Source organism: Pseudarthrobacter sp. YAF2 (assembly GCF_052113345.1).
Lineage (GTDB): Bacteria > Actinomycetota > Actinomycetes > Actinomycetales > Micrococcaceae > Arthrobacter.
On the sequence record NZ_JBFRDA010000016.1, the window covers coordinates 1 to 56,027 of the forward strand.

At 63.6% G+C, this 56,027-nt stretch carries 53 protein-coding genes, 7 tRNA genes and 1 riboswitch; of the genes, 37 read left to right on the forward strand and 23 right to left on the reverse strand.

Features of this window, described 5'->3' with window-relative positions; genetic code table 11:
- Together AB4Y79_RS16470 and AB4Y79_RS16475 are read left to right on the forward strand one after the other, a co-directional pair.
- Window positions 1-435 (forward strand): sugar phosphate isomerase/epimerase family protein (locus tag AB4Y79_RS16470; RefSeq protein ID WP_441864007.1); only part of this gene is annotated, 435 nt, incomplete at its 5' end.
- A gap of 119 nt (window positions 436-554) precedes the next feature.
- Window positions 555-1,637 carry a LacI family DNA-binding transcriptional regulator gene (locus tag AB4Y79_RS16475; RefSeq protein ID WP_441864218.1) on the forward strand — a complete coding sequence of 361 codons (1,083 nt, stop codon included), beginning with the start codon at window positions 555-557 and terminating at the stop codon, window positions 1,635-1,637.
- Between the two features lie 201 nt (window positions 1,638-1,838).
- Here the strand turns inward: AB4Y79_RS16475 and ybaK are convergent, their stop codons facing one another.
- Genes ybaK through AB4Y79_RS16490 form a run of 3 tightly spaced genes read right to left on the reverse strand, consistent with a single transcriptional unit; the run spans window position 1,839 to window position 3,777 of the window.
- On the reverse strand, window positions 1,839-2,351 hold the full coding sequence (ybaK, locus tag AB4Y79_RS16480; RefSeq protein WP_441864010.1) for a Cys-tRNA(Pro) deacylase: 513 nt from the start codon (window positions 2,349-2,351) through the stop codon (window positions 1,839-1,841).
- Between the two features lie 11 nt (window positions 2,352-2,362).
- The gene (locus tag AB4Y79_RS16485) at window positions 2,363-2,824 is read right to left on the reverse strand and encodes a SufE family protein (RefSeq protein ID WP_441864013.1); all 462 of its coding nucleotides are present in this window, start codon (window positions 2,822-2,824) and stop codon (window positions 2,363-2,365) included.
- A gap of 29 nt (window positions 2,825-2,853) precedes the next feature.
- The gene (locus AB4Y79_RS16490) at window positions 2,854-3,777 is read right to left on the reverse strand and encodes a sulfurtransferase (RefSeq protein ID WP_441864016.1); all 924 of its coding nucleotides are present in this window, start codon (window positions 3,775-3,777) and stop codon (window positions 2,854-2,856) included.
- Between the two features lie 216 nt (window positions 3,778-3,993).
- Here AB4Y79_RS16490 and zapE point away from each other — a divergent pair, with 216 nt between their 5' ends.
- On the forward strand, window positions 3,994-5,031 hold the full coding sequence (gene zapE, locus AB4Y79_RS16495; RefSeq protein WP_441864019.1) for a cell division protein ZapE: 1,038 nt from the start codon (window positions 3,994-3,996) through the stop codon (window positions 5,029-5,031).
- Here zapE and AB4Y79_RS16500 read toward each other — a convergent pair.
- The 7 genes from AB4Y79_RS16500 to AB4Y79_RS16530 form a co-directional block, all read right to left on the reverse strand.
- A complete protein-coding gene (locus AB4Y79_RS16500; protein ID WP_441864022.1) occupies window positions 5,028-6,260 on the reverse strand; it encodes a benzoate/H(+) symporter BenE family transporter in 1,233 nt (410 codons plus the stop codon). The genes zapE and AB4Y79_RS16500 overlap by 4 nt on opposite strands.
- Before the next feature lie 178 nt (window positions 6,261-6,438).
- A complete protein-coding gene (locus AB4Y79_RS16505; protein WP_441864025.1) occupies window positions 6,439-6,702 on the reverse strand; it encodes an antitoxin in 264 nt (87 codons plus the stop codon).
- A gap of 138 nt (window positions 6,703-6,840) precedes the next feature.
- Window positions 6,841-6,912: transfer RNA gene (locus AB4Y79_RS16510), tRNA-Val, on the reverse strand.
- A gap of 31 nt (window positions 6,913-6,943) precedes the next feature.
- Window positions 6,944-7,016: transfer RNA gene (locus AB4Y79_RS16515), tRNA-Gly, on the reverse strand.
- Window positions 7,017-7,070: 54 nt separating this feature from the next.
- Window positions 7,071-7,142: transfer RNA gene (locus AB4Y79_RS16520), tRNA-Val, on the reverse strand.
- 37 nt (window positions 7,143-7,179) lie between these two features.
- A tRNA-Cys gene (locus tag AB4Y79_RS16525) sits at window positions 7,180-7,250 on the reverse strand.
- Between the two features lie 47 nt (window positions 7,251-7,297).
- Window positions 7,298-7,370: transfer RNA gene (locus AB4Y79_RS16530), tRNA-Gly, on the reverse strand.
- Window positions 7,371-7,734: 364 nt separating this feature from the next.
- On the opposite strand from AB4Y79_RS16530, the gene AB4Y79_RS16535 reads away from it, so the two are divergent.
- The 14 genes from AB4Y79_RS16535 to hisF all read left to right on the forward strand — a co-directional run bounded on the left by AB4Y79_RS16535 (window position 7,735) and on the right by hisF (window position 19,050).
- Window positions 7,735-7,806, forward strand: a tRNA-Val gene (locus AB4Y79_RS16535).
- A 104-nt stretch (window positions 7,807-7,910) separates the two neighbouring features.
- Complete coding sequence (locus AB4Y79_RS16540; protein ID WP_441864028.1) at window positions 7,911-8,771, forward strand: cytochrome; 861 nt, start codon at window positions 7,911-7,913, stop codon at window positions 8,769-8,771.
- Window positions 8,772-8,850: 79 nt separating this feature from the next.
- Entirely contained in the window at window positions 8,851-9,453 is a 603-nt protein-coding gene (def, locus tag AB4Y79_RS16545; protein WP_441864031.1) for a peptide deformylase, read from the forward strand.
- Window positions 9,450-10,370 carry a methionyl-tRNA formyltransferase gene (gene fmt / locus AB4Y79_RS16550; protein ID WP_441864034.1) on the forward strand — a complete coding sequence of 307 codons (921 nt, stop codon included), beginning with the start codon at window positions 9,450-9,452 and terminating at the stop codon, window positions 10,368-10,370. Before def ends, fmt begins: the two co-directional genes overlap by 4 nt.
- Window positions 10,367-11,998, forward strand: coding sequence for an RsmB/NOP family class I SAM-dependent RNA methyltransferase (locus AB4Y79_RS16555; protein ID WP_441864037.1), 1,632 nt, complete (start codon window positions 10,367-10,369; stop codon window positions 11,996-11,998). Before fmt ends, AB4Y79_RS16555 begins: the two co-directional genes overlap by 4 nt.
- Window positions 11,999-12,069: 71 nt before the next feature.
- Window positions 12,070-12,747 carry a ribulose-phosphate 3-epimerase gene (gene rpe, locus AB4Y79_RS16560; protein WP_441864040.1) on the forward strand — a complete coding sequence of 226 codons (678 nt, stop codon included), beginning with the start codon at window positions 12,070-12,072 and terminating at the stop codon, window positions 12,745-12,747.
- Between the two features lie 39 nt (window positions 12,748-12,786).
- Window positions 12,787-12,934: riboswitch (FMN riboswitch) on the forward strand.
- Window positions 12,935-13,104: 170 nt separating this feature from the next.
- On the forward strand, window positions 13,105-14,244 hold the full coding sequence (ribD, locus tag AB4Y79_RS16565) for a bifunctional diaminohydroxyphosphoribosylaminopyrimidine deaminase/5-amino-6-(5-phosphoribosylamino)uracil reductase RibD (RefSeq protein WP_441864043.1): 1,140 nt from the start codon (window positions 13,105-13,107) through the stop codon (window positions 14,242-14,244).
- Window positions 14,244-14,903: a riboflavin synthase gene (locus AB4Y79_RS16570; protein WP_441864046.1), complete on the forward strand. Its 660-nt coding sequence runs from the start codon at window positions 14,244-14,246 to the stop codon at window positions 14,901-14,903. The genes ribD and AB4Y79_RS16570 overlap by 1 nt, the downstream gene beginning before the upstream one ends.
- Complete coding sequence (gene ribB, locus AB4Y79_RS16575) at window positions 14,900-15,652, forward strand: 3,4-dihydroxy-2-butanone-4-phosphate synthase (protein WP_441864049.1); 753 nt, start codon at window positions 14,900-14,902, stop codon at window positions 15,650-15,652. The genes AB4Y79_RS16570 and ribB overlap by 4 nt, the downstream gene beginning before the upstream one ends.
- Window positions 15,649-16,383, forward strand: a complete 735-nt coding sequence (ribA, locus tag AB4Y79_RS16580) for a GTP cyclohydrolase II (protein ID WP_441864052.1) — start codon at window positions 15,649-15,651, stop codon at window positions 16,381-16,383. Before ribB ends, ribA begins: the two co-directional genes overlap by 4 nt.
- Before the next feature lie 18 nt (window positions 16,384-16,401).
- Window positions 16,402-16,887 (forward strand): 6,7-dimethyl-8-ribityllumazine synthase, encoded by a 486-nt coding sequence (gene ribH / locus AB4Y79_RS16585; RefSeq protein WP_308931252.1) that lies wholly within the window; start codon window positions 16,402-16,404, stop codon window positions 16,885-16,887.
- Window positions 16,888-17,000: 113 nt separating this feature from the next.
- The gene (locus tag AB4Y79_RS16590) at window positions 17,001-17,264 is read left to right on the forward strand and encodes a phosphoribosyl-ATP diphosphatase (protein ID WP_009358176.1); all 264 of its coding nucleotides are present in this window, start codon (window positions 17,001-17,003) and stop codon (window positions 17,262-17,264) included.
- An 84-nt stretch (window positions 17,265-17,348) separates the two neighbouring features.
- Window positions 17,349-18,209 carry an ATP phosphoribosyltransferase gene (gene hisG / locus AB4Y79_RS16595; RefSeq protein ID WP_441864057.1) on the forward strand — a complete coding sequence of 287 codons (861 nt, stop codon included), beginning with the start codon at window positions 17,349-17,351 and terminating at the stop codon, window positions 18,207-18,209.
- Window positions 18,210-18,273: 64 nt separating this feature from the next.
- Window positions 18,274-19,050 carry an imidazole glycerol phosphate synthase subunit HisF gene (gene hisF, locus AB4Y79_RS16600; RefSeq protein ID WP_441864061.1) on the forward strand — a complete coding sequence of 259 codons (777 nt, stop codon included), beginning with the start codon at window positions 18,274-18,276 and terminating at the stop codon, window positions 19,048-19,050.
- 77 nt (window positions 19,051-19,127) lie between these two features.
- Here the strand turns inward: hisF and AB4Y79_RS16605 are convergent, their stop codons facing one another.
- Window positions 19,128-19,772, reverse strand: a complete 645-nt coding sequence (locus AB4Y79_RS16605; protein ID WP_366307124.1) for a TIGR03085 family metal-binding protein — start codon at window positions 19,770-19,772, stop codon at window positions 19,128-19,130.
- 111 nt (window positions 19,773-19,883) lie between these two features.
- Here AB4Y79_RS16605 and hisI point away from each other — a divergent pair, with 111 nt between their 5' ends.
- The 11 genes from hisI (at window position 19,884) to pyk (ending at window position 35,181) form a co-directional block, all read left to right on the forward strand.
- Entirely contained in the window at window positions 19,884-20,336 is a 453-nt protein-coding gene (hisI, locus tag AB4Y79_RS16610; RefSeq protein ID WP_441864066.1) for a phosphoribosyl-AMP cyclohydrolase, read from the forward strand.
- A 107-nt stretch (window positions 20,337-20,443) separates the two neighbouring features.
- The gene (locus AB4Y79_RS16615; protein ID WP_441864069.1) at window positions 20,444-22,006 is read left to right on the forward strand and encodes an anthranilate synthase component I; all 1,563 of its coding nucleotides are present in this window, start codon (window positions 20,444-20,446) and stop codon (window positions 22,004-22,006) included.
- Complete coding sequence (locus AB4Y79_RS16620; RefSeq protein ID WP_441864072.1) at window positions 22,006-22,650, forward strand: Trp biosynthesis-associated membrane protein; 645 nt, start codon at window positions 22,006-22,008, stop codon at window positions 22,648-22,650. Before AB4Y79_RS16615 ends, AB4Y79_RS16620 begins: the two co-directional genes overlap by 1 nt.
- 104 nt (window positions 22,651-22,754) lie before the next feature.
- Window positions 22,755-23,042 carry an HGxxPAAW family protein gene (locus AB4Y79_RS16625; protein WP_308931247.1) on the forward strand — a complete coding sequence of 96 codons (288 nt, stop codon included), beginning with the start codon at window positions 22,755-22,757 and terminating at the stop codon, window positions 23,040-23,042.
- Window positions 23,042-23,863 carry an indole-3-glycerol phosphate synthase TrpC gene (gene trpC / locus AB4Y79_RS16630; protein WP_441864075.1) on the forward strand — a complete coding sequence of 274 codons (822 nt, stop codon included), beginning with the start codon at window positions 23,042-23,044 and terminating at the stop codon, window positions 23,861-23,863. The genes AB4Y79_RS16625 and trpC overlap by 1 nt, the downstream gene beginning before the upstream one ends.
- Before the next feature lie 125 nt (window positions 23,864-23,988).
- Window positions 23,989-25,308: a tryptophan synthase subunit beta gene (gene trpB, locus AB4Y79_RS16635; protein WP_441864078.1), complete on the forward strand. Its 1,320-nt coding sequence runs from the start codon at window positions 23,989-23,991 to the stop codon at window positions 25,306-25,308.
- An 11-nt stretch (window positions 25,309-25,319) separates the two neighbouring features.
- Entirely contained in the window at window positions 25,320-26,132 is an 813-nt protein-coding gene (trpA, locus tag AB4Y79_RS16640; RefSeq protein ID WP_441864220.1) for a tryptophan synthase subunit alpha, read from the forward strand.
- A gap of 3 nt (window positions 26,133-26,135) precedes the next feature.
- Entirely contained in the window at window positions 26,136-27,302 is a 1,167-nt protein-coding gene (gene lgt, locus AB4Y79_RS16645; protein ID WP_441864081.1) for a prolipoprotein diacylglyceryl transferase, read from the forward strand.
- Window positions 27,303-27,562: 260 nt separating this feature from the next.
- On the forward strand, window positions 27,563-32,176 hold the full coding sequence (gene gltB / locus AB4Y79_RS16650) for a glutamate synthase large subunit (protein WP_441864084.1): 4,614 nt from the start codon (window positions 27,563-27,565) through the stop codon (window positions 32,174-32,176).
- Window positions 32,169-33,626, forward strand: coding sequence for a glutamate synthase subunit beta (locus AB4Y79_RS16655; RefSeq protein WP_441864087.1), 1,458 nt, complete (start codon window positions 32,169-32,171; stop codon window positions 33,624-33,626). The genes gltB and AB4Y79_RS16655 overlap by 8 nt, the downstream gene beginning before the upstream one ends.
- Before the next feature lie 64 nt (window positions 33,627-33,690).
- Entirely contained in the window at window positions 33,691-35,181 is a 1,491-nt protein-coding gene (gene pyk, locus AB4Y79_RS16660; RefSeq protein WP_441864090.1) for a pyruvate kinase, read from the forward strand.
- Between the two features lie 120 nt (window positions 35,182-35,301).
- Here pyk and AB4Y79_RS16665 read toward each other — a convergent pair whose 3' ends face one another.
- Window positions 35,302-35,907: an ANTAR domain-containing response regulator gene (locus tag AB4Y79_RS16665; protein ID WP_009358190.1), complete on the reverse strand. Its 606-nt coding sequence runs from the start codon at window positions 35,905-35,907 to the stop codon at window positions 35,302-35,304.
- Between the two features lie 203 nt (window positions 35,908-36,110).
- Between AB4Y79_RS16665 and AB4Y79_RS16670 the strand changes: the two genes are divergently transcribed.
- Both AB4Y79_RS16670 and AB4Y79_RS16675 read left to right on the forward strand, forming a co-directional pair.
- Window positions 36,111-36,192 (forward strand) — tRNA-Leu (locus AB4Y79_RS16670).
- Window positions 36,193-36,278: 86 nt separating this feature from the next.
- On the forward strand, window positions 36,279-37,409 hold the full coding sequence (locus tag AB4Y79_RS16675; RefSeq protein WP_441864094.1) for a tyrosine-type recombinase/integrase: 1,131 nt from the start codon (window positions 36,279-36,281) through the stop codon (window positions 37,407-37,409).
- Window positions 37,410-38,353: 944 nt separating this feature from the next.
- Here the strand turns inward: AB4Y79_RS16675 and AB4Y79_RS16680 are convergent.
- The 5 genes from AB4Y79_RS16680 to AB4Y79_RS16700 all read right to left on the reverse strand — a co-directional run bounded on the left by AB4Y79_RS16680 (window position 38,354) and on the right by AB4Y79_RS16700 (window position 43,505).
- On the reverse strand, window positions 38,354-40,402 hold the full coding sequence (locus tag AB4Y79_RS16680) for a KAP family P-loop NTPase fold protein (protein WP_441864097.1): 2,049 nt from the start codon (window positions 40,400-40,402) through the stop codon (window positions 38,354-38,356).
- A gap of 283 nt (window positions 40,403-40,685) precedes the next feature.
- Window positions 40,686-41,348, reverse strand: coding sequence for a hypothetical protein (locus AB4Y79_RS16685; RefSeq protein ID WP_441864100.1), 663 nt, complete (start codon window positions 41,346-41,348; stop codon window positions 40,686-40,688).
- Between the two features lie 663 nt (window positions 41,349-42,011).
- Window positions 42,012-42,848 (reverse strand): hypothetical protein, encoded by an 837-nt coding sequence (locus AB4Y79_RS16690; protein ID WP_441864103.1) that lies wholly within the window; start codon window positions 42,846-42,848, stop codon window positions 42,012-42,014.
- 68 nt (window positions 42,849-42,916) lie between these two features.
- Window positions 42,917-43,336 carry a recombinase family protein gene (locus AB4Y79_RS16695; protein WP_441864106.1) on the reverse strand — a complete coding sequence of 140 codons (420 nt, stop codon included), beginning with the start codon at window positions 43,334-43,336 and terminating at the stop codon, window positions 42,917-42,919.
- A gap of 10 nt (window positions 43,337-43,346) precedes the next feature.
- Window positions 43,347-43,505: a recombinase family protein gene (locus AB4Y79_RS16700; protein WP_441864108.1), complete on the reverse strand. Its 159-nt coding sequence runs from the start codon at window positions 43,503-43,505 to the stop codon at window positions 43,347-43,349.
- A gap of 192 nt (window positions 43,506-43,697) precedes the next feature.
- Between AB4Y79_RS16700 and AB4Y79_RS16705 the strand changes: the two genes are divergently transcribed.
- The gene (locus AB4Y79_RS16705; RefSeq protein WP_441864111.1) at window positions 43,698-44,219 is read left to right on the forward strand and encodes a hypothetical protein; all 522 of its coding nucleotides are present in this window, start codon (window positions 43,698-43,700) and stop codon (window positions 44,217-44,219) included.
- Window positions 44,220-44,278: 59 nt separating this feature from the next.
- On the opposite strand, the gene AB4Y79_RS16710 is transcribed toward AB4Y79_RS16705, so the two are convergent.
- Window positions 44,279-44,827: a hypothetical protein gene (locus AB4Y79_RS16710; protein WP_441864114.1), complete on the reverse strand. Its 549-nt coding sequence runs from the start codon at window positions 44,825-44,827 to the stop codon at window positions 44,279-44,281.
- 212 nt (window positions 44,828-45,039) lie between these two features.
- On the opposite strand from AB4Y79_RS16710, the gene AB4Y79_RS16715 reads away from it, so the two are divergent.
- A complete protein-coding gene (locus AB4Y79_RS16715) occupies window positions 45,040-46,029 on the forward strand; it encodes a hypothetical protein (protein ID WP_441864116.1) in 990 nt (329 codons plus the stop codon).
- A 143-nt stretch (window positions 46,030-46,172) separates the two neighbouring features.
- Here the strand turns inward: AB4Y79_RS16715 and AB4Y79_RS16720 are convergent, their stop codons facing one another.
- Window positions 46,173-46,907, reverse strand: coding sequence for a hypothetical protein (locus tag AB4Y79_RS16720; protein WP_441864118.1), 735 nt, complete (start codon window positions 46,905-46,907; stop codon window positions 46,173-46,175).
- Between the two features lie 428 nt (window positions 46,908-47,335).
- Between AB4Y79_RS16720 and istA the strand changes: the two genes are divergently transcribed.
- Both istA and istB read left to right on the forward strand, forming a co-directional pair.
- Window positions 47,336-48,886 (forward strand): IS21 family transposase, encoded by a 1,551-nt coding sequence (gene istA / locus AB4Y79_RS16725; protein ID WP_441864121.1) that lies wholly within the window; start codon window positions 47,336-47,338, stop codon window positions 48,884-48,886.
- Window positions 48,876-49,664 carry an IS21-like element helper ATPase IstB gene (gene istB / locus AB4Y79_RS16730; protein WP_441864123.1) on the forward strand — a complete coding sequence of 263 codons (789 nt, stop codon included), beginning with the start codon at window positions 48,876-48,878 and terminating at the stop codon, window positions 49,662-49,664. The genes istA and istB overlap by 11 nt, the downstream gene beginning before the upstream one ends.
- A gap of 712 nt (window positions 49,665-50,376) precedes the next feature.
- Here istB and AB4Y79_RS16735 read toward each other — a convergent pair.
- The 4 genes from AB4Y79_RS16735 to AB4Y79_RS16750 form a co-directional block, all read right to left on the reverse strand.
- Window positions 50,377-51,375: a hypothetical protein gene (locus AB4Y79_RS16735; RefSeq protein WP_441864125.1), complete on the reverse strand. Its 999-nt coding sequence runs from the start codon at window positions 51,373-51,375 to the stop codon at window positions 50,377-50,379.
- Window positions 51,376-51,460: 85 nt separating this feature from the next.
- Window positions 51,461-52,384 (reverse strand): hypothetical protein, encoded by a 924-nt coding sequence (locus tag AB4Y79_RS16740; RefSeq protein ID WP_441864128.1) that lies wholly within the window; start codon window positions 52,382-52,384, stop codon window positions 51,461-51,463.
- A 147-nt stretch (window positions 52,385-52,531) separates the two neighbouring features.
- Window positions 52,532-53,323: a hypothetical protein gene (locus AB4Y79_RS16745; protein WP_441864130.1), complete on the reverse strand. Its 792-nt coding sequence runs from the start codon at window positions 53,321-53,323 to the stop codon at window positions 52,532-52,534.
- Window positions 53,320-53,475 carry a hypothetical protein gene (locus AB4Y79_RS16750; protein ID WP_441864133.1) on the reverse strand — a complete coding sequence of 52 codons (156 nt, stop codon included), beginning with the start codon at window positions 53,473-53,475 and terminating at the stop codon, window positions 53,320-53,322. Before AB4Y79_RS16750 ends, AB4Y79_RS16745 begins: the two co-directional genes overlap by 4 nt.
- A gap of 579 nt (window positions 53,476-54,054) precedes the next feature.
- On the opposite strand from AB4Y79_RS16750, the gene AB4Y79_RS16755 reads away from it, so the two are divergent.
- From AB4Y79_RS16755 to AB4Y79_RS16765, 3 genes are read left to right on the forward strand one after another with little or no spacing between them, the layout of a single operon-like run.
- On the forward strand, window positions 54,055-54,546 hold the full coding sequence (locus tag AB4Y79_RS16755) for a hypothetical protein (RefSeq protein WP_441864136.1): 492 nt from the start codon (window positions 54,055-54,057) through the stop codon (window positions 54,544-54,546).
- Window positions 54,543-55,559, forward strand: a complete 1,017-nt coding sequence (locus tag AB4Y79_RS16760; protein WP_441864138.1) for a hypothetical protein — start codon at window positions 54,543-54,545, stop codon at window positions 55,557-55,559. Before AB4Y79_RS16755 ends, AB4Y79_RS16760 begins: the two co-directional genes overlap by 4 nt.
- On the forward strand, window positions 55,556-56,008 hold the full coding sequence (locus tag AB4Y79_RS16765) for a hypothetical protein (protein WP_441864141.1): 453 nt from the start codon (window positions 55,556-55,558) through the stop codon (window positions 56,006-56,008). Before AB4Y79_RS16760 ends, AB4Y79_RS16765 begins: the two co-directional genes overlap by 4 nt.
- Window positions 56,009-56,027 lie beyond the last annotated feature (19 nt).

Below are 56,027 nucleotides of genomic sequence, written 5' to 3' on the forward strand. Positions count from 1 at the left end.
ACCACCGTCCGCACCCTCGAAGCCATCGGCCACCGCGAAGCCTTCGGCCTGAACTGGGACCCCTCGCACATGATGTGGCAGGGCATCGACCCCGTCTCCTTCATCTGGGACTTCAAGGACCGGATCTACCACGTTGACTGCAAAGATACCAAGATCCGCCAGACCGGACGGAACACCGTGATGGGCTCCCACCTGCCCTGGGGCGACCCCCGCCGCGGCTGGGACTTCGTCTCCGCAGGCCGCGGGGACGTCCCCTGGGAAACCTCCTTCCGCGCCCTGGCCGCCATCGGCTACAACGGCCCCATCAGCATCGAATGGGAAGACGCCGGCATGGACCGCCTCCACGGCGCCCCCGAAGCCCTCACCAACCTCAAAAAGTACGACTTCCCCGCCTCCCAAACGAGCTTCGACGCCGCCTTCAACAGCAAAGACTGAACGTCTGTATCTTTCCGGCACCAGCCTTGTGGCCAAGGTGGCATCGCCTAGGTCCCTATAACGGTCTGCGATAGAACTCCGGGGAGGTGCAGGCACCGCACCGTAAAGGATTCGCTTTGATGTTGCCAGCCGGTAGAACGACGCGGACGCGGCACCCTAAGGCCAGCATCGAAGATGTGGCCGCGGCGGCGGGCGTATCCACGGCCACTGTCTCCCGCGCAATCAGAGGTCTTCCGAGGGTCGCCCAACCCACCCGGACGAGAATTCTTGAAATCGCCCAAGCCCTGGGCTACACCGCGTCGGCCTCCGCCGCAGGGCTCGCCACGGGCAAGACACGAAGCATAGGCGTTGTGACTTCCTCCCTTCGCTACCCTGCGTACAGCGCTGCTGTTGAAGGAGCCGCGCAGGCACTCCGAGACCGGGATTACTCCCTGGTGCTGCTCCATCTCCCACATCCCTCCGCCAGTCCGCAGCTTCCCACGGACGTGAACATGCGACGTGTGGACGCGCTTTTGGTTCTGGGAGCCGGCACCCTAGGGAAAGAACAGATCGGGCAACTGCAGCGGAGCGGGATACCTCACTTCGTGATCGGTCTGCCCGGCACGCAGGATGACGTTGACGTAGCGGCTGCAACCACAGCAATTCGCCACCTGGTTCAGCTGGGGCACACGGACCTGGCCTTCTTCCATGGCCGACTTGCGGCCGCCTCCCGGATCAGTCTGCTGGCAGCCGGACCGGGCCCGTGGACGAGCGCTCTGCATGAAGCCGGCATCAAGCTAAGGGAAGTCAGGGTAGAAGGTGGGGCCGGGGCAATCCCGAGCAGCCGGAAGGCGTTTAGTTGTTTATGGGCACAGCCCGGGTCACTACCGACCGCCGTCGTCTGCGCTTCCGACGAGATGGCCCTGGGCGTGCTGTTGGAAGCCGAGCGGAAGGGCCTGAAGATTCCTGCAGATCTGTCCATCGTGGGAATGGACGGCCAGGATCTTTGTGAATCACTGGAATTGACGGCGGTCATTCACTACTCAGCCCGGAGGGCGGCACAGGGAGCACAAAGTCTCCTCGCCGCCCTGGAAGGTGACCGCGATGTCACGACCCCGGCCGTGTGGTCTCCAGAACTCGTGGTTCGGCAGTCAACAGCAGCACCAAGAAACGGGCCGACCTCCACAGTGGCTGCCACAATAGAATGCCGTACGAGCACGTAAAAGCCCATGCCTACCGCCTAAAACCAACAACCGCTTCGACTCCGGGTTCCCTTTGGTGCAGCCGCAGCGGGCGGAGCTCTGCTGGCCATCGGCTCATCCTTCAAGGCGAATACGTCCGGCACTGCCACATCCTGGAGCATGAGGACAGCGACATGATGCAGCGCTATGTCATTGAGTAGCGCCAGCTCCTCGACTGCGCCGCTATGGCCGGCAGCTGCCCGCAGCCAGCGAGCTGATGGGAGCCGCCACGGCGTCCGTGAGCCTGATCAGGTCCGCGGGTGCCAGTTCGATGTCCAGGCCGCGCCTGCCGCCGGACACCAGCAGGGTCTCCAGTGCCAGGGTGCTGGAATCCAGGACAACGGGGGAGGGCAGGCGCTGGCCGAGGGGGGAGATGCCGCCCAGGACGTAGCCGGTACGCCGTTGGGCGGCAGCGGGATCGGCCATGGCGGCCTTCTTCGCACCGAGCGCTGCGGCCATGGCCTTCAGGTCCAGGGTTCCGCTGACCGGCACAATGCCCACGGCAAGCCTCCCCTCGACGTCCACCATCAGGGTCTTGAAGACCTTGGACGGGTCGATACCCAAGGCAACGGCTGCTTCGGTGCCGTAGCTCCCGGCAGCGGGATTGTGGGTGTAGGGGTGCAACACAAAGGGAACCCCGGCCGCGGTCAGTGCCGCTGTGGCCGGAGTTCCCTGGAAAGCGTTCTTGCGCGCCATTGGTTGGGCGGTCAGCCGTGGACGCGTGAAGCCGCGGCCACCTTGCGCTTGATCCTGCCCAGCATGGCGGTCATGCCGCGCATGCGGAGTGGCGTGATGGCTCGGGTGAGACCCAGCAGTTCGGGCATGTCATCGGGGACTGACAGGATTTCCCCGGCGGACAAACCGTCCAGGCCCTCGTGCAGCACACCGGCGAAACCCCGCGTGGTGGGAGCCTCGGCCGGGGCCTTGAAGTAGAGGTGCACGACGCCGGCCGGGCCGTCGTCGTTCTTCTCCGTCTCAATGGTGAGGAACAGCGGCGACTGGCACTCCACTACCTGCTCAAGGAGTTCAGGGTGGTCCTTGAGGCGGTCGGGAAGATCGGGCAGCCCCTCCGAGAACTCCAGCAGCAGCTGGAGCCTCTCGGGTTCGGTCAGGGCCTGGAAATCGTCCACGATCGCCGCCAGGGCGGTTGGCAAAGCTTGAGTAGTCATCGTTCCAAGTCTACGCGGGGGAGCCGGCGTCAGGCTCCGACGGCGACAGGAACGGAACCGCGCCCGGCGCCCTTGACGATCGGTACGCGGACGGCGTTGCCCCACTCGGTCCAGGATCCGTCGTAGTTGCGGACGGTTTCGAAGCCCAGGAGGTACTTCAGGGCGAACCAGGTGTGGCTGGACCGCTCGCCGATCCGGCAGTACGCCACGACGTCGTCACCCTTGGCCAGGCCGGCCTCGCCAAGGTAGATGGCTTCGAGTTCTTCGCGGCTGCGGAACGTCCCGTCCTCGGCGGCCGCACGGGCCCACGGGATGGAAGCGGCGGTGGGGATGTGCCCGCCGCGCAGGGCACCCTCTTCCGGGTAGGCCGGCATGTGGGTCCGCTGGCCGGTGTATTCCTCGGGGGAGCGGACATCGATCAGGGGCTTGCCCAGGTGGGCCAGGACATCGTCCTTGAACGCGCGGATGGGGGCGTCGTCGCGCTCCACCACCGGGTAGCTGCCGACCGCGGGGGACGGCTTCTCCCTGGTCAGTTCGCGGCCCTCGGCAATCCACTTGTCCCGGCCGCCGTCGAGCAGCCGGACGTCCTGGTGGCCGAACAGCGTGAAGACCCACAGGGCGTAGGCGGCCCACCAGTTGGACTTGTCGCCGTAGATCACCACGGTGCTGTCCCGGGAGATTCCCTTGGACGCCGCGAGTTCGGCGAAAGCGGCACCGTCGACGTAGTCGCGGGCGACGTCGTCGTTCAGGTCGGTGTGCCAGTCGATCTTTACGGCACCCGGGATATGCCCGGTCTCGTACAGGAGCACGTCTTCGTCGGATTCGACCACGATGAGCTCGCCGTTTGCCACAGCGCCGCCCTCTATGGCGGCGGCCAGCCACTCCGTGGAAACGAGCCGCTCGGGGTGGGCGTAGGCTGCGAACTTCTCATTCTGTTCAACCGGGTAGGGCATGGCGTTGGCCTTTCACTAAGAGCACGGGAAACCGTGGGACCGGCATTGGAACCTGTTCCCACCCTAGCCAGCGCCTCCGGCGTTGTGCGTATTCCGTTAACAGGACGAAATGTTGGCTTGGTCACGGGTCCGTGCCGGGGGAAGGGGGCGGGCCCGTCTGCGGCCCCGGTTGCCGGTATCCTTTCTGGGGACCAACCACGAGCAGAACGGACCACCTTGGTACAGATCGAACAGCTTGCCGCCCGCACTCCGGCAGTTTCGGTGGACGAACTCCTCAAGGGCTTCTACCCGTCGCCGCGGTTCGGCGAGGTTTCCTTTTCGAGCTACCGCCCGGACCCCAAGCAGCCAAGCCAGGCAGCCGCCGTGCGCGCCCTAGAGGAATTTGCCGGCGGCGTGGGATCGGGCAACGGAGGCGGGCTTTTCAAGAAGCTGTTCGGCAAAAAGGACGAATCCAGGGCAGGGATCTACCTCGACGGCGGGTTCGGCGTGGGCAAGACCCACCTGCTCGCATCGCTGTGGCACGCAGCGCCCGGGCCCAAGGCCTTCGGCACGTTCGTGGAGTACACCAACCTGGTGGGCGCCCTGTCCTTCCGCAAGACCGTGGAGGCGCTGAGCAGCTACAAGCTGGTGTGCATCGACGAATTCGAACTCGACGATCCGGGCGACACTGTCCTGATGTCCCGGCTCATGCGGGAACTGGCCGACGCCGGCGTCAAGCTCGCTGCCACGTCCAACACCCTCCCCGGTTCCCTGGGCGACGGCCGTTTCGCGGCGGTGGACTTCCAGCGCGAGATCCAGGTGCTCGCGGACCAGTTCGACGTCATCCGCATCGACGGTGAGGACTTCCGGCACCGCGGACTTCCCGCAGCCCCGGCCCCGCTGAAGAACAGCGAACTGAACACGCACATGAAGGCGGAGTTCGACGGCCAAACCGTGGCGCAGGACGAGTTCTCTACCCTGATCCACCATTTGGCGGGCGTGCACCCCAGCCGCTACCGTCAGCTGATTGACGGCATCGACGGCGTAGTGTGGCGCAACGTGGAAACCATCAGCGAGCAGGCCGTCGCACTGCGGTTCGTCGTTCTGGCAGACCGGCTCTACGACAAGGACGTTCCCATCCTGGCCAGCGGCGTCCCATTCGACAAGCTGTTCACCGAGGAAATGATGAGCGGCGGATACATGAAGAAGTACTTCCGTGCCGTGTCCCGCCTCACCGCGCTGGCCCGTGAGGGCCAGAACCACGAACCCTCCTAGGTCCCGACCCGTTCCCCGACGCGGCGCTGCCGGCGTGGAACCAGGAGTGCCCGCACCGCCAGGCCAGCAAGGAGGGCCCAGAACGCGGATCCGATTCCGGCGAAGGCAAGGCCCGAGGCCGCCATCAGGAAGGTGACCGCGGGGGCAATCCGGTCTTCCGGGTCCGTCAACGCGGCCGAGACCGACGAGGCGAGGGTTCCCAGCAGGGCAAGCCCGGCCACTGCTCCCAGCATCCCCGCCGGTGCCGCGCCCACCACAGTGACCAGGGCAGCGGAAAATGCAGCCAACACCAGGTACGCCGGGCCGGACACGAAACCGGCGATCCACCGCCTGCTCCGGTCCGCGCCGGCCTCCTCGCCGGCGGCAAGCGCCGCGCTGAGCGCTGCAAGATTGATGGCGTGGCCGCCGAACGGTGCCCCCAGGATGGTACCCGCACCCGTCACCAGCATGGCGGGCCGCCACGGGGTTTCGTATCCGAACGACCGCAGGACTGCCACCCCGGGGACGTTCTGCGACGCCATGGTCACCACGAACAACGGGACAGCGATGCCCACCAAGGCCTGCAGGGTGAAAGCGGGAGTGGTCCACAGCAGGGCGGGCATGAGGGTTTCAGCGCCAATGGTGGTCCCGCCGGCGGCCAGGGAAACCCCGATCACCAGCAAGGCCACCAGCAGGGCGCCCGGCACGGCCCACCGTGGAGCGAACTTCATCATCACCAGCCAACACAGGATCACGGGCGCCACGAACAACGGGACCGTGCCCAAGGCCTTGAAGGGGGCCAGGCACAACTGAAGCAGGACCCCTGCCAGCATCGCCTGCGCAAGCGAGGGCGGGATGGCCGCCATCAGCCTGCCGAGCGCGGGCACCAGTCCGGTCAACGCCAGCAGTACACCCGTCACAAGGAAGGCCCCGACGGCGGCCGGCCAGCCGCCGTCGGGCGTTCCCGAAGCTGCCAGCAACGCGGCACCCGGCGTTGACCAGGCCAGCGTCACCGGAACCCTGGAGCGCCAGGCGAGCAGCAGCACACCAAGCCCGACGGCGAGCGTGACCGCCAGCAGTCCGGAGGCGGCCTGGGCAGGATCGGCGCCCACCGCCCTCAGGCCGGCCAGGACCACTGCAAAGGATGAGGTGAAGCCCACCAGGGCGGTGACGATCCCGGCCACAACGGGCCGGGAATCGATCCGGGCCCGGGCAGCCTTCGCAGCGGACGGGGCGGGGGAGTTGGACATACCGGCAGGTTACCGGCGCTGGTTTGGGAACCTGCAATCGGGGGCTGCAAGGGCTCCTTATGCGTGGAAGCCGCTGCCGGACGCCAAAAGCGCCGTTAAACGCCAAAGGCGCGGGCGCCGCCTCCCGGCGGGACCCGCGCCCCGTTGACGTGCAGGGGCAAAGCCCTGGCCAAATCCTTTACGGAGCCCTGTCGACCGGTGGAACCGGATTTTCAGGAGCTGCCGGCGGAACCTGCCCGGCGGCAGGTGCCTGGCCCGGGGTTCCGTTCTTGTCAATGAGCTTGGAAGCGCCATCCTGGATCTTGTCGACGTGGCCTGCGTACTTGCCGCCGGTCTTCGTGTCGACGAAATCGCCGGCCTTGGTGATGCCGTCCTTGATGGCCTGCTCGTTGCCGTGGATGAGACCCTGAGCCTTGCCCTTTAGATCGTCAATCAAACCCACGAGCACCTCCCTTCGATCGCGGAGCCAGGTCGCTCCTCGCGCCTTCGATCCTATCGGCGGCTGAAAGGTGTGCCAAGGGAATTCGCCCGGAGCGTAGGGTCGGACAACAAAAAAGCAGCTCCGGAGAGCTGCTGCGTGTGGGCGATACTGGGATCGAACCAGTGACCTCTTCCGTGTCAGGGAAGCGCGCTACCGCTGCGCCAATCGCCCGGAACCGGAAGACCGGTATGGGATATGAAAGAGCGGACGACGAGATTCGAACTCGCGACATCCACCTTGGCAAGGTGGTGCTCTACCAGCTGAGCTACGTCCGCGTTTGCAGGATAAACCGGTAAACCGGTGCTACTGCGGGCAAGTTGCCTTGCCAGTGGGCGATACTGGGATCGAACCAGTGACCTCTTCCGTGTCAGGGAAGCGCGCTACCGCTGCGCCAATCGCCCATTGCCTCCGGTAAACCGGAAACCATGGTTTTCACCGAGGTGGGTACGGGATTCGAACCCGTGTATACGGCTTTGCAGGCCGCTGCCTCGCCTCTCGGCCAACCCACCGTGTTAGCGTCAATTCCGAAGAATGTTTGCTGTGACAGTGTCCTGCGAGCGGACGACGAGATTCGAACTCGCGACATCCACCTTGGCAAGGTGGTGCTCTACCAGCTGAGCTACGTCCGCATTTTGGAGGGTTGATTCCCTGCCGTTTCCGGCATTTCCTCGCGTTCCAACGAGTAAAAACAATATAGGAGGTTCCGGGATTCTCCAAATTGCCCCCGGCTCCCAATGGTCATGCGGCTCCACTTCCGCGTCAGGACGCGGATTTCCAGACTTACAAGCGTGTAATTCACGACGACGGGAGGCGGCGGGAGCGGCAGTCCCGGGCGGATTCGTTTGCCACGAACGGGTTCTGCGGGCCGCCCGTCCTCCTCGACCGGGACGTCATTAAGTGGCGGGAGGCGGCCCCGGCCCCTATGCACGGTTGCTGCCTCCAGGAGCCGATTTTTGAAATGGCCGGATGGTCGGCTAGCATTCAAATGCATCGGGGCGATTGGCGCAGTGGTAGCGCGCTTCGTTCACACCGAAGAGGTCACTGGTTCGAACCCAGTATCGCCCACCGCAGAGGTCCGTTTCCGCTCATACGCAGCGGAAACGGACCTTTTTTGTGTTCGGATCCTGCGTCCGGAGATTTTGTCGGCCCCCTGTGAAAGAGTCTTTTGTATGACTGATCCGCTTCTTGCCCACGCCACTGAATACGGCCGGATGTACGCACGGTCTACGTCTGAACAGTTCTCCGTGCCTTCCATCACCACGGTCATCAGCCAGCAGCCGCACGGCCTCGACGGCTGGTTCGGCTACATGGGTGCGAGCAGCCTGGCCAAAGATCCCCTGCTGTCGGACTGTCTGGGGAGCCCGGCGAAAATCAAGCAGGCCATCAACCGGGCGGCGAAGGCCGCCGAAACCTACCGGGACGACGCCGCCAGGCGCGGGGACCGGGTCCACAACTACTGCGAGCAGGTGGCGCTCCGTGCGCTGGGTCGCCCGCACACCATGAAGGAAGCCCGCGAGGCCCTGGCCGCCAACGGGGAAGAAGCCTTCGCGGTCCGCTTTGACGAGTGGTGGGAGCTCTTCCGGGTGGAGCCCATCGCCCCGGAAATCACGGTCTGGAACCAGTCGGTGGGCTACGCCGGAACCCTCGACCTCGTAGCCCGCATCAACGGCCGCGTTTGCCTGATCGACTACAAGACCAAGGGCACCACCCGCGACGGACTGGTCAAGCCGCTCGATGACAAGGTGGTCATGCAGCTGGTCGCCGGAATGAAGGCCGAAGAGAGCCTGCTGGATCCGGAAGCCGGAACCTGGGAGCCCTGGAAATACGGCGACAACCCGGTCCTGCTGGCCGTCGCCATCGGTGAAACTGAGGTGCGGCCCGTCCGCGCCAACCCCGAGGTCCTCAAGCATCACTGGTGGAAGTTCTGCGCCTTGCGCCGGGTATGGGAACTGTCCGCGGACACCCACAGTGCCGGCACGGCGCTGCTGCCCATCGCGCCGCCGCCGCTGGCCCAGGCCCGCACCGCCTAGGGCAGGAGCCGCCACGGCAGGGGACTGCACCTAAACTGGACAGGTTCCCCTTTCCGCCAACCGTGAGGAATAACTGCGCATGGCTATCCTGAATATCCGCATCATTGGTGATCCTGTGCTGCGCACAGTGGCCGATCCCGTGACGGAATTCGGACCCGAGCTTGCCAAACTGGTCGCCGACATGACCGAAACCATGGAGGACGTGGAGGGCGCCGGGCTCGCCGCCCCGCAGGTCGGCGTCAGCAAGCGCGTCTTCACCTACCGCATCGACGGCGTCGAAGGCCACATCATCAACCCGGTGCTGGAAAACAGCGAGGACTACCAGCCGGACCATGTGGAGGGCTGCCTCTCCATCCCGGGGCTCGGATTCCCGGTCCGCCGCTTCCGCACCACCCGGGTCACCGGAGTCGACATGCACGGCAACCCGGTGACGGTCGAAGGCGAGGGACTGCTCGCCCGGTGCTTCCAGCATGAAACCGACCACCTGGACGGCATCCTCTACACCGACCGGCTGGAGGGCGACGACCGGAAGGCAGCGCTGCGCTCCATTCGCAACGCCAACTACGACGCCGTCACCGAACGCACCACGGCAAAGCGGGCCAAGAGTGTCGGGTCCAGCTTCGGCGGCGCAAGTTTTGGTGGGCCCGGCGCCTCCGGCTCCAGCTTTGGCGCCCCCGAATGAGAGTCCTGTTCGCCGGTACACCGGCCGTCGCCGTTCCGTCGCTCGATGCCCTGGTCAACGCCGGCTTTGAGGTGGTCGCGGTCCTGACCCGCCCCGATGCGCCGCTGGGCCGGAAGCGCGTGCTGACGCCGTCCCCGGTAGCCCGGCGGGCCGCTGAGCTCGGCATCGACATCATTCATGCGGCCAAAGTCGACGCCGACACCACCGCACGCATCTCGGCGGCCGCGCCGGACGTGGCAGCCATCGTCGCTTACGGCGGCCTGGTCCCGCCGGCCGCGTTGGCAATACCCCGCCACGGCTGGGTCAACCTGCACTTCTCCCTGCTGCCGTCGTGGCGCGGGGCGGCGCCGGTACAGCGGGCCGTGATGGCCGGCGACGACCTCACCGGCGCCGTCACTTTCCGGCTTGAAGAAGGACTCGATACCGGTCCCGTCTTCGGAACCCTGACCGAACCCGTGGGCGCCCACGACACCGCAGGCGACCTGCTCGAGCGGCTTTCGCACAGCGGAGCGGTCCTGCTGGCGCAGACACTCTCGGCCATCGACGCCGGAAAAGCGGCGCCGCAGCCACAGGTGGGTGACGTCACACTGGCACCGAAGCTGACCTTGGACGATGGCCGCCTCACTTGGGCCCACCCGGCTCTCGCCATTAGCAGGCGGGCGCGCGGCGTCACCCCCGAGCCCGGCGCCTGGACCATGCTGGACGGACAGCGGATCAAGCTCGAGCCCGTCCGGCTCCGGCCGGACATTGCCGGCCTTGCGCCGGGGGCGGTGTCAGTCCAGGAAAAGAGCGTTCTGGTGGGAACGGGGTCGCACGCGGTGGAACTCATCCGGATCCAGCCCGCCGGAAAGAAAATGATGGCTGCCGCCGACTGGGCGCGCGGTCTGGCTTCAGTGGAGGGCGTGGTGTTCGAATGAGCGGTTCCGGAGCAAACCCGGGCGGCCAGGGCAGGCCCGGAGGGCGTGGCAAGGCCGGGCAGAACGGCCAGGGCAGCAGCGGTGGATCTGCGGGCAGCGGCCGCGGCGACGGCGGTCCCGGCGATGCCAGCCGGCGGAACGCCAAGGGAAGGGAACGCAACCGGGGGCCGCAACGGAGCTTCACCGAACAGGCGCCGTCACAGCGGACCAGGCGCGCCGACCCCGCCCGGCTGGTGGCCTTCGAGGTGCTGCGCGCTGTGGCACAGGACGATGCCTACGCCAACCTGGTGCTGCCCGCACGGATCCGGCACCACCATCTGGACAAAAGGGACGCCGGCTTCGCCACGGAATTGAGCTACGGTGCCCTGCGCAGCCAGGGCACCTACGACGCCATCCTGGCCCGGTGCGTGGACAGGCCCCTTGACCAGCTTGATCCGGCCGTCCTCGACGCCCTCCGGATCGGCGTCCACCAGTTGCTGGCCATGAGGGTCCCGGCCCATGCGGCATTGGACCAGACCGTTGGGCTTGCCCGCGCCGTCATCGGTGCGGGCCCCTCGGCACTGATCAACGCAGTCCTCCGCAAAGTCACGGCCCGCACCCTTGATGAATGGCTGGACCTGCTGGTGGCGGGGGAAACCGACGAAACGAAGATCGCTTCGCTGCGGTACGCCCACCCGGAGTGGATTGTTCGGGCCATGCGGCAATCGCTGGTGGCGCATGGCCGGCCCGCTTCGGAGATCAACGCGCTGCTGGAAGCTGACAACGCCGCACCCGTGGTCAACCTGGTGGCCCTGCCCGGGCTCGGGAGCCTGGATGAGGCCCTGGAAACCGGTGCCACCCCCGGTGAACTGGTGGAGGGATCCGCGCTGTCCAGCGGCGGGGACCTGGGCCGCCTGTCCTCTGTCCGCGCCGGAACCACCCGGGTACAGGACGTCGGTTCCCAACTGGTGGCCAGGGCGCTGGCCGCCGTCGACCTCGGCACGGCGGCTGACGCCGGCACCGGACCCAACGCAGCGGCGGACCGTTCCCGCGAGGCGTGGCTTGACCTGTGCGCCGGGCCCGGCGGGAAGGCGGCACTGCTGGGGGCACTGGCGCACCAGCGGGGGGCCACGCTCCTGGCGAACGAACCGGCACCGCACCGGGCAAAGCTCGTGGGCCAGGCGTTGGCCGCCGTGCCGAACGACAGCTGGCAGGTCCGCACCGGAGACGGCCGTGATGTGGGGGCTGAGCAGCCCGAAGGCTTCCACCGCGTCCTGGTTGATGTTCCCTGCACAGGCTTGGGAGCGCTGCGCCGCCGTCCGGAGTCCCGGTGGCGGCGATCGCCCAAGGACATCGCAGACCTCGGTCCCCTGCAGCGCGAGCTTCTGGCGTCCGCCCTGGCAGCCGTCCGGCCCGGAGGAGTGGTGGCGTATGTCACATGCTCGCCGCATCCGGCCGAAACCACCGCCGTTGTGGCTGACGCCATCCGGAAACGCGACAACCTGGAACTCCTTGACGCCGGGGCCGCCCTGGACGCTGTCAGCCTGACCGGCGACCTCGGCGCCGGGCACGAGCTGACGGCCCAGCTCTGGCCCCACATCCACCACACGGACGCCATGTTCCTGGCCCTCATCAAAAAGAAGTCCTGATCAAGAAAAGTCCTGCGCAGGCAGGAACTTTCTTCCCATACACACCAGCACCTTCAGCGAAAGGCACTTCCGTGGCGCAATGCTGCATCAACCCGAGCATCCTCTCCGCCGACTTCGTCAACCTTGAGGCCGAACTGCAGCGGATCAGCAATGCCGACGCCGTGCATGTGGATGTGATGGACAACCACTTCGTCCCCAACCTGACCCTCGGGCTGCCGGTGGTGCAGCGGATCCAGGCGGTCAGCCCCGTTCCGCTTGATGCCCACCTGATGATTGCCGATGCTGACCGCTGGGCGCCCGGGTTTGCCGACGCCGGGCTGGCGTCGGTCACCTTCCACGCCGAGGCCTCCATCGCACCCATCAAGCTCGCGCGGGAACTGCGCAGCAGGGGAGCCAAGGCCGGGATGGCCCTTCGCCCGGCCACGGCCATTGAGCCGTACCTGGACATGCTGCCGGAACTGGACATGTTGCTGATCATGACGGTGGAGCCGGGCTTCGGCGGCCAGGCGTTCCTGGATCTCACGCTGCCCAAAATCCGCAGGGCCCGGGCAGCCGTTGACGGTTCGGGACTGGGAGTGGCCATCCAGGTGGACGGCGGCATCACCGAAGAGACCATCACCCGGGCGGCCGAGGCCGGCGCCAACGTCTTCGTGGCCGGTTCCGCGGTCTACGGCGCGGACGATCCCTCCGCAGCCATCGACCTCCTCCGCGCCAAGGGAAGCCGGACATTACGTGCGGCGACGGAATAACCGGCGCCCCCTGCCGGTTGTGGCACAATAACAACACACATACGTGCTCCGGGGTCGGTGTAAGTCCGAACCGGCGGTGACAGTCCGCGACCCGCGAGCCGGCGCCCTCCAACGAGGACCCGGCAGACGGTTGAACCGGTGGAATTCCGGTACCGACAGTTAAAGTCTGGATGAGAGAAGCACGTACAGCTGTATCTGCGGGCCTTTGGGCTCCGCAGCGTTCTGCTGTCGTATATCCCCGGAGCCATCGCGGTTCGAGAGGGAAGGAACGACACGAATGAACCCCCAGCGATGGCTCTTAAATGCCGCAAGTCCTGCTGCTTCCACGCCAGGCACCAACTACCCGATGGCCACCGCATGAGCGGCGCAGTTGAGCTGAAGCCCGCCGCCGGAGTGGTCACGGCCTTCACTACCCATGAAGTAAGTGCCATGGAGCACGCCCTCCAGGCAGCCCTGCAGGGTCCGCGGGGTGCCAACCCCCTGGTGGGCGCCGTCGTCGTCGGACCCGACGGCCGCCACCTCGTCACCGGCTACCACCGCGGAGCCGGCACCGCCCACGCCGAAGCCGACGCAATAGCCCAGGCTGCCGCCGTCGGCCTGGATCTCTCCGGCTGCACCATAGTGATCACGCTCGAACCCTGCAACCACGTGGGCCGCACCGGGCCGTGCACGGAAGCGATCATCGCCGCAGGGATCACCGACGTGGTCTACGCCGTTGACGATCCCCACGACCCCGCCGCCGGGGGAGCGGCCACCCTCCGCGACGCCGGAGTCCGGGTCCGCAGTGGCCTCGGCGCCGACGAGGCGCTGGACCTGAACCGGCAGTGGTTTGAGGCAGTTGCTGCCAAACGGCCCTTCGTTACGCTGCACATCGCGCAAACCCTGGACGCCCGGATCGCCGCGGATGACGGCACCAGCCAGTGGATCTCCAGCCCGGAGTCGCTGGCGGACAACCACGGGATCCGCAGCCGCATCGATGCCATCCTGGTGGGCACCCAGACCGTGCTGGTGGACAACCCCCGCCTGACCGCCCGCAACCCCGCCGGTGGACTCGCCGCCAAACAGCCCGTGCGGGCCGTCATGGGGCTCCGGGACATTCCCCACGACGCCGCAATCCGTGGTGACGACGGCCTGGCCACCCACCTGCCCACGCGGGATCCCGCCGAAGCACTCTCCATGCTGTACGGTGCCGGAGCCCGCCACATCATGGTGGAGGGCGGATCCCGCATCCTCAGCTCGTTCCTGTCGGCCGGGCTGGTGGATGAACTGATCGTGTACCTCGCCCCCACCCTGCTGGGATCCGGCACCCCCGCCCTGGACGGGCTGGGCATCACCACCCTTGCCGACGCCCAGCAATGGGAATGGGATGCATCCGACGGCGGCGCAGTGCGGACGCTGGGCCGGGACCTAAGACTTCACCTAAGACCGCAACGAAGAGTTGCACTGGACCACCAACCAACCCGCGATACCGCGGACCAAGCCCAGGGAGGCCGCTGATGTTCACCGGAATTATTGCTGAGCAGGGGCACGTGCTGTCCGTGGAGCGTGACGGCGACACCAGCGCCACCGTCCGGCTGCACGCACCCGCGTCCACGGAGGGCCTGGCACTTGGCGGTTCCATCGCCGTCAACGGGGTCTGCCTCACCGCGACCGCCATAGATGGCAAGGAGTTCAGCGTCGACGTCATGGGCGAGACCCTGGTCAGGAGCACCATCGGCGAACTCGCCGCCGGCGACTCCGTCAATCTGGAACGCTGTGTCCCTGCCGGCGGCCGCCTGGACGGGCATGTGGTGCAAGGCCACGTGGACGGAGTGGGGGTCCTGCTGGAACGCGAACCCCAGGGCAACTGGGAGCGGCTGCGTTTCGGCGTGCCCGCCAATCTGGCCCGCTACATCGCAGAAAAAGGCTCCATCGCCATCGACGGCGTCTCCCTCACCGTGACTGCCGTCAGCCCGGCGGCCGAGCAGGAACCCTGGTTCGAGGTGGGCCTCATCCCCACCACGCTGGCGGAGACCGGCCTGGGCGCCAAACACACCGGCAGCCGGGTGAACCTGGAAGTCGACGTCCTGGCCAAGTACACCGAGCGGCTGCTTGCCTTCCGCCAACCCGGTGTTGAAGCCGCCGGCGAAGCCGCCATCGCAGGAGGCGCACGGTGAACGCCGCAATACGCCTGGAAGCCGCCGTCGCCGGAGAACCGGCAGCCAGCCAACCCCTGGCCGAGGCCCAAGCACCCGGCAAAGGCCTGGACCGCATCGAGGACGCCGTGCGCGCCATGGCCGCCGGCCGGCCGGTGCTGGTGGTCGACAATGAAGACCGCGAGAACGAAGGCGACATCATTTTCGCCGCCCAGCACGCCACACCGGCGCTGATGGGCTGGACCATCCGGTACAGCTCAGGGGTGATCTGCGTGCCGCTGACGGGTGCACGCGCCGATGAACTGGAACTGCCCCCGATGACGGCCGTCAACCAGGATGCGAAGGGAACCGCCTACACCGTCTCCTGTGATGCGGCCACCGGCGTCAGCACCGGAATTTCCGCGACGGACCGTGCCTTGACCGCCCGCATCCTGGCGGACCCGCACGCCGGCCCGGCCTCCGTGACCCGTCCGGGGCATATTTTTCCGCTCCGTGCGGTTGAGGGTGGTGTGCGGGAGCGCCAGGGCCACACCGAGGCCGCGGTGGACCTGTGCCGCCTTGCCGGCCTGGAGCCGGTCGGGGTGATCGCGGAAGTAGTGTACGACGACGGTGAAATGATGCGCCTGGACGGTCTCAGGACGTTCGCGGCCGACCATGGGTGCCCGCTGATCTCGATCGAGGACCTGGTGGCGTATCTTGAAGCCGGGGCCGGGGGAACCCAGCGCGAGGAGGTCCGGGTAACACCGGGCGAAGAGAAGGAGAAGCCATGACGGCACAGGCAGCCAGAGACGACAGCCACCAGGACGGCCACCGGGACCACCGCTCCGTACCCGGCGCCGGGACCTACCCCGTCAGCGGAGGCCCCGTTGTACAGCTGCCCACCGCCTTCGGCGACTTCGTGGCCCAGGCATGGACAGACGTCCTCACCGGCGTTGAACACCTCGCCGTCAGCTCGCCCAACGCGCCTACTGACGGCAAGGCCCCCTTGGTGCGGCTGCACTCGGAGTGCCTCACAGGTGACGTCTTCGGCTCCTACCGGTGCGACTGCGGGGAACAGCTCGCCTTCGCGCTGGAAGTGATCCGGGACAACGGCGGCACGCTGCTCTACCTGCGCGGCCAGGAAGGCCGCGGCATCGGGCTTGCCAACAAGATCAAGGCCTACGCGCTGCAGGAAGCCGGCTTCGACACCGTGGAAGCCAACGAGCAACTGGGCCTCCCGGTTGACGCCCGGTGCTACAAGGCCGCGGCCCAGATCCTCGCCGAAATGGGACTGCACGAGGTCCGGCTGCTGAGCAACAACCCGGACAAGCAGAACAGGCTGGCCCAGGCAGGCGTCAAGGTAGTGGAAATGGTCCCCACGGAGGTTCCATCCCGCGAGCAGAACATCCGGTACCTGCGCACCAAGAAGGACAGGATGGAGCACCGGCTCCTGCTGGACACCGACGTGGCATCCGTGCCCGTGACAGCCCCCGAATCCCCGTACGACCACGAACAAGACTGAACGGAACACGACAAACCTATGAGCGGACACGGCGCCCCCGACATCGACCTCAGCACCCTTAACCCGTCCGAGACTTCGCAGCTGAAGCTGGCCATCGTGGCAGCCAGCTGGCACACGCAGATCATGGACGGCCTCCTGGACGGCGCCCTGCGGGCCGCGAAGGACGCAGGCATCAGTGAACCCACCGTCCTGCGGGTTCCCGGCAGCTTCGAGCTGCCGGTGGCAGCCGCAAGGCTCGCCCCACATTTTGATGCCGTGGTGGCCCTCGGCGTCGTAATCCGCGGCGGCACGCCGCACTTTGACTACGTCTGCCAGGCCGCGACGTCGGGCCTCACCGACGTCAGCGTCTCCACCGGTGTTCCGGTGGGCTTCGGCGTGCTCACCTGCGACAACGAACAACAGGGCCTGGACCGCGCCGGCCTGCCCGGCTCCAAGGAAGATAAGGGCCACGAGGCAGTGACCGCGGCTTTGGCGACCGCGGTGGTCCTGAAGCAGTACGCCTAGCACCGGCGTCCGGCGTCCGGCGTTGCGGGCGCGGTGTGTATTCGCTCACATCGCGCCCGTCATGGAACGGCCCGGGAAGCGCCCGTGCGGCCGCAGCAAGTAGGCTGGAGGGCGTGAAGAATTTCGAGACGCTGTTCGCTGAGCTCAGCGAGAAGGCAGCCACCCGTCCGGAAGGCTCCCGCACCGTCGCAGAATTGGAGTCCGGTGTGCACGGCATCGGCAAGAAAGTCGTTGAGGAAGCAGCCGAAGTTTGGATGGCTGCCGAATATGAATCCGATGAAGCAGCGGCAGAGGAAATTTCCCAGCTTTTGTACCACCTGCAGGTTCTGATGCTCGCCAAAGGCCTGACCCTGGAAGACGTCTACAAGCATCTGTAGCCACCGGTCCGGCGCCTGCCGCCGGGCCCGCCGTGGCCTGCATTGCCTGATAACCCAGACCTTCCACCCCAGAAAGAATTCCCCATGCTGCGAGTAGCCGTCCCCAACAAGGGCTCCCTGTCCGAAGCCGCCTCCGCCATGCTCTCCGAAGCCGGATACCGCCAGCGCCGCGATAGCCGCGAACTGGTCATGGTGGACCCCGACAACGACATCGAGTTCTTCTTCCTCCGTCCCCGCGACATTGCGGTCTACGTCGGCCAGGGAACGCTCGACGTCGGCATCACCGGCCGTGACCTGCTGCTGGACGCGGAGGTTGAAGCCGAAGAGTTGCTGCCGCTTGGATTCGCCGCGTCTACCTTCCGGTTTGCCGGTCCGGTGGGCGACTTCGGTTCCGCTGCCGAGCTCGAAGGCAAGCGCCTGGCCACCAGCTACGACGGACTGCTGCGCAACTACCTCGCCGAACGCGGCATCAACGCAAAGGTCGTCAGGCTCGACGGCGCCGTTGAGTCCTCCGTCCGGCTGGGCGTCGCCGACGCCATCGCCGACGTCGTGGAGACCGGCAACACCCTCAAGGCCGCCGGCATGGAAATCTTTGGCGACCCCATCCTGAAGTCCGAGGCAGTCCTGATCCGCCGCACCGGCAACGGCGGCGCCGCAAATGGCACCGCCAAGGAAATCGAGGTCCTCATCCGCCGCCTCCAAGGCGTCCTGGTGGCCCGCCAGTACGTGCTGATGGACTACGACATCCGCAAGGAACTCGTGGAGAAAGCCGCCGGCCTGACCCCCGGCCTGGAATCGCCCACCGTCTCGCCGTTGCGGGACTCCGACTGGGTCGCCGTCCGGTCCATGGTTCCCAAAAAGGAAACCAACCGGATCATGGATGAACTGTACGACCTCGGCGCCCGCGCCATCCTGGTCAGCAGCATCCACGCCTGCCGTATCTGACGCCGCCGGCACAGCCCACGGTCCAGGCCCCGTTCATCAGCACCGCAGAATCCCAGGAGTTCCCATGGCAGTAGCAGTTCGGGTCATTCCCTGCCTCGACGTCGATGCCGGACGCGTCGTCAAGGGCGTCAACTTTGAGGGCCTCCGGGACGCGGGCGACCCCGTGGAACTCGCCCACCGGTACGACAAAGCAGGCGCCGATGAACTCACCTTCCTCGACGTCACGGCGTCCTCCGGGAACCGCGAGACCACGTTCGACGTGGTCCGCCGCACCGCCGAGGAAGTGTTCATCCCGCTGACGGTCGGCGGGGGCGTCCGGGGCGTAGCAGAGGTGGACAAGCTCCTGCGCTACGGTGCGGACAAGGCCTCCATCAACACCGCCGCGGTGGCACGGCCTGATGTCATCGACGAAATCACGCGCCACTTCGGGTCCCAGGTGCTCGTTTTGTCTGTGGATGCCCGCCGCACCCGCCCGGGCTCCCAGCCCACGCCCTCGGGATTCGAAGTGACCACGCACGGCGGCCGCACCGGCACCGGGATTGACGCCATCGCCTGGGCCAGGGAAGCCGCCGACCGCGGTGTGGGGGAGATTCTCCTCAACTCCATTGACGCCGACGGCACCAAGGACGGCTTCGACCTCGAACTCATCAAACTGGTCCGGGCCGCCGTCAGGGTTCCGATCATCGCTTCCGGCGGCGCAGGGGAGCCCGCGCACTTCCCGCCCGCGGTTGCCGCCGGCGCGGACGCCGTGCTCGCCGCGTCGATCTTTCACTGGGGCCCTGACGACATGATGTCCCAGGTCAAAGAGGCCATCCGCGCGGCAGGCTTCGAAGTACGCTGAGCACCGATGGTTGGGCTTGTCGAAACCTGTTTTCGACAAGCGCAATGACTGGTGGTTGAACCGGCGGGGACGAAGCCCTAGAGCCCTACTTCTGCCGACTGGAGGAGGGCGACGGCGTCCGGCTGGCCTTCGAAGGTGACCAGGGCGTGGCGGGTCCGGCCGTGGGCGTGCATCAGCAGTTCGCCCGGCTCACCGACGATCGCCACCGAAACGGGTGCCCGCTTGGCAACATGGCGCGGACCGGACGGGCGGACCAGGACGATGCCGAGGTCCACGCCGCGGTACAGGATGGCGGCACGCTTGACCAGTTCGTCCCAGAGCGCATCCGAGTACGCCTCGTCCAGGGCCCGTGGCGCCCACCGGTCCACCGCGCGGCGGACGTCCTCGGTGTGCACGAAGTACTCGATCAGGTTTGCGCTTTCGTCCAGCGCCTTGATGCTCATCGGCGAGAGCGCCGGCGGGCCCGCGCGGAAAGTGTTCACCAGCCGGGCATAGTCCTCGTTGCTGGTCAGCTTTGCTGCGAGCTTGGCGGTGGCCTGGTCCGATGCTTTCGCCAGGCGCTTGATGATCAAACCAAGCCCGACGGCGGCCTTCCGCTCCCGCAGGTACAGGTGCGCGGCAAGGTCCCTGGTGCGCCAGCCCTTGCACAGCGTGGGCGCATCAGGGCCGGCCGCAAGCAGGGTCTCGGCCAGGACTTCTCGGGACGGTTCGACGAAATGCATCACTTGTGAAACTAGCACGAGAGGTGAGAAGTTGGGCAGCATGGCGCCGCCCGGTGGCGTGCCGTTGTTCACATCGGGAGTGCGGCCGGCAAAGGCACTAGACTTGACCCGATGTCTGAGCAGCCAACCCCCGCCCCTACCGCCGGATCCAACGGATCCCGGGTACCGTCGTCGTCCGCTGAATCCGCCGCGGCAACACCAGCCGCCGGCCCGCTTCCCGAGGAGGTGGCAGCCGCGCTCAAGCGCGATGCTGCAGGCCTGGTGGCAGCGGTGGTCCAGCAGTTCGACACGAACGAGGTCCTGATGCTTGGTTGGATGGATGACGAGGCACTGCACCGGACCATGACCACCGGACGCGTCACGTTCTACTCGCGGTCACGCCAGGAGTACTGGCGCAAGGGCGACACCTCCGGGCACGTCCAGTGGGTCAAATCAGTTGCCATGGACTGCGACGGCGACGCCCTGCTGGTCCGGGTCGACCAGGTAGGCGCCGCCTGCCACACCGGCACCCGCACCTGCTTCGATGGCAGGGACCTCAACGTAGTCACAGGCCAGGCAAGCTAGGCCGGACGGGCTTCCGGGCCCGGCGTCCCACCGCGGCCACCCAGCAAGCACACTCAAGGAGACCGGCACGGCCGGCCCTTTCGAAGAACAGGCGGACAAGCATAGCCATGCAGGACCTTGGAACCATCAGCCCAAGCCTCGAGGAATTCCGGGAAATCGCCGGCCACAGCCGTGTCATCCCCGTCAGGCTCAAGGTGCTGGCCGACGCCGAAACCCCCATCGGCCTGTACCGCAAGCTGGCGCAGGGCCAGCCCGGGACGTTCCTGATGGAATCGGCGGCTGTCGGTGGCGCATGGTCCCGCTACTCCTTCATCGGTGCCAGGTCCCGCGCCACCTTGACCACCAAGGACGGCCAGGCCCACTGGCTGGGCGAACCGCCCGCCGGTGTTCCAGTCAACGGCAGCCCCGTCGATGCCGTCCGCGACACCATCGCCGCCCTGCGCACCGACCGCTTCGAGGGGCTCCCGCCCTTCACCTCCGGCCTGGTGGGATTCCTGGGCTGGGAAACAGTCAGGCACTGGGAACGGCTGGTCAGCCCGCCCGAGGATGACCTGCAACTGCCGGAAATGGCCCTGAACCTGGTCACCGACATGGCCGTTCACGACAACGTTGACGGCACGGTCCTGCTCATCGCCAACGCCATCAACTTCGACAACAGCTCTGAGCGCGTCGACGAGGCGTGGCACGACGCCGTCGCCCGGGTCAGGGAACTCCTGGCAAAGGTCAGCGCCCCCGTGCCGCAGCCGGTCTCCGTGCTGGAACCGGCGGCGCTGGATTTTGCGTCCAGCGTCCAGGAACGCTGGGACGAGGCCGAGTACCTTGCCGCACTGGACCGCGGCAAGGAAGCCATCGTGGACGGCGAGGTCTTCCAGGTGGTGATCTCGCGCCGGTTCGAGATGGAGTGCCGGGCCTCCGCGCTGGACGTGTACCGCGTGCTGCGCAACACCAACCCCAGCCCGTACATGTACATCTTCAGCCTGGCTGACGCCGAGGGCCGCGAGTACTCCATCGTTGGGTCTTCGCCCGAAGCCCTGGTCACGGTCACCGGTGAGGAAGTCATCACCCACCCGATCGCCGGGTCCCGTCCGCGCGGGAAGACCGTGGAAGCGGACAAGGCCCTCGCCGAGGAACTGCTCGCGGACCAGAAGGAACGCGCCGAGCACCTGATGCTGGTGGACCTCTCCCGCAACGACCTCTCCAAGGTTTGCGTGGCGGGCACCGTGGACGTCACCCAGTTCATGGAGGTGGAGCGTTTCAGCCACATCATGCACCTGGTGTCCACCGTGGTGGGCAGGCTGGCACCGCAGGCCAAGGCCTATGACGTCCTGAAGGCGACCTTCCCGGCCGGCACCCTCTCGGGTGCGCCCAAGCCGCGCGCACTGCGCCTCCTGGACGAACTCGAACCGCACCGTCGCGGCATCTACGGCGGCGTGGTGGGCTACCTCGATTTCGCCGGCGACATGGATATGGCCATCGCCATCAGGTCCGCATTGATCCGTGAAGGCCGGGCCTACGTCCAGGCCGGCGGCGGCATCGTGGCTGACTCGGTGAACCCCACGGAGGCCCTCGAAACCGTCAACAAAGCCGCCGCCCCGCTGCGCGCGGTCCACACGGCCGGCTCCCTGCACAACATCTCCGCGGAATCACTCCCCGGCGGGACGGAGTCCTGATGTCTGATTCCGGGTTGGCCGCCGGCAGAGCGGGGAAACCAGGCAAGGCCAGGAAGGCCCGGGCCACTCCGGTGTGGGCGCGCAAGTCCACACTGGTGCTGCTGATCGTGCTCCTGGCCCTGGCCGCGTTCGGCACCACCACCCAGACGTGGATGACAGCCACGCTTGACCCCAACCAGGCAGGTGCGGCGCAAAGCGTCCTCCCCGTGCAGGGGAGCAAGGCGGCCACCACCGTCACGGCCCTGGCGCTGGTGGCCCTGGCCGGCGGGCTTGCCGCCTCCATTGCCGGCAGGATCGCCCGGTGGGTCATCACCGCGATCATCGTCTTTGCTTCGGCCGGCATCGTGGCCGCCGCCGCCACCGTCCTCGCGGACCCGCTGGCAGCGGCGCAGGGAACCATTGCCACCGCCACCGGCGTTTCCGGCAGCCAGGCGCACGTCGAGCTGACCGCCTTCCCGGCAGTCGCCGTCGTCGCCGGCTGCCTGCTGGCCCTGGCCGCCCTGCTGATCATTCCTGCGTCCCGGCACTGGAAGACGCGCACCAAATATGACGTGCCCGTCGCAGCGGGGTCAGCCGCACCGGCCGGACCCGTGGACGAGATCGACAGCTGGGACAGGCTTTCGCGCGGCGACGACCCCACCTAAGGGCGGCCGCCGCCGTCACCGGAACCGGCGGGACACCTGACGGTACGCGGGCGGCAGCCAAAAAATGGCAGAATGTAAGCAGTATCCATCCTGAGGAGATTTCCATGAGCAAAGCACCTGCGTCCGTTTCCACGTCAGGCACCCGCACGGTAGCCCCCGGCGCCATTGACCACAGCCAGGACCTTGGCCACGGCAACAGCCCGGCCGCCTGGACCTGCGTCATCGTCATGCTCGTCGGCGCACTCATCGCAGCCATCGCGTTCGTCATCGCCAGCACCCCCATCTTCATCGGCGGGGCCGTGGTCATGGTGATCGGATTGATCCTCGGTTACGTTATGCGCAAGGCAGGCTACGGCGTCGAAGGCAGCAAGCTGAAGAACTCCGGCCACTGATGGCAACTGTTCTCGACGACATCAACGCCGGTGTCCGGGAGGATATGGAGGCCAGGAAGCAGCTGGTTTCGCTGGCCGAGCTGAAGGACCGCGCCGGGTCGGCCGCGCCGGCGCACGACGCCTGGGCGGCCCTCGGCGGCACCTCCCCAACCCGGGAACAGCTGAAAGTCATCGCGGAAATCAAGCGCCGCAGCCCCTCCAAGGGCGATCTCGCCAGCATCGGGGATCCGGCATCGCTGGCCAGGCAGTACGCCGACGGAGGTGCCTCCGTCATCAGCGTCCTCACCGAACAGCGCCGCTTCAACGGTTCCCTCGCCGACCTCGACGCCGTGCGCGCCGCCGTCGACGTCCCGCTGCTCCGCAAGGACTTCACGCTTGACGAGTACCAGATCTGGGAGGCCCGTGCCCACGGTGCCGACCTAATCCTCCTGATCGTTGCCGCGCTCTCCGACGCCCAACTCAGCGAGTTCAGTGCCCTCAGCGCCGAACTGGGCATGAACGTGCTGGTGGAGACGCACACCGAAGAGGAAATCGAGCGTGCCGTGGCGGCCAACGCCCGGATCATCGGCGTCAACGTGCGCAATTTGAAGACGCTCGACGTCGACCGTTCAGTCTTCGCCTCATTGGCGGGGCTGATCCCCGGGGAAGCAGTCGTGGTCGCCGAATCGGGCGTGCGGGACGCCGACGACGTCACGCATTACGCCGCAAGCGGCGCCAACGCGATACTGGTGGGCGAGGCCCTGGTGAGCCACGCGACACCCCGGGAACGGATCGCCGAATTCACCGCCGCGGGTGCCGCCGCGATCGCCGCGCGCCGCTGACGGCACCTGGCCACCCTGCATTGCGGAGCCGGCCGGCGCCGGCCCCGCAATGCTTGCAATCACCGATCCGGCCCACGCCGGAACAGCACACTTTTGACCGATCAACTTGGAACAGGACGGGACTGATGGCCGACGCACCCTCAGGGAACGCTGAGAACAACACCGCGGAAGCATTCCTGCAGGGCGGATCCCTCCGCCACGCGCCGGGACCGTACTTCGGCAGCTACGGTGGCCGGTGGATGCCCGAGTCCTTGATCGCCGCCCTGGACGAACTTGAGGAAACCTTCAACAAGGCCAAGGACGATCCCGAGTTCCGGGCCCAGATAGCCGACCTGAACAAGAACTACTCCGGCCGGCCGTCGCTGCTGACCGAGGCCAAGCGGTTCTCGGAGCACGCCGGGGGAGTGCGGGTGTTCCTCAAGCGTGAGGACCTCAACCACACGGGTTCGCACAAGATCAACAACGTCCTGGGCCAGGCATTGCTCGCCAAGCGCATGGGCAAGACCCGGATCATCGCCGAAACCGGCGCCGGCCAGCACGGGGTGGCCAGCGCCACCGCGGCTGCCCTCATGGGCTTGGAATGCGTGGTGTACATGGGCGCCGAGGACTGCCGCCGCCAGGCGCTGAACGTTGCCCGGATGGAGCTCCTGGGTGCCACGGTCATCCCGGTCACCAGCGGATCCCAGACCCTCAAGGACGCCATCAACGACGCCCTCCGGGACTGGGTGGCCAACGTTGCCAACACCCATTACCTGCTCGGGACCGCTGCCGGGGCCCACCCGTTCCCCGCCATGGTCCGCTACTTCCACGAGGTCATCGGGGAGGAAGCCCGCGCACAGATCCTGGAGCAGGAGGGCCGGCTCCCGGACGCTGTCTGCGCCTGCATCGGCGGCGGATCCAACGCCATCGGCATCTTCCACGGCTTCCTGGATGACCCTTCCGTGAAGATCTACGGCTTCGAGGCCGGCGGCGACGGCGTGGAGACCGGCCGGCACGCCGCCACCATCTCCCTGGGCAAGCCCGGCGTCCTGCACGGCGCCCGCTCCTACCTGATGCAGGACGACGACGGGCAGACCATCGAGTCGCACTCCATCTCCGCAGGCCTGGACTACCCCGGGGTCGGCCCGGAACACTCCTACCTCTCGGACATCGGGCGGGTCAGCTACGAGCCCATCACCGACACCGAAGCCATGGAAGCCTTCCGCCTCCTGTGCCGCACTGAGGGCATCATTCCGGCCATTGAGTCCGCTCATGCGCTGGCCGGCGCCATCAAGGTGGGCCAACGGCTTGCCGCGGAAGACCCCGCCAACGCTGGGGAGAAGATCATCATCGTCAATCTCTCCGGGCGGGGCGACAAGGACGTGGCCACGGCAGCCGAATGGTTTGACCTGCTGGATAAGAATTCCGCCGAATCGGAAATCGGCAAAGAGGGGGAGCAGCTGTGAACCACGCAGAGATGACCAGCAAGTCGGCAGCCGCCATCGACCGGGCCCGCTCCCAGGGGCGGTCGGCACTCATCGGGTACCTGCCCGCCGGCTACCCCAGCGTTGAGGACACCATCGCCGCCGGCATCGCCCTGGCTGAGAACGGCGCCGACCTGATCGAGATCGGCATTCCCTATTCCGACCCCGTCATGGACGGCCAGGTCATCCAGGCCGCCACCACCGAGGCATTGGCCAAGGGCTTCCACGTCAAACAGGTCTTCGACGTCGTCGCCGGCATCACCAGCAAGACCGACGCTGCCGTCCTGGTCATGACCTACTGGAACCCGGTGGTCCGGATGGGCGTGGACGAATTCTCCCGACGCCTTGCCGAGGCCGGCGGGGCCGGGCTCATCACGCCGGACCTGATTCCGGATGAGGCCGCAGAGTGGATGGCAGCCTCGGACAAGTACGGCCTGGACCGGGTATTCCTGGTAGCCCCGTCCTCCACCGCCGAGCGGATGCAGCGGACCGTGGACGCAAGCCGCGGGTTCGTGTACGCCGTCTCCATCATGGGCGTCACCGGTGCCCGGACATCGGTCAGCACGGCGGCGAAGGACGTAGTGGCAGCAGCCCACGCGGCCGGCGCTGAGCGCGTCTGCGTTGGACTTGGGGTTTCCACCGCGAACCAGGTCCGCGAAATCGCCGCCTACGCCGAAGGCGTCATCGTGGGTACCGCGCTGGTCGCGGCCATCCGCGACGGGGGCGTGGACGCGGTCGCCGCCCTCACCAAGGACCTCAGCACCGGCCTGGCGCCGGAAGCCGGCCACACCACGGACGGAGCCTAAGCCATGCAGGCACTGATCCAGGCAGCCGCACTGGCACCCACCATGGTATCCGGCAGTATCCCCAGCCCCAGCTGGTCAGGCTTCGATATCCCGCTGCCGTGGGGCAGCCTGCGGATCCACGCCTACGCGCTGTGCATCCTGGCCGGAATTGTCGTTGGACTGTGGCTGACCTCCGTCCGCTGGGCCAAGCGCGGTGCCCCCGAAGGCAGCGTGTGGGACATTGTCATCTGGGCCATTCCCTTCGGCATCATCGGCGGCCGCCTCTACCACGTGGTCTCGTCACCGGATGCGTACTTTGGCCCCGGCTTCGACGGCACCGGCGACCTCTCGCTGATTCCGCAGATCCAGCGCGGCGGCCTCGGAATCTGGGGCGCCGTCGTCCTGGGCGCCGTCGGTGCGTGGATCGGTTGCCGCCGCAGCGGCGTCAAGCTCAGCGCCTTCGTCGACGCAGCCGCACCCGGCCTGCTCCTGGCCCAGGCCCTGGGACGCTGGGGCAACTACTTCAACCAAGAACTCTTCGGCGGCCCCACCACGCTGCCGTGGGGGCTGCAGATCGACGCAAACAACCCGAACTTCCCGGCCGGACTGCCTGCAGACACCCTCTTCCACCCCACCTTCCTCTACGAGTCGCTGTGGAACGTGGCAGGCGTACTGATCCTGCTCGCCCTGGACCGGCGGTTCAATTTCCGGCGGAGCAGGCTTTTCTGGCTGTACGCCATGTACTACACCCTGGGCCGCGTCTGGATCGAAGCGATGCGCATTGACGACGCCGAACAGATCAGCATTTTCGGCATTACCACCCGGCTCAACGTGTGGACCAGCATCTTCGTGTTCGTGGCGGCCCTGATCGCCTTCCTGCTGCTGGGCCTCAAGGGCCGGCCGGAGCCGGACACGGTGTACCTGCCGGGCCGCGAACCGGAGGAAGCACCCGTGGCCGGGGCAGCCGTGGAAGACGACGAGGAAGTCCGTGATCCGGACACTGTTGTCTCAGATAGTGATTCGCGTGGTAATCTCCCAGGTAACCAAAGCGGTTCCCGGCATGCTTCCGACCCCACGGAAGAAACCGCGGCGGCTCCGGCAGGCTCCAAGCCTGGTCTGGATGCCACGGCTTCCGGAACTTCCGGCAGCACAGCCACAGGACCCGCATCGGAGGCCGGCGCCGGTAAGTAGGAAGCCGGCCAGGCAGGGCAGCAGAGCCACCGCTCGAAGGGCCCGAAACCACAATGTCGTGGCATGGGGCCCGTCCTGGCAGCAAAGAGATGCCGCCGGATGAAGCCCCGGGCAGGTACCTGCGTAACCGTTAGTTCAGCAGGCTGCGCTGACCTACAATTTCCAGTAATCAACACTTTGTTGTGCCCTTGCAACGGCGCCGACGAGTGGGGCCAACGGTGTCCCTTCCATACGCACGATCAGGAGGAAGGACGTCTCCCATGACCCAAACTCTTAACACTCCCAGCTGGTCCGAACCGGAACAGCCTGAGACTGCACTGTCGCCGTTCAAGCGCTTCGCCGCCATGCCGGAGGCTGCCGGGCTGTACAACCCGGAGCAGGAGAAGGACGCGTGTGGCCTTGCCATCATCGCGACCCTGCGCGGGGAGCCCGGGTACGACATCGTCGATGCTGCCCTGACTGCCCTGCGCAACCTTGAACACCGTGGTGCCGTGGGTGCCGACGAGGGAACGGGCGACGGCGCAGGGCTGCTCATGCAGATCCCCGACGAGTTCTTCCGGGCAGTCACCGAGTTCGAGCTGCCGGCGCCCGGCCAGTACGTGGCCGGCACGGCGTTCCTGCCTGCAGAGCAGCGGGAAGCCAACGCAGCCAAGGCAGGCATTGAAGGCCTGGCCGCAGACGAAGGACTGAAGGTCCTTGGCTGGCGCGAGGTGCCGGTTGTCGCCGATCTCGTGGGCGCCATGGCCCGCGCCTGCATGCCCTACTTCTCCCAGCCTTTCCTGGCCTCCGCCAGCGGCGAGGAACTGGACCGCAACGAACTCGACTCCCGCGCCTGGCGGATCCGCAAGCGCGCCCAGAACAAGTTCGGCGTGTACTTCCCCTCGCTGTCCTCGCGGACCATCGTCTACAAGGGCATGCTGACCACCGCCCAGCTGGAGCCGTTTTACCCGGACCTTTCGGACAAGCGCTTCAAGACCAAGCTGGCGATCGTCCACTCGCGCTTCTCCACGAACACGTTCCCGTCCTGGCCCCTGGCCCAGCCGTTCCGCACCATCGCCCACAACGGTGAAATCAACACCGTCAAGGGCAACCGGAACTGGATGCGCGCCCGCCAGTCACAGCTGGCCAACCCGCTGCTGGGCGATTCCCCCGAAGAGCTGTACCCCATCTGCACCCCCGGTGCGTCGGACTCCGCGTCCTTCGACGAGGTAGCCGAGCTGCTCTGGCTCTCCGGCCGCCCCATTACGCACTCGATCATGATGATGATCCCCGAGGCCTGGGAAAACCACGCCACCATGGATCCCGCACGGCGCGCGTTCTACGAGTACCACTCGCTGCTGATGGAACCGTGGGACGGCCCTGCCGCCGTCTCCTTCACCGACGGCAACCTGGTAGGCGCCACCCTGGATCGCAACGGCCTGCGCCCCGGCCGCTTCTGGATCACCGAAGACGGCCTGATCGTCTTTGCCTCCGAGGTGGGCGTGATCGACGTCGAGCCCTCCAAGGTGGTCAAGAAGGGCCGCGTGTCCCCGGGCAAGATGTTCCTGGTGGACACCGAGGCCGGCCGCATCATCGACGACGAAGAGGTCAAGGCTGAAGTCGCCGCGGCCAACCCGTGGGCCGAGTGGGTCAAGGACAACCTGATCGACCTCAACGAGCTGCCCGAGCGCGAGCACGTGGTCCACACTGCCGCGTCCGTGAACATCCGCCAGCGCACCTTCGGGTACACCACCGAGGAACTGAAGATCCTGCTGGGCCCGATGGCCCGTACCGGTGCCGAGCCGCTGGGCGCCATGGGTTCCGACACCCCGGTGGCGGTCCTGTCCAAGCGCCCCCGGCTGCTCTTCGACTACTTCGTGCAGTCCTTCGCTCAGGTGACCAACCCGCCGCTGGACGCCATCCGCGAGGAACTGGTCACGTCCTTGACGTGCGCCATCGGACCCAACGGCAACCTGCTGGATACCAAGCAGGTGCGCCAGCCGCAGGTCCAGCTTCCGTTCCCGGTGATCAACAACGACCAGCTCGCCAAGATCGCCAACATCGAGGATGCCGATGGCAACCGCGTGGCCATGAAGGTCCGCGGCCTGTACCGCCCTGAAGGCGGCGAGAACGCACTCCGTGCCCGGCTCACCGAAATCTGCGAGCAGGTCTCCGGTGCCATCAACCGCGGTGTCCAGTACATTGTGCTCTCCGACCGTGACTCGAACGCCCAGTGGGCCCCGATCCCGTCCCTGCTGCTGGTCAGCGCCGTGCACCACCACCTGCTGCGCAGCGCCAACCGCACCAAGACCGCCCTGGTGGTCGAGGCCGGCGACGTCCGCGAGACACACCACGTGGCCGTCCTGATCGGCTACGGCGCGTCCGCCGTCAACCCGTACCTGGCCATGGAATCCGTGGAGCAGCTCATCGCCGCAGGCGACGTGACGGGCGTAACCCCGCAGGACGGCGTCTACAACCTGATCAAGGGCCTCGGCAAGGGTGTCCTGAAGATCATGTCCAAGATGGGCATCTCCACTGTTGCCTCCTACACCGGCGCCCAGACGTTCGAGGCCCTGGGCCTGGGACAGGAACTGGTGGATGAGTTCTTCGCCGGCACGCACTCCCAGCTGGGCGGCGTGGGGCTGGACGTCATCGCCGCCGAAGTTTCCGCGCGCCACCAGATGGCGTACCCGGAAGGTGGCATCGAGCAGCCGCACCGGCCCCTGCTGGGCGGCGGCGAGTACCAGTGGCGCCGCGACGGCGAACCGCACCTGTTCAACCCGGAGACCGTCTTCCGGCTGCAGCACGCCACGCGTGAGCGCCGCTACGACATCTTCAAGGCCTACACCAAGGGCGTGGACGATCAATCCACCAACCTGATGACCCTGCGCGGGCTGCTCAAGTTCAAGAACGAGCGCCCTTCCGTTCCGCTTGAGGAAGTGGAGCCCGTCTCCAGCATCGTCAAGCGGTTCTCCACGGGAGCGATGAGCTACGGCTCCATCTCCCAGGAGGCCCACGAGACCCTGGCCATCGCCATGAACCAGCTGGGCGGCAAGTCCAACACCGGTGAAGGCGGCGAGGACGTGGACCGCCTGCTTGACCCCAAGCGCCGCTCTGCCGTCAAGCAGATTGCCTCCGGCCGCTTCGGTGTGACCAGCCTGTACCTGACCAACGCCGACGACATCCAGATCAAGATGGCCCAGGGTGCCAAGCCCGGCGAAGGCGGCCAGCTGATGGCGCAGAAGGTCTACCCCTGGGTGGCCCGCACGCGCCACTCGACCCCCGGCGTCGGACTCATCTCCCCGCCCCCGCACCACGACATCTACTCGATCGAGGACCTGGCGCAGCTCATCTACGATGCCAAGCGCGCCAACCCGTCCGCACGGGTGCACGTGAAGCTCGTCTCCGAAGTGGGGATCGGCACTGTGGCGTCCGGCGTGACCAAGGCGAAGGCCGACGTCGTACTGGTGTCCGGCCACGACGGCGGAACCGGCGCCTCGCCGCTGAACTCGCTCAAGCACGCCGGTGTTCCCTGGGAGCTTGGCCTGGCCGAGACCCAGCAGACGCTGATGCTCAACGGCCTGCGCGACCGCGTGGTGGTGCAGGTTGACGGCCAGCTCAAGACCGGACGCGACGTTGTCATCGCCGCGCTGCTGGGCGGCGAGGAATTCGGCTTCGCCACCGCCCCGCTCGTGGTGGAAGGCTGCATCATGATGCGCGTCTGCCACCTGGACACCTGCCCGGTGGGCGTTGCCACCCAGAACCCCGAGCTTCGTGCCCGCTTCAGCGGCAAGCCGGAGTTCGTGGTCAACTTCTTCGAGTTCCTGGCCGAGGAAGTCCGCGAAATCCTCGCCGAGCTTGGTTTCCGGAGCCTCGAAGAGGCCATCGGCCACGCCGAGGTCCTGGACGCCCGCGACGCGGTCAACCACTGGAAGGCCGACGGCCTGGACCTGGACCCGATCCTGCACGGCCTGGAGTTCGACGACGACGCGCCGCTGCGGAACATGACCGGCCAGAACCACGAGCTGGACAAGCACTTCGACCAGCGGCTGATCACCATGGCCACCGAGGCGCTGACGGACCGCAGCCCCGTGAAGATCAACGTGGACGTCATCAACACCGACCGTTCCGTTGGCACCATGCTCGGCCACGTCGTCACCAAGACCTATAGCACCGACGTGCTGGCCACGGACACGATCGACATCACGCTGAACGGCACTGCCGGCCAGTCGCTGGGAGCCTTCCTGCCGGCGGGCATCACGCTGCGGCTGTTCGGTGACTCGAACGACTATGTGGGCAAGGGCCTTTCCGGTGGCCGGATCATCGTCCGCCCGGACCGCACCAACGTCTTCAAGGCGGAGACCAACGTCATCGCCGGCAACGTCATCGGCTACGGCGCGACCAGTGGCGAGATATTCCTGCGCGGCCAGGTGGGCGAACGCTTCCTGGTGCGCAACTCCGGTGCCACGGCCGTCGTCGAAGGCATCGGCGACCACGGCTGCGAGTACATGACCGGCGGCCAGACGCTGATCCTGGGGCGCACCGGGCGCAACTTCGGCGCGGGCATGTCCGGCGGCACCGCCTACGTGCTGGACCTGCGGACCACCCGCGTCAACAAGCAGGCCCTTGAATCCGGCGAGCTGCAGCTGCGTGAGCTCGACGCCGAGGACCGCGACATTGTCCATGGGCTGCTGGTGAAGCACATTGAGGAAACCGACTCCCAGTTGGCGGCGCGGCTTCTCGAGAACTTCGACGACACCGCTGCCCGCATTACCAAAGTGCTGCCGCGCGACTACGCGGCCGTGCTGCAAACCCGTCTTGACGCCATCGAAGAGGGCCTTGACCCTGACGGCGAAGAAGTATGGTCTCGAATCCTGGAGGTGACCGGTGGCTGATCCACGCGGATTTCTGAAAGTACGCCAGCGTGAAACCCAGCCGCGCCGTCCCGTTCCCGTGCGCATCATGGACTGGAAGGAAGTCTACGAAGCGCAGGAGAAGGGCGTCCTGAAGGCGCAGGCCGGACGCTGCATGGACTGCGGCGTTCCGTTCTGCCACCAGGGTTGCCCTTTGGGAAACCTCATTCCCGAGTGGAACGACCTCATGTGGCGCGACAAGGGCGAGGAAGCGATTGAGCGGCTGCATGCCACCAACAACTTCCCCGAGTTCACCGGCCGGCTGTGCCCCGCGCCGTGCGAGGCCTCCTGCGTGCTGGGGATCAACCAGCCCGCCGTCACCATCAAGCAGGTTGAGGTTTCGATCATCGACGAGGCGTTCGAGAACGGCTGGGTCAACCCGCTGCCGCCCGCACGCCTGACCGGCAAGACCGTTGCGGTGGTCGGGTCGGGACCGGCAGGCCTGGCCGTCGCCCAACAGCTCACCCGCGTGGGCCACACCGTGGCGGTCTACGAACGCGACGACAAGATCGGCGGACTGCTGCGCTACGGCATCCCCGACTTCAAGATGGAAAAAGAGCAGGTGGACCGCCGCGTCGAGCAGATGAAGGCCGAAGGCACCCGCTTCCGGACCGGCGTGGCCGTGGGGACCGACGTGACCTGGGAGCAGCTGCGCCGGCGCTACGACGCCGTCGTGGTGTGTACCGGTGCCACCGTCCCGCGCGACCTGCCCATCCCGGGCCGGGACCTCGAAGGCGTCCACTTCGCCATGGACTACCTCGTGCCCGCCAACCGCGTGGTGGCCGGGGAAGCCATCGAGAACCAGATCCACGCCAACGGCAAGCACGTGATCATCCTGGGTGGCGGTGACACCGGTGCCGACTGCCTCGGCACCGCCCATCGGCACGGCGCAGCATCCGTGACCACCCTGGCGATCGGCAAGCAGCCTCCGGCCGAACGTGCCAGCCACCAGCCGTGGCCCACGTTCCCCAACCTCTTCGAGGTGGCCAGCGCCCACGAGGAAGGCGGCGAACGCACCTACCTCGCGTCCACCGTTGAATTCGTTGGCGAAAACGGAAAGCTCACCGGCGTCAAGGTGGCCGAAACCGAATTCGTCGACGGCAAGCGCCTCCCCAAGGCCGGCACCGAGCGGATCATTCCCGCCGACCTCGTGTTCCTGTCCCTGGGGTTCACCGGAGCCGAACCGGCCGGTATCACCGAACAGGTGCACGCCGAGTTCGACGGCCGCGGCAACGTGGCCCGCGACGGCTACTACATGACCAACACCGAGGGTGTCTTCGTTGCCGGTGACGCCGGACGCGGACAGTCCCTGATCGTGTGGGCCATCGCCGAAGGCCGCGCCGCCGCAGCAGCAGTGGACAAGTACCTGATGGGAAGCACCATCCTTCCCGCTCCCGTCGCGCCGACGGACCGCGCCATCGCCGTCCTCTAGGGGTGCATCGAGGGTTCACCTCGCCGACAACTTAACCAATGCAAGAGACCAATAGGGTAGGTATATGAGACGCGCAAAAATTGTGGCTACGTTTGGCCCGGCAATTGCCAGCTATGAGAACACCCTGGCTGTGCTGGAGGCCGGCGTTGACGTCGCCCGCATGAACATGAGCCACGGCGATTACACCGTGCACGACAACACCTACGAAAACGTCCGCAAGGCGGCAAAGGACCTGGGCAAGGCCGTGGCGATCATGGCCGACCTGCAGGGCCCCAAGATCCGCCTGGGCCGTTTCGTTGACGGCCCGCACGCCCTGGCCGTGGGTGACATCTTCACCATCACCACCGAGGACGTTCCCGGCACCAAGGAGATCTGCTCCACCACCCTGAAGAGCCTCACCGAGGACGTCAACGTGGGGGATGCGTTGCTGATCGACGACGGCAAGGTGGCGTTGCGCGCCATTGAGGTCGACGACGTCAAAGTCGTTGCCGAGGTGACCGTCGGCGGCATGGTGTCCAACAACAAGGGCATCAACCTTCCGGGCGTGGCCGTCAACGTTCCCGCCCTGAGCGAGAAGGATGAGGACGACCTCCGCTGGGCGATGCGCCGCGGCGTTGACCTGGTGGCTCTGTCCTTCGTCCGGGACGCAACGGACATCGCCCGCGTGCACGAGATCATGGATGAAGAAGGCCGCCGCGTGCCGGTCATCGCCAAGATCGAGAAGCCGCAGGCTGTTGAACAGCTTCCCGAGATCATCGATGCGTTCGACGCCATCATGGTGGCCCGTGGCGACCTCGGCGTGGAGCTTCCGTTGGAGGAAGTGCCGATCGTGCAGAAGCGCGCCATCGAACTGGCCCGCCGCTGGGCCAAGCCGGTCATCGTGGCCACCCAGGTGCTGGAATCCATGATCGATAACCCGCGCCCGACCCGTGCAGAGGCATCCGACTGCGCCAACGCCGTCCTCGACGGTGCCGACGCCGTCATGCTCTCCGGTGAGACCAGCGTGGGCAAGTACCCGATCGAAACGGTCAAGACCATGGCCCGGATCATCGAATCCACAGAGGTCCACGGCCTGGAGCGCGTCCCCCCGCTGGGGACGAAGCCCAAGACCCGTGGCGGCGCCATCACCCGTGCCGCCGTCGAAATCGCCGACCAGCTGGACGCCAAGTACATCTGTGCGTTCACCCAGTCCGGCGACTCCGCGCGCCGCCTGTCCCGCCTGCGCCCCATCAAGCCGGTCTTCGCGTTCACCCCGGTGGAGCAGGTCTGGAACCAGATGGCGCTGACCTGGGGCATCCAACCGGTGCTGGTGCAGATGGTGGACCACACCGACGCCATGACCGCGCAGGTGGACCGCAGCCTCGAGGAAATGGGCCTGGTGCAGGACGGTGACCTGGTGGTCATCGCTGCCGGTTCCCCTCCCGGAAAAGCCGGTTCCACCAACTCGCTGAAGGTGCACAAGGTAGGCGACCTCGCCGATTCCACGCGCGCCGGTGAAGTCAGCAGCAACAAGGAAAAGCTCGGCCCCTGGCCGGAAAAGAAGAAGAAGGCCTAGCCTGGTCTTGGGTATGTAAAAGGACCCCTGCCGGTTGGCGGGGGTCCTTTTCGTTGGTGTGACCTTGGTGCGTCGGTGACCGGGCCGGCGTGGTAATGCCTGCCAGGCCCGGCCCGCGGTCTAGTTGACCTGGTTGATGATGGTTTCGGCGACCTCGCGCATGCTGAGGCGGCGGTCCATGGAGGTCTTCTGGATCCAGCGGAAGGCTTCCGGTTCCGTCAAGCCCATCTTGGTGGTGAGCAGGCTCTTGGCGCGTTCCACGAGCTTGCGGGTGGCGAACTGTTCCTGCAGGTCGGAGACCTCGCTCTCGAGGGCCTTGATTTCCTCGTGGCGGGACAGAGCGATCTCCAGGGCCGGGATGAGGTCTGCGGGCGTGAACGGCTTGACCACGTAGGCCATGGCGCCGGCGTCGCGGGCACGCTCCACCAGTTCCTTCTGGCTGAAGGCGGTCAGCAGCACCACGGGCGCGATGCGGGCCTTGACGATCTTCTCGGCCGCTGAGATGCCGTCCATGACGGGCATCTTGACGTCCATGAGGACCAGGTCCGGTTTGAGTTCCTCGGCGAGCTGGACGGCCTTCTCGCCGTTGTCCGCCTCGCCCACGACGTCGTAGCCTTCGCCGCGCAGGATCTCGATGATGTCGAGGCGGATGAGGGTTTCATCCTCTGCCACAATGACGCGGCGCGCCGGCTGGGACGTGGGCTTGGACTCCGTCTGTTCAGTCACGGGATCTCCTTGAAAAGGTACGGCGGGACATCACTATCTTAGGTGCCACCGCGGCTGTACTTGGTTTGCAGGGTTTGTTTGCGGCGACGACGGCGCGATTCTGGAATTCAGCCTATCTGCATGTAGAGTAATTCCGCGTACGTGAAGCGATCGCGTTGCTCACAGTCAGCTGTGGGCGCAGCGGTTTGCTCCATGTATTCCGCGCCCGAGTGGCGGAATTGGCAGACGCGCCGCACTCAAAATGCGGTATCGAAAGGTGTGTGGGTTCGAGTCCCACCTCGGGCACCGTGTTGTCGCAGGTCAGGGGCCTATATGGCCCCTGACTGTTGACAAAACCCCCAAATCTGTTGACACGGAACTAGCATTTTTATGTGGCTAGTATCCGGAAACGCGTCAAAAAGGACGGCTCATCGTCCTTCATGGTGGTCTGGCGCGACCCCAAGATCCGGAAGCAGCAGGGCATTACTGTCGACTCCGCTCATGAGGCTGAAACGCTCAAGCGGTTGCTTGACGCGAACGGTCAATCCTTTGAGATCGCCCAGCAGGCACTACTGGACAACAGGGCGAAGATACCCACGGTTGGGGAAGTAATTCAGGAGCACATAGACCTCCTGATTCGGCCGTCGAGCGGGACCGTCAAGACGTATCAGACGATGCTTGATCTTCATGTGAAGAAGGTCATCGGGCACGTCCCCGTCGACAAGCTGGATTATCGGATGATCGCCTATTGGGTGAAGTCGATGATGGCCAAGGGACGCTCACCGAAGACGATCAAGAACGTGCACGGTCTAATCTCTGCGTCGATGAACACCGCGGAGATGCTGGGGTACATCACGCGTAATCCTTGCCGCGGCGTGCAGCTGCCGAGTGTCGAGAAAGCCGAGGACGAGATGATGTTCCTCACCCATGCAGAGTTTGGATTGATCATGGACGGCATGGGGGAGCGGTACAAGGACTTCACGAACTTCCTGGTGATGACCGGGACGCGCTTTGGCGAGGCGACGGCGCTTACCGTTGCCGACATCGACTTGTTGGGAAAGCCGGCGACCGCTCGGATTAACAAGGCATGGAAGCGGGACGGGCAGAATCAGTTCTACATCGGCCCGACAAAGACCGGCGCGGGCAAGAGGACTATCGGGTTGAATCCGGCGCTGGTTGATCTACTGATTCCGTTGGTGGCTGGCCGCCTTGGTAGTGACCTGCTGTTCTCGACGCCCAAGGGTGAACGGATCGTGCACAAGCTGTACTGGCACCACTACTGGATACCGGCGGTCAAGGCAGCCCAGGATCGTGGCCTACGGAAGAACCCCCGCATACACGATCTGCGGCACACGCATGCCTCATGGTTGATTCAGGATGGTGTCCCTATCTTCACGATCTCGCGTCGGTTGGGGCATGCGTCCACCAGGACTACAGAGGGCGTTTACGGGCACCTGATGCCGGAGGCACTGCAGGCTGGTGCGGACGCTACAGAACGGTCGGTGTCCGCCTTTATGCGGTGAAGCAGCGGGGCTCGTTAGTCAGCTGCTAGGAAGCCACGCGATTGCGGGCTCTAGTTCCAATGAGCCGAGTGTGGGTGTTGTTTCGCTCAATTACATCGGATGCCGGGTCAGAGCGGGGCGCTATCTCGCTAATCCTGGCGATCTCCGCGATGTGCTCAGACGTAAAGACGATCTTTCCCTTGCCCCAGCACGCGTGAGGGAAGCGTCCCGCAGCAGCGCCGTCACGCAGCCATCCTTCGCTGCAGCGCATGAGGGCTGCAGCTTCGGCAGGCTCGAAAAATTCTAAGTCCATGTCAACCCCGTCATTTGTTCACCTCGGCTGTTCATTGCTGTGAGCATCGGCGGGAACATGACGAAAGTGCGCGGGTCCAGGACTGTCTCTATTTGGAAAGATTTATGAGACATCCACGCCGACGTGCAGGAAGACTGACCGTTGGATCGCGAAGCCTGTGGAGTTCAGCGCTAAATGGCGGTTTTTGCAGCGCTATTTGGCACAAAGCTGCCCACAGTGGGATAGCCGACATTGTGATTTCTGAGCCTCTGGAGCCGCAATTGCTTTAACGGACGGCGTCCGTTCGATGTTTGGTGGCAGTTGGTCGGTAGGTTCATCCGCAGGGGAAGTTGTTCTTGCCCGTCCGGCTGCCTAACTAGTCGCTCGGGGAGGGTTGACGATTCCAGAGGGAAGGATAGTCGGCTCACAAGGGCGTAGGACAGCGGGTATGACCGTCGCCATCGTCAGAGGGTCTACCTTCATATCCTGATCATCGGAGTACGTTCCGGAGTATTCCGCGGGGATCCACGGCAGATTTTTGGGACCGAGTACGTCTGCCAGCACGCGCCGAACTCGGTGCCGAAATCAGTGGTGGTCAAAAGTGCGGGGGAGCGTTTGTGACTGGCGGGGTGGCTATACGTCCCCCTATCTCACCCAAGTTGATGTTGCGTGGCTAGAAAAAGCCCCGGGCATGAAGACTCTGGGTGGCGAAGTCTCGGCGCTGGCCATCTGTCAGTTCTCGATCCTTCCGGTCCGTGACCTCGTAGTCCGAGACTTTAGCATCCGAAGGAATCTCGGAGAGCGCGTATGGCCTTGCCACGTTTCCAAGGGCGAACCTGAATTCCTCCTCACGAAACGTGACGTCATAGCTGACCCCGGCACCGACCCATTCATTGAAGGAGACGAATGCAGTTGCGGCGTCTACAAGTGTTAATGCGCTCGTCACGCGTTTTGACAAGAAGCCGCTGTGATCTTTGACATCGGTTATCCAGATACAGAAAGACGTCATGTGGATAAGCTCTGGCCTGGCCAGCGTCGAGTGCAACGATTCGTTCCGTACTTCGGACACCCAACTCTCTACAATTCCGGTGTAGAGACTTTTAATTTCCGAGGTGTCGTAACGCCTGGAGCGCTGAGCTGCGTAACCGCTGGCAACAAGCGTCGGATACCCGAACCGTGCAATGACGCCTTCCGTTGAGACAAGCCTCGTCTTGAGTGAAAGGAATATCTCTTGGGCCAGCCAGTGCTCAGCCGAGGAAGATCGGAAGAGTTGCGTCTTCCCCATCGCGCTTAGTTCCGTGCGGACGTTCTCGGCGAAGTCGAGCACGGAAAGCGATGTCTGCTGTCTGTGGCGTCGAAAATTGATAATGGTTTCAAGGGCGAGGGATGACCGCTCTCCGTCAGGTCCGAGGAGTATCTGCTTCAGCTCCTCCGCATCCTGGCTGCCAACGACGTCGGAATCAAGTAAGCGAAGCGCATTCTGGGTCCTTCGCTCGCTGACGTCATCATCTGCCAGCCCGACCTGAAAGTATCGATCAAAGTATCTAGATAACCTCATGCGGCCTTGGCGACCCGAGAAACCGGCGCCCAGACCCGCTGGTTTGAATAGGTAAGTGACCGCTTCTTGGACAGGTCTGGCGTGTCCGCGTGTGACGAGCGATTCGATGCATTGCATCCTCTTATTCTGTGTCTCACCTGCGTCCCCTTCCCGCCACGAGAGATAATCAAGGGAATTCAAGCGAATGTGATCCCAAACCTGATGATGAGCGATGCGCAACCAAGTCAAGGCTGTGAAATCTAGGGCGTCGACTTCGGCTTCTGCCAGCAGGCCGTTTAGGCTAATCATCTGTTCCTTCAACCGTTCGGCCGCCCGCGGAGTTTCGAGGCCCAGAGCGAGGATCCGTACGAGGTCTTCGCGATCCTCGGCATGTTCTGCCCCGGAGTCTTCTCCGACCGGACTGACCGCGTCAAGGATCGCTCTACTCCACCGGCGACGAACCACCGTGGGAACCGGCGGGACCTCAAATGGATACTGAACGATCTTTTCCATAAATTCAGAGCTTTCGCCACTCATACCAGTTGCATTTAGGACACCATCGACCGTTGCCTGGTCATAAGCCAACAGATAGTGAACGTTCGTGAAACGACCCAGCAATCGCACTACGCGCAGGAGCGATCGCAACTCATCACCATCGAGTCGATCGACATCGTCGACTATGACAAGCACCCTCTTATGTTGAGCGGCGATATCGTCACTGAGTGTGCGGAATTCCGAATGCCAGGCGGGCCGCTTCGTCATCTCGGAGATCACGTCTGCCGCGAGAGCGGACGCTGTTCCTCCGACCACTGGGATCATCTTCAGCATCGGGGCGCCAAAGCGTGAGTAGGTAGTCAGCTTTTTCTTCAGCGATGACGCCTGCGGAAAAGCCTCTGATAGAGCAGAAACGAATTCTGCCGTAATGGAACCCACGTCCGCAACTGACCAAGGGCTGAACCACACGGTTGTCCAGTTGTTGCCTAACTGCCTCACGACATCCTTAAGGAGCGTAGTCTTACCGCTGCCCCAAGGGCCGACCAACCCAAAAACCGTAGACCCCTGACCATCCACACACGAGTCAACACGATTCGCTACTACACGGGTGAACTCGTAGCGCCCGGCGATATCGCTTTGTTCTCGAGATTCATCGCTCCAGGGTGGCATCGGGTTGGTTTTGTTTCTCATGCCCTTAGTCAATCATTCGTCAGCTAAAGGAATATCCAGAGGCGAGGATGGAGTCCGGACGCCGTCTTGAAAAGCTAGTACTTCATGAGATAGCGCTAGTGAGTGTCGTCTGCTGGAGCGGCGGCCGTCAAACTCCTAGAAAGGCGGGGATTTCACGCGCAGGAGGAATCTCGTTTAGTCGCCTCGCCGCGAAGTGTCTCAGCAGACGCGGGGGGAGGGGCATCTGAGGCAGACCGAGATCTGTTTCCTGAGGCTGCCAGGTAAAGGATCCTTCTCCTGGCAGCTATTTCGAAGGGCTCTCGTGTAGCCATATGGCTCGGTCCAAGGCTCGGGGTTCAACGTTGAGCTCTGCTGCGGCAAGCTGGAGGAGGTTCCGTGTTCGTGCTGGGGTCAGTTTGTTCCCGTCGCCGAGAAATCGGGCGAGATAGCGCTGTACCATCACGTCTGGCTTTGTTTCGGTGCCGACTCCTGCATTCATGATCAGGTATGACCAGGCAAGCGCGCCGAAGCCTTTGACTGAAAGCCATGCTGCCTTTACGGAGTTATCTCCGGCAGCCACGGCCGTCCGAAGGTGTTCCGTAGTGCTGACAGGGGTCTGCAGGGCTGTGAGCCGGGAGAGGCCCTCGTAGATACCTTCGGGTCGTACGCGATTTGTTCCAGGGAGCTTGCTTTCGTTGCGCAGGATGTCGCGGGCAAAGTCTGCGGGGCCACCGGCGCTCTCCACAGCCTTCATCAAGTCCGAACCGCTGTCGGTTTCTGATGTCGAGCGAAACGCGCGGTACTTGGCAAGTACATTCGTCGCTGCGGCCGAGCTCCCGCGTAGCGAGTAGGCCGAGTTCAGGGCGCACAGCGCAAGAGAGTTACGAAACTCCACGGGGGCTCTCCAGGCGGAGGGATCGCCGAGATCCTCAACGATGGCCTTCAGGAGAAGATCCAATTCAGTCATGCCCGGATCATATCCGCATCTCTCGTTCAAGGGTTCGGTTATGGCAAGGGGCCGGAGAGTGTGTCCGGCCCCTTGCGAGGTTGTCTGTTTGCGAACCACGACTGACAGTCATCGCCACTGCCGAAGCGGGACAAACTCTCAGCCCCAGATGAGTGGACCGGGTAAGCTACCGCCAGACGATGAGACGGCGCTGCGGCTGGCCCCCTAATGGGGGAGTCAGGCGTGGGGAGATCCTTGGTTAAGTCAGATTAATCGTGAGAGCTGCACGTCTTTGTAAGGCGTGGCCGATCCCCCGGCGTGTAGGTTGACCCACGTGTAGCCATCTTCTTTAAGCCGTTTTAGCAGTGCTTCAGTGGCTAGTTCACTTACCGGAACCCACCCGTCCATTCCTCCCGGTTCTGGCCGCGTCAAGGTCGTTCTGTCTGGATGCCATGCATTTACAACGACTTTCCGCCGATTTGCACTCTTAGGAAACTGGGCGTGAACAGATTCTGGGATTCCGTAGCTCATAGCGTTGATCGTAGGGCCTTCGGAGCCTTTGGTCTCCTGGATAACTCAGCGACGTTACGAAGATCTGGAAATGCAGCTAGGCCGTAATCCGGGGCCGAGGGGCGGAATCTTCGAATGGTGAGGCAGGGAGGGAGGCCCGCTGCATTGGGCCGCTTACGCGGATTCCGCTAAAGCCGGCCTATAAGCTTCCCGATGGAGCCTCATGATCTTGCCACCATCCCGAGATGTTCGTTGCCAGGTCCTACCGTTCCGATCAACGAACACCACCACCAGCATGATGCTCCGGGCGAAGGGGTCGTCTCCAGGGAAGGCTCTGTGATGCCAGTTCATCGTTGACTCGTATCCAGAGAAGTCAAAACTAACGCCGCGGCACTTTCCTGGGAGAACAGTGCCTAGCGTGAAGAAGTTTGTGTCTGGAAGAGGATGCCCCAAGGGATCGATCACAGACCATCTTCCCGGGCCATAACCAGTATCTTCTTTGCGAATGAGCTCAGTTTCCCAAAACTCGATGTTCGTGAGCGGCAGGCCCTCATGAAATGAGTCCTCGGGTATAAAAATCTGCACATCGTGAAAAGGATGTTCAGAGAAGTTTTGAACGAAAATGCGTGCGCCTGTGATGTCTTCGCTATCTCCCCATTCATCACTCTCACGGGGGAACCCCGTGGCGCCGGGACGAAGCTTGAGGGCGTCCTCGGCCTCCTTAGCTTCTAAGAAGTCCATTTCCAGCCGTCGATCACGTTGTTCTCGTATCTGGGCATCGGAAGTGGACTGCAGAGTCCTTGCTGCATAAACAACAGCAAGGACAGTACCCACAGCCCCAACACACTGGCCCCATGCTGACCAGTCCTCGGCAGCTTTAGGCCAAAAGTACCGAGGATTTGGCAGAGTGAACCATCGGAGCAACCCCAACAGCACCACCAATACGACGCCAACTATCAACCAACCAACTCGACGCGTGTTATGCCACCACGGCTTCTTTTCTTCAGACATAGTTCTGTAAAGACTAGACGTTTGCAGAGAAATCCAGCCAATGGGATCTCACGGTGGGGCTGCGCGGGTCAGGACCCTGGACCCGGAGTGGATGCTCGAGGCGGGAGATGCCGGTACAGAGCAGTGCGCGCTAGCCCTGTTTTCGTGGTGAACTCTCGAATGGTGACTCCCTTGTCCCGGAGCATCGTGGCATGTTCGAGTTTGTCAGGATCGACTACAGATGGTCGTCCGGTACGCCGGCCGGTGGCCGTGGCCACAGCACGGGCATGGGCGGCCCATTCTGCCGCATAGGTTCGTTCCATCTCGGCGAAGAGCGCGAGCATCACCACGGCCAGCTGAGCCATCGGGCTGTCTGGGTCCGAGGTATCGATGGGGAGCGGATCAGCCAACGTGCGGACACCTATCCCACGCTCTTTGAGCTCGTGCATCAGGTTTAGTGTGTCGCGGACTGTTCGGCCCAATCGGTCCAAGGTATGTACCACGACCACGTCGCCTTCCCTAGCATGATCCAGTACCCCCTTGGAGCCCGGGTCTGTCCCTGGTCGCTCCGGACTTCTTATCGGCAAAGAGTTTGGTGATGCCGGTGGCGGCCAAGGCGTCGAGTTGGCGGCCTAAGTCTTGCTTGGCCGTGGAGACCCTTGCATATCCAATATCCATGCGTGAAGCGTGCCTAAAGTTGTCTCTGAGACAGTCGACCGATGCGCTAGTTTTGGAATAACAAACGGGACATCAGCGTGACGAGGATTCGCGCGGGCGTGGAACTGTTGGGTGAGTGTCCCAAATGAGTGTCCCGGTTCTAAGGAAGTGGGACTCCACGGGAGTGGTTCGAGCTTCGGTGATAATTGGCGAATGACCTTCGAACGGGAAAACAATGAAGCTAGCGCTCAGTCGCAGGTAGTGTCCGTTGCCTTGAAGTTCTTGGATGCCTTCTATAAGGAAGACCTGGCCAGAGCCTGGCCGCTAGTTCATCCCCAGCTTCGCCTCTGCTGGGTGCAGTGGTGGGCGACAGCTAATGAAATTGCTCTGCGGCAGGCGGGTTATGAGTTGGTAAAAATCTCCCCCGCATTGGCCTCAAGCGGGGCCAAGGAACATCCTCTGTGGGCCGATTTCGAAAGGGTGCTTCTTCGAGACTTTCGGAAGGCGTACCCACTGGACCTCACGACTTCCGGCATCGGTGTCGCTCCACGAGTCATAGCGCTGGACACAGAGCTACTATACGTCCACGCAGAAATCCCGCCGGGTGGGGCCTGGGAGGCGGGCGCTGACAGTTTGGCGTATCCGATGGTCATGCAGCTGAATGACAATAGATGGTTTGTCCTGAATTGGGCCTCCGACGTGATACCAACGCCTGGGTATCCACCAACTTTGTAGATAGGTGAAAACGCTAGTTGCAAGGGAAGGCCAGCACAGCGCGTGCCCGTCCTCCGTTGCTATCGGGCGTCTGCCAGGTCTTCCCGAAGATCATCCAAGAGTTCTTGGAGCCACGCTCCCGGCTCTGCGACGTCCTGGCCTTCGCTGTTCCGTTCGCGGATATCGAGAGTTGGCCCATTCGTGTACTTCACGACATACACAAGACAACCGTTTTCGTTCCGGTAGTCCTTTGCGGACCGAACTTGAATTTCAGTGATCGAGCTCCGGGGGATGGTGCGCACTAGGATCTCGGGATCGCGGCTTGCGTTGCTGAATACAACATAGGCCAGCACCCCCTTGCCGAATACCGCGCAATGGTATTCGAGTGCATACCCCGGAGGGCCCTTTGGCGCGTTGACGATCAGGGCGTGATCAATGTCTTCCCCTACAGCCGCAACGAGCTGTGAGATTGCACGGTCAATGGGGTCTACAAGGTCTTGGTCATCAAACGACAAAGCTCCGTGTTGTTTCTGAAAGGTTTCCAAACGTCCCCACTCACGGTCGAATGTTTCGTTTGATTTTCTGAAACCATCAATGATTTTGGTTGCCGCTTTTTCGGAAGTTGCCATGATGTCCTTTCGCTGTTGCCTGCGTAGCTGGTTGCACTCACCCTATCCGGCGGCGGCGTCGCTCTAGTCCCGAAGCTAAGGAACGGGGACACCCTTCTCCGCACTGGGTCCCCCTCAAATAGGGACAGGATTCTCTGCAGTCGGCGTCCTTTGGTGCACTCTCATGGACTGATGCAACTTTTGTTTGGTGGTGAGACTGTCATCATTACAGGGTGACTAACTCCAGCCCTACTCTCCAACAAGTCCTTGAGCAAGCGCGAAACGCCGCATATCAATTCATGGTCAAGGGGGAGACCTCCGGCTTGGACTGGGACGAGGAGACCATTACCAACCTAGTGCTCGCTGAGGCCTACCCTCTGGTGAAAGTCGTTCCCTTCACCAAGCTTCAAGAGGGGGGCGACAAGCGTTTGAAAGAGCGTGGAGCAGGCATGGGAGCAGACTGGTTGTGGTGGTGGGTTGGCGACGACGGTGCATCCTTCGGCATGCTTGTGCAAGCGAAGCGTCTGAAGAAAGACAAAAACGACGGATGGCTCATCGACTTTGGATATAAGTCTGGGAAGCAGTGGCAAGATCTACATGCGACGGCGGATGCCCTTCAAGTAGCGCCTAGCTACGCCCTCTATCTTGGCTCTCCGAATTACAGAAAACCCGTCGGATGCGGTGTAAAAGACCATCCCTCCGACTATGAGCAGTGCGAGCGGTGCATCCGTAAGTCCGTTTCGTTCTACCCGTCCGTACTGGCCGACGGTATAGGCGTAGAAGCGGCGGTTGCCTATAGACAATCGATCCCGATGGAGAGTCTCGCGGATCCGCAAGCGGACACTGAAACGCCAAATGCACAAAAATGGATGGTCGGGCTTACCCCAGAGTTGCAAGAATTTATGACCACCGAAGCGGCCGGCACGCCACAGGCAGTGGCCAGGCAGCTCGTGTCCAAGGCTAGAGAGCGGCGATCTCTGCAGTTAACAGCTATTGAAGAGACACTGACTCGCGATGATCAAATCAGCGAAGATTTAATGTTCGAGTCGCTACCGCTCGACCAGGGACATCTCCCTGCTCCTTACTTCCTTCAAATCTTGCGAGGGTTGCGTCGAACTCCACCGGGATATGTCCTGAACGCGCTTAGCGGGGGGGCACCTGTTGGACTGGATACAGCCAACTTGGCTGGACTGGTCATCATCAGTGCTGGTTCCTTCAACTGACTCGTCTCAAAACGAAGGAAGTGGGACACACTACAACTACTTCCGTCGCGCCGACGCTCGAATCAATATCTGCTTCGCGTAGGGGCCGGCCGTCCTGAGCAAGTCGCCGTGCAGTCATCGTTGCTGTACAACGCGATTACTGATTAGTCACGGAAGAACGTTGGAATCGTTTCTTCGAACTGTGCCTCAAGGCGGTTGATTTCCTCAGTGGGCCAACCAAAATAGGAGACCGTGTAGCTGAATGCATTGTAGAAAGCCGCCAGAGCGGCCCGAGCCTCTTTCTCGAGATCACCGATCTCCACATGTACGTACGCGACCCGGCGTCCGTCTTCCTCGTCGTCGTCCCATCGACGCCGCTGTCTCGCCGGATAGAGCGTTGGATGCGTCCTGTTCGAAAGAAAGCCGTAGATGCCCGATGCTGAGTCCTGGCCGATAGTTCCTCCGTGCATTTCAGTAAGCGCGTACATCCACATCACTGAGGATTCGAGGCCCGGAAGAACTTGCCCGTTGAGCCGACGCTCCCCAAGGTCCTCCCGGGTCGCGCTGGGAAATCTAGCCAAGATTTGACGCTTGAGCAACTTGTAAGCTCGTTCAGCCCGCACGTAGCTCGGGTGAGATTTTGTGTGCATGCGACCAGCGTTCTTCTTTGCCTCTTCCGCACTTATGAGCTCTTCGAGGTAGGCGCGCGCGAGTCGGTTCTCCGAGGACTCATCTGGATCATCCCCGAGAACCCAAACGGCGTGAGCGCAGTTCTCGATTACTGCTCGAATCAGGAGGGGTGGTGAGAAATACACTTCGGCGCTTGCATAGAGGCTTGCTAGCGCACCGAGATGACCACTAGCAGTGAGGAGGAAGGTTTGAACGACCTCCGCTATCATTCGATGACCTGTCTCCCCAGTCGAGTCGGGGACCCGGCCGTCAGGCGACGGCAAATCTGCGGCAGCTTGGGCTGCACCAGATTCCGGTTCAGGGGACCACCTGTAGCGATCGTTCACCTCGATGAACACTTGACGGCAATGCAGGAAAAGGTCCGATATGTCGAGCAGCCGAGCACGAAGCTCAGGGTGTAAGCGGCAACTTTAAACTGACCGGAGACGGCAAAACTGATTGACCGTTCGCGGCAGTGGTTTTGACCATTGGCGGCAAGCATTTTTGGACAGCAGCCGGCCATCTTTAGTGGTCTCACGCGCCGGCATTCCTCTTGTCCGTCCCTCGTGTCGTTACGGGGAGAGCCCCTTCCTTCCGCGGTGAAATGGCGATGCCAATCGTCTGTATTTCACCCGTTACGGGAAGGAAGGGGCTCGTTGTGAAGTCTCCAGGAGAGTTCATGGAAATTTTAGCTGCTTACGATTTGACCCGGTCGTACCGGGATGCCGCGAAGATCTGCGGCGTCTCGCATAACACGGTGCGCTCCTACGTGAAGGCCCGCCAGGACGGCGCGCAGGCGCCCGTGGCCCGACAGCGCGGCCGGATGACCGACCCGTTCCTGCCCCAGATGATCTCCTGGGTCGAGCAGTCCCGCGGGAAGATCCGCGGCGACGTGGTGCATGAAAAGCTCCAGGCTTTGGGCTTCACCGGGTGTGAGCGGACAACCCGGACCACGCTGGCCGAATTGAAGGCGAAGTACCGGGCCCGGAACGTGCGCGTCCACCGCCCCTGGACTCCCGAGCCGGGCCTGTGGCTCCAGTATGACTACGGCGACGGGCCCGTCGTTGACGGGGTGAAGACCGTGCTGTTCGTGGCATGGCTGGCGTTCTCCCGATTCCGGATCGTGATCGCTTTGCGGGATAAGACCATGCCGAGCGTGTTCGCCGCCCTCGACAGGGCATTCCGCCTGATCGGCGGGGTCCCGACCTACGTATTGACCGACAACGAGAAGACCGTCACGATCGAGCACGTCGCCGGGATCCCGGTCCGCAACCACCAGATCGTGGCGTTCACCAGGCACTACTCAACCTCGCTGCAGACCTGCCTGCCGGCAGACCCCGCATCGAAAGGCGGAGTGGAGAACGCGGTCAAGATCGCCAAAGCCGACCTCGTCCCCAAAGAGACCAACCTCCTGCCCGGGTACCGGTCCTTCTCCGAGCTGGAGGCGGCGTGTGAGGCGTTCATGGAAGAGGTGAATTCGCGGGTGCACCGGGTCACCCTCGAGATCCCCAAGGACATGCTCCGGGTTCTCGAACAGCCCCGGTTGCACCCGGTCCCGGCGACACCGGTGACAGCGAGTTTCGGACACACCCGCCAAGTCCCGCCGAACACGCCCATGATCACCTTTCAGCAGTCCCGCTACTCCGTCCCGCACACCCTGATGGGTCAGATGGTCTGGGTGCGCAGGACCGAGACCGAGGTGATCATCGTTCATGTCGGGGACGGCGGCCCGGTCGAGGTCGCCCGGCACAAACTCACCCGCCCCGGCACTCCCGCGATCATTGACGACCACTTCCCGCCGGCCCCCGTAGGCGCTCTGGAACGGGTCATCCGCCCGACGAACAAGGCCGAGGAAGAGTTCCTGGCACTCGGCGCCGGGGCAGCGCTCTGGCTCAAGGAAGCAGCCGCCGCAGGCACCGGAAAGATCCGGCACAAAATGGAACGCGCCGTCACCCTCGCCAAGGTCCTCGGCGCCGACGAGGTCGACAAGGGCCTCGGAGCGGCAGCGGTACACCAGCGCTTCACCCATGAGGACCTGCTCTCCATCGTCAACACCGGCAACGCCACAAGCCACACAGCCAGCGCCACCCACACCGTTACCGACCAGGGCCGGTGGCTGAGCCAGGGCACCGGCGGCTGGGCCAACTTTGGCACCGCCCCTAACACCACCAGTGATGAAGACTTTGAAGGAGCCATCGATGAGCGCTGACACCATGACCCCGCCCCTGGCCGACACCGCGGTCCAGAACGTGATCGCACTGATGCGCACGACCCGGATGCCACACGCCCGCGCGGTCGTCGCCGACGTCCTGGCCACCGCGAAAGCCCAACGCTGGGACCCCACCGAAGTCGTCCGCGTCCTGCTCGAAGCCGAAGCCACCGGCCGGAACGCCTCCATGCTGGCCACCCGCCGCAAACGCGCAGGATTCCCCACCGGGAAGACCTTCGACGTCTGGGACGAAGCCCTCTCCACCCTCCCGGCGGCGACAACATCGTTCCTGCGGACCCTGGAATGGGTGCGGCGGCGTGAAAACCTGATCGCCTGCGGGCCCTCCGGCACCGGCAAAACCCTGCTCCTGGAAGCCCTCGGCCAGCAGGCCATCGATCAGGGCATGTCCGTGTCCTGGCTCAGCATGGAAGACCTCGGCGCGCTCGTGCGCCGGCACCGCATCGATGACAGCGTCAACAAAGCCATCACCCGCGCCACCAACGTGGACCTGATCTGCATCGATGACATAGGCCTGTTGCCGGTCTCCGCCGACGCCGCCGAAGGCTTCTACCGGGTCGTGGAAGCCTCCTACGAGAAACGGTCACTGGCGATCAGCTCGAACATCCACCCCTCCGGGTTCGATGAACTCATGCCCAAAACCATCGCCACCGCAACCGTGGACCGGCTCCTCCACCACGCCCACCTCTGCCAAACCAGCGGCGAGTCCGTCCGCCTCATGCAAGCCCAAAACGGGAAAGGAACCCGCCCCATGAACTGACCCCAAACCCCGGTCAGGCGCCCCCGAAAACCCGGCACGCCCAAGCGCCTGACCCTGTCCAAAAATACTTGCCGCCACCGGTCAATCACCTGCCGCCAGCGGGCAAACCAACCTGCCACCACCGGTCATTTCTAAGTTGCCGTTGACACAGGGGAAGTGGTTTGCCAGCTTGTCATGGTGAGTAGGCTACTTGGATCCCCAGTAAAGTACGGCGTGCCCCGGATACTGGGTGCGGCGCCGAACCCAGGCCACCCAGTGTCCCAGCGCTTGGAAATTGGACGAGACTGTCTGTCACTTCTATAGAAGGCCTGCGAACTCTTTCCACCAGTGCAGCCGAGTAGGTTTTCCCTGATAGTCACTGCGACGATTCAAGCTCTTTGACTTCTGAGAGACTTACCATTCGTTCCAAGGCAACCTTGGCGCTGGCCGCGGAGGGGGAAACCTGACGTAGGGCTTCTGCATGCACTCTCCAGCACCGGCAAAGGCTTAGAAGCGATTGCCCCTGAAGCCAGTCGTTGACCGCTGAGCCGGGTACCCTCCCGTCAAACACCGAGTGCATCCCACTTCACGTTCTCTTCGGTTGCGATCCCGTGGTGCTGGCGAGGCCGGATGCCGCAGCCCGCTTGTGTACACGCCAACTTTGGGGATGCGCACCAAGTCCTTGCAGCAGTACAAAGGGTCTAAGAGAGACCACTCACGGGTGGATCGAAGGTTAGACCTCACGCCATGGCATAGTGTCGAGCAGTTCCAGGACCGCTAGCGGATTGTTCACTAGCATGGCTAAACCAGCAAGTTTCGCGGGGAACGCGATTGGCTCGGCCGTTAGGCTACTTTCATCAAAGTACCGATCAAACCTGTCGCGAAGCCCGAGCGGCAACCTTTCCGCGACTTCCTCTTCCAAGCTGGATGCTTCGATGGAGAGCGTGGACTTCTGGTGCCGCCGCATTCGTTCGACGTCGGTTTTTGGCTCGGGTGCCGACCGTATCGCGGCTTCCATCAGACGCGACGTCGCGGCGCTGACCCAAGCATCGCCGGCGTCCACTCTCAACGGGATGGGGATCATTTGAACGGCGTGGATCGCCTCATGCCGGACCGCGAGAGAAATGCTTGATGGATCTTCATGGGTGTTTACATAGCGGAAGATGTCTATCTCAGGTGAGCAGTGCTCACTCAAGTGCACGTCACCGAACGTGCCGGAGAGTTCCGGATGCACACCCGGTTCGATGATGGCATCCTGACGGAGGCGAACCCTGTACAGATAAAACTGGTCGTTGACGCCGTCCTGATCATTCATCCGGCGGAGCATGTTCTCGATCGCCGCTTCGTAGGTGCCCAGGTGAAGCGCCTTGGCCCTCTGCCGAGAAGCCCAGCGCTCCAGCGCACTTTCGTCGCCCGAGATGCTTCGGAACCTCCTTTTGGTGACCGTTGTGAGACCCGCCGTTGGGTCGAAAGCCCGATCAGGCCCGTTTGAGTGCGTAGAGGTGTGATACCAGAAGGAACCCCCCACTGCGGAGTCATCGTGGCACGGATCGTCTGGCGAAACCCAGAAGTCAGGCCGCCCCAATGGTTCGTAGTCGGTACCACAGTTGGGGCAGGCCTCAGCTCCTTGCTCAAAAAGGGCCAGCCATTCCGAGTTGATGTGCCACTCGTTGCTACATGTCCCACAACGCATCCAACGGAGGCGCTCAAAATCCACTGCTCGCTCAATCACGACCACAGTCTCACACGACGGACCGACATTCACCGGATGTTGCAGCCAAAGAACTCCAGATCCGGTGTCCCCAACATCGATGCCGTCAGGGGCCCCGGTTTGAGGATCGAGTCGAGTTTTTCTCGTCGAACGCTAAAGGGCTTAGCCACTTGCCTTTGATCAAGTCCTGTACCCGTTGGCGTTCCTCGACCAAATCAATTGGTCGGCCCGCCAACTCTTGGAGAAGTTCGGCAAGGTCCCACTTTTCAAAATGGCCATACCTGGCCGAGTAGAGGGCGAGTGAGCTGATGGAGAAGGTGTCCTCCGCATCGACGAGCCCGTAAGCGATCAGCTGCAGCAGCGATTCGGTTTTCAACTCATCCTGCCGGGCTCCCCGAACGGATCGTCCCAGGGTTGCTTTGAGTTCGATTAGGGTTCCATCGTGAATGAGGTCTGCATCCGCTGCGATAGGTAGGCCGTGAAATATGGGCCCTACGGTCACTGGCTTCGTCAGGTGCGGGTACAACTTCGCGTCGGCGACATCGTCAAGCTGAAGGAGCTCTTCAACGATGCCAGGGGCGGCAAGACCCACAAAGGAGTCCGCGTCGCCAAGTCCGCTTTCGAGAGCCTCTTCCAACGAAGCTGGCAACACCGCCGGGTACCTGAACGCCTCGGTAAAAAGCGCAAACACCCAAGCGACGCGGGCAAGGTTCTCACGGGAGGACACCGACAAGTCGGAAAGCTCACCTACAAGCGCTATCCCGCCCGCGCCCATAAGCTTCCCAGCGCCATGAAGTACTGGGAACGGGACCTCTTCCGGGGCTAGTCTCAGTCGGACGGTGTTGTCGAACGCCGTACCCATAGTCCCGGGATTGGCGCCCTGACCGGGAACCAGGAGCGCCCCGGATGAAGCCCGAAACCGTGAGTTGACGGAACGACGGTTGGGGAAGGCTATATCGAAATAATCGCGCAGGGGTGATTTCTCTTTCACAGCCTTGGTCAGAGTGCTGAAGACGTAATTGTCGGTCATGGTGTCATCGTGCCATCACCGGCAGACACTTCTTCTTGAGGCGGCCGTGGCCCACCGGACGCCGACACGATGCTGCGGTGGCTTTGTGAGCTTGGACGTGTGACCTGATTGATTTTCGCTGAGGCGTTCGTTGCCGACGGACGCTTCCTAGTCTGTACTCTGTGCCTGTGCTAGCTCCGTGTAACGGTCGAGGCTGTACCTGGTGAGGTCCATGGCGGCGGTCATGGCCCAGACAGTAATTTTCATCGTTGGTCGGTTGTGTTTTCCGGTGACGCCGTCTGCGAGGCTGACTGCAGTTGTCGGAGTCAGGACGGCATCTGAGGCCCATTGTCGCGCATGGGCGAATCCGGAGCACAGCTGCCATATCGAAAGGACCGATGTCCTCGGGACCAGCTCACGGACATCTTTGAGTATCTGTGTGCTTGAGGGGGCCTTGAGCTTGGAGGAAAACCCGGTCTTGGCCAGGATCTCGTTTAGTTCGGCCTCGTCCTCCTTGAAGTCAGGGAGCGTTGCGGCGTGCTGGGGGCGTTGGGACGCGATTTCCCCGTAAGCGTTGGCGCGGTCCTGTGCCTCTTTCAGCGACAGCGAAAGTGACCTAGTCACCCTCAACTGTGGCTCTTGCGGAGAAGCGATCCAGGCTGCCTGGGCTGCGGATTCGATGGCTCCGCGGATCAGTGTGAAAGGTGAGAGAGTATGGCTCGCACCAGCCCCAATCAACAGACTGTCCAAGGTATGAAGATGGTCTATTGCACTCACCAGGGCATTGGCAATGTTGTTCGAGACACGGTAAGGGGCAGTCAGCTCGTCATCGCCTGCCAGCTGACTCCCCGCGGAGATCTGCCATGGCTGGGCCGACTCTCGATAGGGCAGCCATGAACGGATCTCACCGAAGTACAGTTCCGCTACAGCGAACTCCTGCGGTTCGTCTTCCCGCCTCATGCTTCGTCATCCGTCCGCAGAATACGGATGCTGATGGCTCTCGATCCCTCGTGGATCATGGCTTCAGCGGCGGCTTTCGCTGCCTCATACGTCTCGCCTTTGGCGTCGACGTGGCTGAGTTCGCCGTTGCCGGCATGTACGGTCATGGTCACTTTCACTCCCACATCCTAGGCCGCCGCTCTTGTGAAGGTCCGTTCGAGCTCCCGCGAGAAGGGTTGATGTCTCTTGTCGCTGCGGCGTAGGTCACGGGCCGTGAACCGTGCAGGGCAGGGGATCATCATCCGCAGTGCGAAGTAGACTCTTCTATGTCTGTCAAGGCCTTTGTGTTGCCGTTGCTGAGGCGTCAAGCGTGCGGTAGCTATGGCAAGCGGCTTGTTGCCCCAGTGGTATGGAGACCGGTGACACGACCGCGTTGCTGGTCAGGGATGGCATCCGGAAGTACGGCGTTCAGAACCGCCTGGTTGGCGTTGAACCCGATTTGGGCGATTGTCCAGCCGATTCCGAGAACGAGCATATTGGGGGGCGGCTGCCATCAGAGCCAGACCGATACCACCGCTGAGGATTCCGATGATCATCCATGGCTTTCGGTGGAATCAAACCTCTTCGCTGATCCAGCGCTCTGGACATGTCCAGAGCATAGGCGTTCAATGGAATTGAGGGCTCGTGAGAGGTAGAAGGCCATTGTGCTGGGTCACTACGAGCCGAGGTTGAACGCATCACTGGGGATGCTCATGGACGACTACACATATTCCTCAGGCCAGTCGCCGGGAGAACGCGCCGCTAACGCCTTCGATTCCTTGGTGCTCCCGACACACCTAAATTTGGAACGCCTGGTCCAGGTGGTCGAGGGTCTCCGTCATCGGCCGATAGAGATTGAAGCTGCAGGAGTGCTGAATGGAGGCTCCGTCTGTGGGTTGTGGCTTTCCACGGATGATGTCGAGATCATCTTGCATGCCATTAGTCCTTCTGGGCTGCACCGGCAGCAGTTCGTCCTGCATGAACTCGGACACATGGTGTTGAGGCACGACGAATTAGTCGTCCCGGCCGATTACATAGAGGTCCTGTTCCCGAACCTACCCGTGGGCTTGGTCTCGCGCGTCCTTGCCCGGAGCAGCTTCACTGATGAGTTGGAAGCCGCTGCGGAATCGCTGGCAGATCTCTTCGCAGCAGCAATCAGGAACAGTGCCAGGGAGCCACGATCGTTCGAGAAGGTCTTCGAATGATCCAGACAGTGGCCGCAGCTATGATTTGGCTACTCGTCGTTTGCCTGTTGCCTGGAATCAGGAGACGGCGCGATCACAGCGTGGTGACGGCCGCGATCACGATTGCAGTCGCACTGACGCTCAACATCGATCAGGTCTATTTGGGCATTGATTCTGTCCTGGGCGGTCGTAACTTCGTGGACCTGTTGGCCAACATATCTATGGTCGTGGGCATCTACTTTCTCTCGAGAGCTATCGTCCGCGCGGCTACACCGGATGAGACGTTCGAGAAACGGGACATTGCTGGCATGATTCTCTTGGCTTCTGTGATCGCGGGCATTACAGCCAGCTTCAGCGCCATCGTCACACAGGGGAGTTCCACTCGTTTCATGGTGGATTACGGTGACCAGTGGTCTGCAGCCCTCTACTCATCCATCCAGTTCGTTTACATCGGCTACGTGGTTAGCGTTACCGGTGTTACGTGTTTTCGATTTCGCGGCGATATGTTGAGACCCTATTTCCGCACGGCATTTACGTTCATCGGGGTTGGCTGTAGCTTCGCTGTTCTTCTCGTATTGCTTGTGCTGGCCATGGACGTTCTGCATTTGCAAGGGCGCCTGGCGGCTATGGGTGCGGTCGCGCCAATTTATGATGCCGCGGTCGTTGCCGCCATGACTTTCCTGTGCGTCGGTCTGGCCATCCCGCCCGTGGTGCGTCGAATCCTCCGCCGTAAGCAATCCGCGACGGAGGCGGAGCTGGTTGGCGACCTCACGAAAATCTGGGAAAAAACAACAAAGAAGCGGCAGAACGTTCGGCTCGTGCGCGACACCGAAATGATCAGCCACCAGGACCAAGCCCAAAGACTCCATCGGATGCTTGTTGAAGTACAGGACGCACTTTTAGTCGAGCCCGGTTTAGGCAGCTCCTTGGACATCCACGACCTCAAGGTCTTGAACGCTGCTGAGAACTATCTGGCGGGACCTTTCGTGCGCCAAATTCCAGTTCGCCGACGGAAAGGGGAGCGGGCGATATGACGGATGATGCCGGTTCCTCCGGAACCCCTCAGACCAGATTGGCACGAAAGCTCAACCTTCTTCTTGACCTCTATGAGGCCAAGGGGTCGGAGGCGTTGACCTACCCCGAGATCAACCGGCACATGAGTCAACGTGGAACGCCACTTTCCCGCTCTCGCTGGGCCTACATGCGCAGTGGGGATAGCTCGTTGGCGACCGATCCCTCGTTGCTTCGAAACCTTGCAGAATTCTTTGGAGTGGACCGGGATTACCTCTTGGACGATGCCGGGGAGATACCAAAGCTCGTAGACGCTCAGCTGGAACTTCTTCGTACCCTGCGTGAATCACGTGTGCGGAACTTCGCTGCTCGTCAGTTGCAGGGGATCTCTCCGGAAACCCTGGTGAGGCTCCGCCAAGTGATCGACGAACGGAAGAGGGCCCAGGAGGTGGACGATGCCGACAGCAACTAGTCGTAGGGCTATCAGGATG

Excerpts from the sequence above, each read along its gene's own strand:
- AB4Y79_RS16475 (WP_441864218.1), top strand. The coding sequence starts at position 555 with ATGTTGCCAGCCGGTAGAACGACGCGGACGCGGCACCCTAAGGCCAGC.
- ybaK (WP_441864010.1), bottom strand. The coding sequence starts at position 2,351 with ATGGCGCGCAAGAACGCTTTCCAGGGAACTCCGGCCACAGCGGCACTG.
- AB4Y79_RS16485 (WP_441864013.1), bottom strand. The coding sequence starts at position 2,824 with ATGACTACTCAAGCTTTGCCAACCGCCCTGGCGGCGATCGTGGACGAT.
- AB4Y79_RS16490 (WP_441864016.1), bottom strand. The coding sequence starts at position 3,777 with ATGCCCTACCCGGTTGAACAGAATGAGAAGTTCGCAGCCTACGCCCAC.
- AB4Y79_RS16500 (WP_441864022.1), bottom strand. The coding sequence starts at position 6,260 with ATGTCCAACTCCCCCGCCCCGTCCGCTGCGAAGGCTGCCCGGGCCCGG.
- AB4Y79_RS16540 (WP_441864028.1), top strand. The coding sequence starts at position 7,911 with ATGACTGATCCGCTTCTTGCCCACGCCACTGAATACGGCCGGATGTAC.
- def (WP_441864031.1), top strand. The coding sequence starts at position 8,851 with ATGGCTATCCTGAATATCCGCATCATTGGTGATCCTGTGCTGCGCACA.
- fmt (WP_441864034.1), top strand. The coding sequence starts at position 9,450 with ATGAGAGTCCTGTTCGCCGGTACACCGGCCGTCGCCGTTCCGTCGCTC.
- AB4Y79_RS16555 (WP_441864037.1), top strand. The coding sequence starts at position 10,367 with ATGAGCGGTTCCGGAGCAAACCCGGGCGGCCAGGGCAGGCCCGGAGGG.
- ribD (WP_441864043.1), top strand. The coding sequence starts at position 13,105 with ATGAGCGGCGCAGTTGAGCTGAAGCCCGCCGCCGGAGTGGTCACGGCC.
- AB4Y79_RS16570 (WP_441864046.1), top strand. The coding sequence starts at position 14,244 with ATGTTCACCGGAATTATTGCTGAGCAGGGGCACGTGCTGTCCGTGGAG.
- ribA (WP_441864052.1), top strand. The coding sequence starts at position 15,649 with ATGACGGCACAGGCAGCCAGAGACGACAGCCACCAGGACGGCCACCGG.
- ribH (WP_308931252.1), top strand. The coding sequence starts at position 16,402 with ATGAGCGGACACGGCGCCCCCGACATCGACCTCAGCACCCTTAACCCG.
- hisG (WP_441864057.1), top strand. The coding sequence starts at position 17,349 with ATGCTGCGAGTAGCCGTCCCCAACAAGGGCTCCCTGTCCGAAGCCGCC.
- hisF (WP_441864061.1), top strand. The coding sequence starts at position 18,274 with ATGGCAGTAGCAGTTCGGGTCATTCCCTGCCTCGACGTCGATGCCGGA.
- AB4Y79_RS16605 (WP_366307124.1), bottom strand. The coding sequence starts at position 19,772 with ATGCATTTCGTCGAACCGTCCCGAGAAGTCCTGGCCGAGACCCTGCTT.
- hisI (WP_441864066.1), top strand. The coding sequence starts at position 19,884 with ATGTCTGAGCAGCCAACCCCCGCCCCTACCGCCGGATCCAACGGATCC.
- AB4Y79_RS16615 (WP_441864069.1), top strand. The coding sequence starts at position 20,444 with ATGCAGGACCTTGGAACCATCAGCCCAAGCCTCGAGGAATTCCGGGAA.
- AB4Y79_RS16620 (WP_441864072.1), top strand. The coding sequence starts at position 22,006 with ATGTCTGATTCCGGGTTGGCCGCCGGCAGAGCGGGGAAACCAGGCAAG.
- AB4Y79_RS16625 (WP_308931247.1), top strand. The coding sequence starts at position 22,755 with ATGAGCAAAGCACCTGCGTCCGTTTCCACGTCAGGCACCCGCACGGTA.
- trpC (WP_441864075.1), top strand. The coding sequence starts at position 23,042 with ATGGCAACTGTTCTCGACGACATCAACGCCGGTGTCCGGGAGGATATG.
- trpB (WP_441864078.1), top strand. The coding sequence starts at position 23,989 with ATGGCCGACGCACCCTCAGGGAACGCTGAGAACAACACCGCGGAAGCA.
- trpA (WP_441864220.1), top strand. The coding sequence starts at position 25,320 with ATGACCAGCAAGTCGGCAGCCGCCATCGACCGGGCCCGCTCCCAGGGG.
- lgt (WP_441864081.1), top strand. The coding sequence starts at position 26,136 with ATGCAGGCACTGATCCAGGCAGCCGCACTGGCACCCACCATGGTATCC.
- gltB (WP_441864084.1), top strand. The coding sequence starts at position 27,563 with ATGACCCAAACTCTTAACACTCCCAGCTGGTCCGAACCGGAACAGCCT.
- pyk (WP_441864090.1), top strand. The coding sequence starts at position 33,691 with ATGAGACGCGCAAAAATTGTGGCTACGTTTGGCCCGGCAATTGCCAGC.
- AB4Y79_RS16680 (WP_441864097.1), bottom strand. The coding sequence starts at position 40,402 with ATGAGAAACAAAACCAACCCGATGCCACCCTGGAGCGATGAATCTCGA.
- AB4Y79_RS16685 (WP_441864100.1), bottom strand. The coding sequence starts at position 41,348 with ATGACTGAATTGGATCTTCTCCTGAAGGCCATCGTTGAGGATCTCGGC.
- AB4Y79_RS16690 (WP_441864103.1), bottom strand. The coding sequence starts at position 42,848 with ATGTCTGAAGAAAAGAAGCCGTGGTGGCATAACACGCGTCGAGTTGGT.
- AB4Y79_RS16700 (WP_441864108.1), bottom strand. The coding sequence starts at position 43,505 with ATGGATATTGGATATGCAAGGGTCTCCACGGCCAAGCAAGACTTAGGC.
- AB4Y79_RS16705 (WP_441864111.1), top strand. The coding sequence starts at position 43,698 with ATGACCTTCGAACGGGAAAACAATGAAGCTAGCGCTCAGTCGCAGGTA.
- AB4Y79_RS16710 (WP_441864114.1), bottom strand. The coding sequence starts at position 44,827 with ATGGCAACTTCCGAAAAAGCGGCAACCAAAATCATTGATGGTTTCAGA.
- AB4Y79_RS16720 (WP_441864118.1), bottom strand. The coding sequence starts at position 46,907 with ATGATAGCGGAGGTCGTTCAAACCTTCCTCCTCACTGCTAGTGGTCAT.
- istB (WP_441864123.1), top strand. The coding sequence starts at position 48,876 with ATGAGCGCTGACACCATGACCCCGCCCCTGGCCGACACCGCGGTCCAG.
- AB4Y79_RS16740 (WP_441864128.1), bottom strand. The coding sequence starts at position 52,384 with ATGACCGACAATTACGTCTTCAGCACTCTGACCAAGGCTGTGAAAGAG.
- AB4Y79_RS16745 (WP_441864130.1), bottom strand. The coding sequence starts at position 53,323 with ATGAGGCGGGAAGACGAACCGCAGGAGTTCGCTGTAGCGGAACTGTAC.
- AB4Y79_RS16755 (WP_441864136.1), top strand. The coding sequence starts at position 54,055 with ATGGACGACTACACATATTCCTCAGGCCAGTCGCCGGGAGAACGCGCC.
- AB4Y79_RS16760 (WP_441864138.1), top strand. The coding sequence starts at position 54,543 with ATGATCCAGACAGTGGCCGCAGCTATGATTTGGCTACTCGTCGTTTGC.
- AB4Y79_RS16765 (WP_441864141.1), top strand. The coding sequence starts at position 55,556 with ATGACGGATGATGCCGGTTCCTCCGGAACCCCTCAGACCAGATTGGCA.